The sequence below is a fragment of the Neorhizobium sp. PAMB6630 genome (assembly GCF_058242775.1).
The window spans coordinates 1,749,743-1,807,413 of the sequence record NZ_CM177836.1 but is presented as its reverse complement, the minus strand read 5'-3'; the positions used below and the strand labels follow the sequence as shown (position 1 = coordinate 1,807,413).

Annotated in this window: 51 protein-coding genes (2 of these 51 running past the window's edge); 25 read left to right on the top strand and 26 right to left on the bottom strand. The window is 62.2% G+C overall.

Annotation, left to right across the window (positions count from 1 at the left end):
- The 4 genes from AC4CWF_RS08510 to AC4CWF_RS08495 all read left to right on the top strand — a co-directional run.
- Positions 1–711: the 3' portion of a 2,3-butanediol dehydrogenase gene (locus AC4CWF_RS08510; protein WP_491284884.1), read on the top strand. 363 nt of this gene lie to the left of the window's left edge; the window shows 711 of its 1,074 coding nt (coding positions 364–1,074); its start codon lies beyond the left edge, outside the window; it ends in the stop codon at positions 709–711.
- Entirely contained in the window at positions 708–1,427 is a 720-nt protein-coding gene (locus AC4CWF_RS08505) for an SDR family NAD(P)-dependent oxidoreductase (RefSeq protein WP_491284882.1), read from the top strand. Before AC4CWF_RS08510 ends, AC4CWF_RS08505 begins: the two co-directional genes overlap by 4 nt.
- A gap of 77 nt (positions 1,428–1,504) precedes the next feature.
- Positions 1,505–2,512 carry a helix-turn-helix domain-containing protein gene (locus AC4CWF_RS08500; RefSeq protein ID WP_491284880.1) on the top strand — a complete coding sequence of 336 codons (1,008 nt, stop codon included), beginning with the start codon at positions 1,505–1,507 and terminating at the stop codon, positions 2,510–2,512.
- Between the two features lie 368 nt (positions 2,513–2,880).
- On the top strand, positions 2,881–4,083 hold the full coding sequence (locus tag AC4CWF_RS08495) for a RhtX/FptX family siderophore transporter (RefSeq protein ID WP_491285304.1): 1,203 nt from the start codon (positions 2,881–2,883) through the stop codon (positions 4,081–4,083).
- On the opposite strand, the gene AC4CWF_RS08490 is transcribed toward AC4CWF_RS08495, so the two are convergent.
- Positions 4,055–5,002: a helix-turn-helix transcriptional regulator gene (locus AC4CWF_RS08490; protein ID WP_491284878.1), complete on the bottom strand. Its 948-nt coding sequence runs from the start codon at positions 5,000–5,002 to the stop codon at positions 4,055–4,057. The genes AC4CWF_RS08495 and AC4CWF_RS08490 overlap by 29 nt on opposite strands.
- A 214-nt stretch (positions 5,003–5,216) precedes the next feature.
- Here AC4CWF_RS08490 and rhtA point away from each other — a divergent pair, with 214 nt between their 5' ends.
- Positions 5,217–7,472: a TonB-dependent siderophore receptor RhtA gene (gene rhtA, locus AC4CWF_RS08485; RefSeq protein WP_491284876.1), complete on the top strand. Its 2,256-nt coding sequence runs from the start codon at positions 5,217–5,219 to the stop codon at positions 7,470–7,472.
- 373 nt (positions 7,473–7,845) lie between these two features.
- Here rhtA and AC4CWF_RS08480 read toward each other — a convergent pair whose 3' ends face one another.
- The gene (locus AC4CWF_RS08480; protein WP_491284874.1) at positions 7,846–8,751 is read right to left on the bottom strand and encodes a LysR family transcriptional regulator; all 906 of its coding nucleotides are present in this window, start codon (positions 8,749–8,751) and stop codon (positions 7,846–7,848) included.
- Positions 8,752–8,887: 136 nt separating this feature from the next.
- On the opposite strand from AC4CWF_RS08480, the gene AC4CWF_RS08475 reads away from it, so the two are divergent.
- From AC4CWF_RS08475 to AC4CWF_RS08430, 10 genes are all read left to right on the top strand, one after another.
- A complete protein-coding gene (locus tag AC4CWF_RS08475; protein WP_491284872.1) occupies positions 8,888–9,610 on the top strand; it encodes a LamB/YcsF family protein in 723 nt (240 codons plus the stop codon).
- Positions 9,611–9,682: 72 nt separating this feature from the next.
- A complete protein-coding gene (locus AC4CWF_RS08470) occupies positions 9,683–9,916 on the top strand; it encodes an acetyl-CoA carboxylase (protein ID WP_491284870.1) in 234 nt (77 codons plus the stop codon).
- A complete protein-coding gene (locus tag AC4CWF_RS08465) occupies positions 9,916–11,280 on the top strand; it encodes an acetyl-CoA carboxylase biotin carboxylase subunit (protein WP_491284868.1) in 1,365 nt (454 codons plus the stop codon). Before AC4CWF_RS08470 ends, AC4CWF_RS08465 begins: the two co-directional genes overlap by 1 nt.
- Before the next feature lie 12 nt (positions 11,281–11,292).
- Complete coding sequence (locus tag AC4CWF_RS08460) at positions 11,293–12,168, top strand: 5-oxoprolinase subunit B family protein (protein ID WP_491284866.1); 876 nt, start codon at positions 11,293–11,295, stop codon at positions 12,166–12,168.
- Positions 12,158–13,129, top strand: coding sequence for a 5-oxoprolinase subunit C family protein (locus tag AC4CWF_RS08455; protein ID WP_491284864.1), 972 nt, complete (start codon positions 12,158–12,160; stop codon positions 13,127–13,129). The genes AC4CWF_RS08460 and AC4CWF_RS08455 overlap by 11 nt, the downstream gene beginning before the upstream one ends.
- 257 nt (positions 13,130–13,386) lie before the next feature.
- Complete coding sequence (locus AC4CWF_RS08450; RefSeq protein WP_491284861.1) at positions 13,387–14,151, top strand: ABC transporter ATP-binding protein; 765 nt, start codon at positions 13,387–13,389, stop codon at positions 14,149–14,151.
- The gene (locus AC4CWF_RS08445) at positions 14,148–14,882 is read left to right on the top strand and encodes an ABC transporter ATP-binding protein (RefSeq protein WP_491284859.1); all 735 of its coding nucleotides are present in this window, start codon (positions 14,148–14,150) and stop codon (positions 14,880–14,882) included. Before AC4CWF_RS08450 ends, AC4CWF_RS08445 begins: the two co-directional genes overlap by 4 nt.
- A 1-nt stretch (position 14,883) precedes the next feature.
- Positions 14,884–15,789 carry a branched-chain amino acid ABC transporter permease gene (locus AC4CWF_RS08440; RefSeq protein ID WP_491284857.1) on the top strand — a complete coding sequence of 302 codons (906 nt, stop codon included), beginning with the start codon at positions 14,884–14,886 and terminating at the stop codon, positions 15,787–15,789.
- Positions 15,790–15,792: 3 nt separating this feature from the next.
- Positions 15,793–16,875, top strand: a complete 1,083-nt coding sequence (locus AC4CWF_RS08435; protein WP_491284855.1) for a branched-chain amino acid ABC transporter permease — start codon at positions 15,793–15,795, stop codon at positions 16,873–16,875.
- Positions 16,876–16,915: 40 nt separating this feature from the next.
- Positions 16,916–18,127 (top strand): ABC transporter substrate-binding protein, encoded by a 1,212-nt coding sequence (locus AC4CWF_RS08430; RefSeq protein ID WP_491284853.1) that lies wholly within the window; start codon positions 16,916–16,918, stop codon positions 18,125–18,127.
- Between the two features lie 246 nt (positions 18,128–18,373).
- Here AC4CWF_RS08430 and AC4CWF_RS08425 read toward each other — a convergent pair whose 3' ends face one another.
- The 8 genes from AC4CWF_RS08425 to AC4CWF_RS08390 all read right to left on the bottom strand — a co-directional run bounded on the left by AC4CWF_RS08425 (position 18,374) and on the right by AC4CWF_RS08390 (position 30,282).
- Positions 18,374–19,756, bottom strand: a complete 1,383-nt coding sequence (locus AC4CWF_RS08425; RefSeq protein ID WP_491285300.1) for an aspartate aminotransferase family protein — start codon at positions 19,754–19,756, stop codon at positions 18,374–18,376.
- Positions 19,757–20,116: 360 nt separating this feature from the next.
- Complete coding sequence (pxpA, locus tag AC4CWF_RS08420) at positions 20,117–20,875, bottom strand: 5-oxoprolinase subunit PxpA (protein WP_491284852.1); 759 nt, start codon at positions 20,873–20,875, stop codon at positions 20,117–20,119.
- A 341-nt stretch (positions 20,876–21,216) separates the two neighbouring features.
- Positions 21,217–23,184, bottom strand: coding sequence for a hydantoinase B/oxoprolinase family protein (locus AC4CWF_RS08415; RefSeq protein WP_491284850.1), 1,968 nt, complete (start codon positions 23,182–23,184; stop codon positions 21,217–21,219).
- A gap of 5 nt (positions 23,185–23,189) precedes the next feature.
- On the bottom strand, positions 23,190–25,217 hold the full coding sequence (locus AC4CWF_RS08410; RefSeq protein ID WP_491284848.1) for a hydantoinase/oxoprolinase family protein: 2,028 nt from the start codon (positions 25,215–25,217) through the stop codon (positions 23,190–23,192).
- 169 nt (positions 25,218–25,386) lie between these two features.
- Positions 25,387–26,367 (bottom strand): AraC-like ligand-binding domain-containing protein, encoded by a 981-nt coding sequence (locus AC4CWF_RS08405; protein WP_491284846.1) that lies wholly within the window; start codon positions 26,365–26,367, stop codon positions 25,387–25,389.
- 203 nt (positions 26,368–26,570) lie between these two features.
- Complete coding sequence (locus AC4CWF_RS08400; protein WP_491284845.1) at positions 26,571–28,931, bottom strand: xanthine dehydrogenase family protein molybdopterin-binding subunit; 2,361 nt, start codon at positions 28,929–28,931, stop codon at positions 26,571–26,573.
- Positions 28,928–29,413 (bottom strand): (2Fe-2S)-binding protein, encoded by a 486-nt coding sequence (locus tag AC4CWF_RS08395; RefSeq protein WP_491284843.1) that lies wholly within the window; start codon positions 29,411–29,413, stop codon positions 28,928–28,930. The genes AC4CWF_RS08400 and AC4CWF_RS08395 overlap by 4 nt, the downstream gene beginning before the upstream one ends.
- Complete coding sequence (locus tag AC4CWF_RS08390) at positions 29,410–30,282, bottom strand: FAD binding domain-containing protein (protein ID WP_491284841.1); 873 nt, start codon at positions 30,280–30,282, stop codon at positions 29,410–29,412. Before AC4CWF_RS08390 ends, AC4CWF_RS08395 begins: the two co-directional genes overlap by 4 nt.
- A 214-nt stretch (positions 30,283–30,496) precedes the next feature.
- On the opposite strand from AC4CWF_RS08390, the gene AC4CWF_RS08385 reads away from it, so the two are divergent.
- A complete protein-coding gene (locus AC4CWF_RS08385) occupies positions 30,497–31,438 on the top strand; it encodes an AraC-like ligand-binding domain-containing protein (protein ID WP_491284839.1) in 942 nt (313 codons plus the stop codon).
- On the opposite strand, the gene AC4CWF_RS08380 is transcribed toward AC4CWF_RS08385, so the two are convergent.
- From AC4CWF_RS08380 to AC4CWF_RS08360, 5 genes are all read right to left on the bottom strand, one after another.
- Positions 31,435–31,617, bottom strand: a complete 183-nt coding sequence (locus tag AC4CWF_RS08380; protein ID WP_491284837.1) for a hypothetical protein — start codon at positions 31,615–31,617, stop codon at positions 31,435–31,437. The genes AC4CWF_RS08385 and AC4CWF_RS08380 overlap by 4 nt on opposite strands.
- Before the next feature lie 69 nt (positions 31,618–31,686).
- Positions 31,687–32,994 (bottom strand): amidase, encoded by a 1,308-nt coding sequence (locus AC4CWF_RS08375; protein ID WP_491284835.1) that lies wholly within the window; start codon positions 32,992–32,994, stop codon positions 31,687–31,689.
- A complete protein-coding gene (locus tag AC4CWF_RS08370) occupies positions 32,991–34,562 on the bottom strand; it encodes an amidase (protein ID WP_491284834.1) in 1,572 nt (523 codons plus the stop codon). The genes AC4CWF_RS08375 and AC4CWF_RS08370 overlap by 4 nt, the downstream gene beginning before the upstream one ends.
- A gap of 1 nt (position 34,563) precedes the next feature.
- Positions 34,564–35,646 carry a pyrimidine utilization protein A gene (gene rutA, locus AC4CWF_RS08365; RefSeq protein WP_491284832.1) on the bottom strand — a complete coding sequence of 361 codons (1,083 nt, stop codon included), beginning with the start codon at positions 35,644–35,646 and terminating at the stop codon, positions 34,564–34,566.
- A 257-nt stretch (positions 35,647–35,903) separates the two neighbouring features.
- Entirely contained in the window at positions 35,904–36,713 is an 810-nt protein-coding gene (locus AC4CWF_RS08360) for a GntR family transcriptional regulator (RefSeq protein WP_491284829.1), read from the bottom strand.
- A gap of 128 nt (positions 36,714–36,841) precedes the next feature.
- Here AC4CWF_RS08360 and AC4CWF_RS08355 point away from each other — a divergent pair, with 128 nt between their 5' ends.
- The 8 genes from AC4CWF_RS08355 to AC4CWF_RS08320 all read left to right on the top strand — a co-directional run bounded on the left by AC4CWF_RS08355 (position 36,842) and on the right by AC4CWF_RS08320 (position 44,872).
- Complete coding sequence (locus AC4CWF_RS08355) at positions 36,842–38,062, top strand: MFS transporter (protein WP_491284827.1); 1,221 nt, start codon at positions 36,842–36,844, stop codon at positions 38,060–38,062.
- Positions 38,063–38,340: 278 nt separating this feature from the next.
- Positions 38,341–39,441 carry a sugar ABC transporter substrate-binding protein gene (locus AC4CWF_RS08350; RefSeq protein WP_491284825.1) on the top strand — a complete coding sequence of 367 codons (1,101 nt, stop codon included), beginning with the start codon at positions 38,341–38,343 and terminating at the stop codon, positions 39,439–39,441.
- 24 nt (positions 39,442–39,465) lie between these two features.
- Positions 39,466–41,013: a sugar ABC transporter ATP-binding protein gene (locus tag AC4CWF_RS08345; protein ID WP_491284823.1), complete on the top strand. Its 1,548-nt coding sequence runs from the start codon at positions 39,466–39,468 to the stop codon at positions 41,011–41,013.
- On the top strand, positions 41,010–42,020 hold the full coding sequence (locus AC4CWF_RS08340) for an ABC transporter permease (protein ID WP_491284821.1): 1,011 nt from the start codon (positions 41,010–41,012) through the stop codon (positions 42,018–42,020). The genes AC4CWF_RS08345 and AC4CWF_RS08340 overlap by 4 nt, the downstream gene beginning before the upstream one ends.
- Positions 42,020–42,223, top strand: a complete 204-nt coding sequence (locus AC4CWF_RS08335) for a hypothetical protein (protein WP_491284820.1) — start codon at positions 42,020–42,022, stop codon at positions 42,221–42,223. Before AC4CWF_RS08340 ends, AC4CWF_RS08335 begins: the two co-directional genes overlap by 1 nt.
- A complete protein-coding gene (locus tag AC4CWF_RS08330) occupies positions 42,220–43,638 on the top strand; it encodes an amidase (RefSeq protein ID WP_491284818.1) in 1,419 nt (472 codons plus the stop codon). The genes AC4CWF_RS08335 and AC4CWF_RS08330 overlap by 4 nt, the downstream gene beginning before the upstream one ends.
- Positions 43,639–43,684: 46 nt before the next feature.
- Entirely contained in the window at positions 43,685–44,209 is a 525-nt protein-coding gene (locus AC4CWF_RS08325; RefSeq protein WP_491284814.1) for a flavin reductase, read from the top strand.
- A 249-nt stretch (positions 44,210–44,458) separates the two neighbouring features.
- A complete protein-coding gene (locus AC4CWF_RS08320; protein ID WP_491284812.1) occupies positions 44,459–44,872 on the top strand; it encodes a GNAT family N-acetyltransferase in 414 nt (137 codons plus the stop codon).
- A gap of 12 nt (positions 44,873–44,884) precedes the next feature.
- Here the strand turns inward: AC4CWF_RS08320 and AC4CWF_RS08315 are convergent, their stop codons facing one another.
- The 9 genes from AC4CWF_RS08315 to murA all read right to left on the bottom strand — a co-directional run bounded on the left by AC4CWF_RS08315 (position 44,885) and on the right by murA (position 55,397).
- Positions 44,885–46,000, bottom strand: coding sequence for an anhydro-N-acetylmuramic acid kinase (locus AC4CWF_RS08315; RefSeq protein ID WP_491284810.1), 1,116 nt, complete (start codon positions 45,998–46,000; stop codon positions 44,885–44,887).
- 12 nt (positions 46,001–46,012) lie between these two features.
- Positions 46,013–47,041: a serine hydrolase domain-containing protein gene (locus AC4CWF_RS08310; protein WP_491284808.1), complete on the bottom strand. Its 1,029-nt coding sequence runs from the start codon at positions 47,039–47,041 to the stop codon at positions 46,013–46,015.
- On the bottom strand, positions 47,022–48,803 hold the full coding sequence (locus tag AC4CWF_RS08305) for an ABC transporter ATP-binding protein (protein WP_491284807.1): 1,782 nt from the start codon (positions 48,801–48,803) through the stop codon (positions 47,022–47,024). Before AC4CWF_RS08305 ends, AC4CWF_RS08310 begins: the two co-directional genes overlap by 20 nt.
- Complete coding sequence (locus tag AC4CWF_RS08300) at positions 48,800–49,642, bottom strand: ABC transporter permease (protein WP_491284805.1); 843 nt, start codon at positions 49,640–49,642, stop codon at positions 48,800–48,802. The genes AC4CWF_RS08305 and AC4CWF_RS08300 overlap by 4 nt, the downstream gene beginning before the upstream one ends.
- Positions 49,639–50,601, bottom strand: coding sequence for an ABC transporter permease (locus AC4CWF_RS08295; RefSeq protein WP_491284802.1), 963 nt, complete (start codon positions 50,599–50,601; stop codon positions 49,639–49,641). Before AC4CWF_RS08295 ends, AC4CWF_RS08300 begins: the two co-directional genes overlap by 4 nt.
- 22 nt (positions 50,602–50,623) lie before the next feature.
- Positions 50,624–52,141 (bottom strand): ABC transporter substrate-binding protein, encoded by a 1,518-nt coding sequence (locus tag AC4CWF_RS08290; RefSeq protein ID WP_491284800.1) that lies wholly within the window; start codon positions 52,139–52,141, stop codon positions 50,624–50,626.
- Between the two features lie 74 nt (positions 52,142–52,215).
- Positions 52,216–53,145: an N-acetylmuramic acid 6-phosphate etherase gene (gene murQ, locus AC4CWF_RS08285; RefSeq protein WP_491284798.1), complete on the bottom strand. Its 930-nt coding sequence runs from the start codon at positions 53,143–53,145 to the stop codon at positions 52,216–52,218.
- A 120-nt stretch (positions 53,146–53,265) separates the two neighbouring features.
- On the bottom strand, positions 53,266–54,144 hold the full coding sequence (locus AC4CWF_RS08280) for a glucosamine kinase nucleotide-binding domain-containing protein (protein WP_491284796.1): 879 nt from the start codon (positions 54,142–54,144) through the stop codon (positions 53,266–53,268).
- Positions 54,141–55,397, bottom strand: a complete 1,257-nt coding sequence (gene murA / locus AC4CWF_RS08275) for a UDP-N-acetylglucosamine 1-carboxyvinyltransferase (protein WP_491284793.1) — start codon at positions 55,395–55,397, stop codon at positions 54,141–54,143. Before murA ends, AC4CWF_RS08280 begins: the two co-directional genes overlap by 4 nt.
- Before the next feature lie 140 nt (positions 55,398–55,537).
- Here murA and AC4CWF_RS08270 point away from each other — a divergent pair, with 140 nt between their 5' ends.
- Positions 55,538–56,389 carry a MurR/RpiR family transcriptional regulator gene (locus AC4CWF_RS08270; RefSeq protein WP_491284791.1) on the top strand — a complete coding sequence of 284 codons (852 nt, stop codon included), beginning with the start codon at positions 55,538–55,540 and terminating at the stop codon, positions 56,387–56,389.
- Between the two features lie 13 nt (positions 56,390–56,402).
- Here the strand turns inward: AC4CWF_RS08270 and AC4CWF_RS08265 are convergent, their stop codons facing one another.
- Positions 56,403–57,251, bottom strand: coding sequence for a carbohydrate ABC transporter permease (locus AC4CWF_RS08265; RefSeq protein ID WP_491284790.1), 849 nt, complete (start codon positions 57,249–57,251; stop codon positions 56,403–56,405).
- Positions 57,248–57,671: the 3' portion of a carbohydrate ABC transporter permease gene (locus AC4CWF_RS08260; RefSeq protein ID WP_491284788.1), read on the bottom strand. Its footprint extends 497 nt past the window's final position; the window shows 424 of its 921 coding nt (coding positions 498–921); the start codon falls outside the window, past its right edge; the stop codon is at positions 57,248–57,250. The genes AC4CWF_RS08265 and AC4CWF_RS08260 overlap by 4 nt, the downstream gene beginning before the upstream one ends.

Genomic DNA, 57,671 nt, shown 5'->3' with positions numbered 1-57,671 from the left:
GTCGACATGGGATTTGCCGGCCTGATGGGTTCCGGAGGAATGTCCGAGGAGGCCATCGTCCCGGCCTACATGCTGCATCCCCTGACGGATCTCGTCACGGATCGTCAGGCGGCGGTGCTGGAGCCGGCGGCCGTTGCCCTTCATGCTTTACGGCGCGGCCGTGTACGTGCCGGCGACACAGTTGCGGTGGCCGGTGCCGGCCCAATCGGGCTCCTGATCACACAACTTGCCCGCATCGCCGGGGCAAGACGGGTCGTCGTCAGCGACGTTTCCGAAGCCCGTTTGGCGATGGCACTCGATCTCGGCGCAACCGAGATCGTCAATGCCAAAGATCAGCAACTTGCCACGGTTGCCGATGGCGTAGATGTCGCGTTCGAGGCGGTCGGCCTGCAATCCACATTCGATGCGGCACTTGCGTCGGTGCGCAAGGGTGGTCGCGTTGTCCTTGTCGGCCTCAGCCATGGGCCCATTTCTCTCAACGGCTTCGACATCGTCAATCGCGAGCTGGAGCTTATGGCTTCCGTCGGCTATCGCGACGTATACCCCGACCTCATCGGGATGATCACGAGCGGCCTCTTCGATCCGTCGCGGATCGTCACGCGGGAAATCCCGTTGACTGACGCCGTGACAGACGGTCTCGAGCGCCTGCGCGCGCCAACCGGCGACGTGAAAATCCTTATCAATCCCCACGCAAAAGGAGAGCGGCCATGAGCTTTGTGCCGGGTCTGTTCAAAGACAAGACCGTTGTCGTCATTGGCGGAACATCGGGTATCGGGGCAGCGGCGGCATCGGCCTTTGCGGAACTGGGTGCCGAGGTGCATGCGGCCGGTCTGAACGCCGGCAGCAAGGACGTGCCTGCCGGACCGCGTGTTTCTGTGACGGAACTGGATGTGCGTGACGCTGCAGCGATTGCCTGGCTCATCGAGCCGCTGCCACGCATTGACGTGCTCATCAATTGCGCCGGCGTCAGTCGCGACCGCAACGAGTGGCACCCCGAAACGTTTGCAGATGTGATGTCCATCAACTTCTTCCCCGTCATGGAAGCGTCTCGCCTGGCACGACCGAAGATGGCGAGCGGTTCGGCAATCATCAACATCGCCTCGATGTATGCGACCTTCGGGGCTGCCGATCGGCCGGCCTACTCCTCCTCAAAGGGTGCTATCGTCCAGCTGACCAAATCCTTGGCACAGGAATATGCACCCGACGTGCGCGTCAACGCAGTTGCGCCGGGCTGGATTGTCACGCCGCTGAGCAAAGGCCTCTTCGCCGACGAGGCAGCCTCTGGCCCGATCATGGCGCGTATTCCTTTTGCGCGCTGGGGCAAGGCTGAGGAAATTGCCGATGCGATCGTCTACCTCGCCAGCCCCGCCGCGAGCTATATCACCGGTACAGTTTTGCCGGTTGACGGCGGATACCTCACCGTTTGACCCCTTTTGGTTTTTGAGTATGATCATCATGAGAACTGATGCGGCTTGGGAGGGCCGTATATAAAGGGGAGGATGCAATGATCAATGGAACGCACGTAGCGCCGCGGACGACCGGCTCCCATCCGGCTATATCGTTTGACACAAGAAATGTCCCAATCACCGATCGTATCAGTTTTTGGGAAGAGCGTTGCGCGGAGCGCGTCGTCGGCCTCTGTTGTACCAGCATGTCCGAAAGCGGCTTGGAAGCACGCTTCGAGTATTGCGATTTCGGCTCGATCAAGATGATCGACATCACCGGCAATCAACACGTCATCGAACGCTCTCCTTCCCTGTTAAGGCGCTTCGAGAAGGACAGCGTTTTCCTGACATTCCTGCGCAGAGGCTCGGCATTCGTTAACCGGGCAGAATGCTGCAGCTTGCTCGGCGAGGGTGATGTGGTCATCTACGACACCAATAAACCCTATATGCATGGTTTCCCGGCCCAGATGCGTCATGTGATCTACGAAATTCCGGGCGAGGATTTTCGCAGGAGATTTCCGCGCTGGGAACTGAACGAAGCCGTCCGTTTCGACGCCTTGCTCAACCCCACGCGGATCGTTTCGCGGGCACTCCGGGAGGTCGTGGAAACCGATCTGAGCCTTGTTGAGACACCCGCCCAGCGGCAATTCCTCGAGGAGCGCCTGTGGACTGTTCTTGAGACCGCCCATGCCTTTTCGAATGGCAAGTTGCGCTCATCTTATCACACCGCCGTGCGCGCCCGCGTCAGTCACTATATCGAATCACATCTGCGGGACCCCGAACTCTGTCCCACGGGCATAGCGCATGAAATGGGAATGAGCCTGCGCCAGCTCAATCGCTTGTTCGAAGGCGACGCAAGCACACTTGCCTCGATCATCCTCACGCGGCGGCTGCAGAAATGTCGCGCAGACCTCGCCCGTCCGGGTCCTTTCCCCAAAAGTGTCTCCGACATCGCGTTCAACTGGGGATTCCGCAATCTGTCCCACTTCTCAAGACGGTTCAGGGAGGAGTTCGGTGTAACGCCCTCAAGATGCGCCGAGATGGCGCAGGCGTGCGACGCGCGGTGATTTAAACCGCATCAGATCGGTATGCAGGAGGACGGCCCTTGCCAATCTGTCGGAGTGCTGATGGCCGCTCCCGGCCTGACGCGCCTCGCGGATCGGATCGAAGAGGCAGTCGTAGTCCGCAATCACCCTGTCTGTTCATTGCAATCGGCCAGCGGATAGGGCAATCGTCCGGCTCCGGCCGTTCGCCCAAGTCCGCACCGTGTTCGTTTTTGTCCAAGCGTGAAATTCTTCTGGCGGCTAAAGAAGAGCGAAGCACTCCGCTTTTTTCTTGAAGGCCAAGACCGCCGGAAGCCGCCATGTCACTCTCCGTTTCTTCGCCATCGACCCCGTCCGCAGCGCGCCTGGCCGATGTTCACCCGCGCCGTGCCATGCTCCAGCTTTATGCCGTGCTGGCCGGCCTTTATCTCGCGCAGGGGATCCCGACCTATCTGCTGCTCGTGGCGCTTCCGCCGCTGATGCGTGAAGCCGGCGCCTCGCGCACGGCGATCGGGCTGTTTTCGCTGCTGATGCTGCCGCTGGTGTTAAAATTCGCGGTCGCGCCCTATGTCGATCGCCACAAGCTTATGCCGCGGTTCGGCCATCGCCGGGGCTGGATCGTGCCGACGCAGGCTCTGGTGTCGCTTTCCATCGCCGCCATGGCCTTTTTCGATCCGTCGCAGGCACTGCCGCTCTTCGGCCTCGGCTTTTTGATCGCACTTCTGTCGTCGCTGCAGGATATCGCAACCGACGGCTATGCCGTGCGCCACCTGAAGGGCGGCTCGCGGGCCATCGGCAATGCCGTGCAGGCGGGAGCCGTCGCGCTCGGGGTCATCATCGGCGGCACGCTGGTTCTGGTTCTCGTCAAGCAGATCGGCTGGACACCGACCATCCTCACCGTCGCCGTGCTCTCGCTCCTGCCGCTCCTCGCCACCCTGTTCATGGCGGAACAGCAGGAAGGCGTTGAAACAGCCGATCGGCTGCGCCCCAGTCTCGGCGCCTTCTTCCGGCGGCCCCAGGCCTTACTGATCCTCGGCTTTGCGCTCAGCTATCGGGCGAGTGAAGGCCTGGTGCGTGGCATGGAAGGCGCCTATCTCGTCGACATCAAGGTTCCCACGGACTGGATCGGTTATCTCTCCGGCACGGCGGCCGCTACGGCGGGAATGGCCGGCGCGCTGCTCGCGGCGCTCGTCATCCGCCGGCTCGGCCTGGGATCAACGCTGCTTCTGCTTGGCGGGCTGCGCAGCCTGTGTTTCCTTGCCTTTTCGCTCAATGCCTTCGGTCTTGCCCCCGGCATTGCCGTGGCGCTCGCAGCCTCCGGTTTCCAGACGCTGATCCGCTACATGGAACTGGTGGCGATCTATTCCTTTTTCATGAAATCCGCCTCCGACGACCAGCCCGGCACCGATTTCACGCTTCTCGCCTGCGCCGAACTGGTGGTCTATATCATCGGCACCTCGATTGCCGGCATCATCGCCGATCGCGTCGGTTACGCTTCACTCTTCTCGCTGGCAACGGTCATCTCCGTTCTCGGCATCGCGCTGTCGCTTTCGATGCTGCGCCGACTCAGGCAGCCGGCCGAACCTGCCGCTTGAGGTCCGACGGCCGGATCTGGTAGCGGCTGCGGAACGACCGGTTGAAATAGGACAAGTCGTTGAAGCCGCATTGATAGGCGACTTCGGCAATCGACATGCGCTCGCCAGAGGCCATCATTACCGCCTTTGCCCGCTCCAGCCGCCTTTCCAGCACGTGGCGGGAAAAAGTGGTGCCTTCGCGCGAAAACAGTTTCTGGATGGCCCGGGGTGTAATGCCCTCGGCCTCCGCCACGTCATTGATTGAAAAGCCACCGTCGCCCAGGCGCACGTCGATCAGCGCCCGGATGCGCGCCAGCCGGTTGTCCGGTGCCGCCTCCTTGGCCGCGCCACCCAGGGCCTGCGAGAGCAGTGGCAGAAAATCGTAGAAATGGCTCACCATCATGGCCACGTCTTCGGCCGTCTGCTGCTCGCGTTGCAGGAGATAACCGGCATAGCTGGTCAGCATGTGCAAAGGCAGGCAGGCGGCCGGCACGGTCTTCAGCATCAGCACGTCGAGGCAGGCCCGGTGCTGGTCAACGGCCTGTTCCGGCAGATACGCGCAATCGAGGCGCCCGCCTTCGGAGATGATGATGCGCAATCCGTTCTGCGCCGGAAGGAAAACCACATCTCCGCTGGCAGCCTCGATCCGGGATCGCCCATGCTCCACGATCATCGACTGGCCGACCGAGCGCAGGAGCACCACGCCCCGGTCGCCACTGCCCTCGCAGGTAAGGCGGACAAGCGTCCTCGGGAAATAGAGGGTCGCGAGCAACAGAGAAGGGTCGTGCCAGTAAAGCCCCGTCGATCCGCTGATGTCGCCACCCTCGAGGCTGACGCTCAGTCCCCCCATCATGTCGACCAGGATACTGCCGCAGAGCGCGCGGGCCTCCGTGTCGGAAAGCGCTGCAGAGCCGAATTTCAAGGGGCGGATCAAGCTCATGTGGACGATCAACTTTCCTTGGGGAACTTCGCGCTGGTCCAAGCCACGTTCGCCTCCATCCAAGCGTGGGCCACGGGCATGCTCTAAACATGACCGAAGCAGTAATGTTTTATCGCGACTCGCTCAAGTCTTGGGCGGCGCGAAAATGTGAGTGATGAGGGGATCTATGACATTCTTTGGGGAACAGAAGCGTGGACTGAGCGGGACCTGCGCCTTGGCACACTCGACCACGTCGCTGACGGCGCTTGCGGTCCTGGCATTTCTGGGGGCAGCTGATGCCAGCCTTGCGCAGAATGCAGCCGGAAACGAGGCCGAGACGGCTGCCGAAACATCCGGCGAAACCGTTCTTGGCCGCATCGTCGTCACCGGCAGCCGCGCACCGGAAAAGATCTCCGAGATCGCCCGCACCATCAAGGTGGTCGATGAGGCCGAGATCAAGGCTGCCGCCCTTCAGGGCAAGAGCCTGCAGCAGATCCTTGCTGAGACCGTGCCGAGCTTTGATGCCGCAAGTGAAGGGTCCCGCACCAATTACGGCCAAAACCTGCGCGGCCGCACGGCACTCGTCCTGATCGACGGCGTCTCGCTGAATTCCGCCCGTGGCCTCAGCCGCCAGTTCGATTCCATCGACCCGTTCAACATTGCCCGCGTCGAAGTGCTCTCCGGCGCCACCGCCCTTTACGGCGGCAATGCCACCGGCGGCATCATCAACATCATCACCAAAAAGGGCCGGGATGCGGGCGACGGCCTGCATGCCGAAACCCAGGTCGGCATTGCCAGCGGTTTCCAGGGCAGCAAGGATTTCGACCGCAATGCGGCAGGCGCCGTCACCTATAACAGCGCCGACTGGGACGCCCGCCTGTCGGTGTCCGGCAACCGCACCGGCGCCTATTACGATGGCTCTGGCGACATGGTCACGCCTGACATTACCCAGTCCTCGACCGCTTTTAATAAGCGCATCGACGTGATGGGTTCGGTCGGCGTTCAGATTGACGAGGATCGCCGCCTCGACGCGACCATGCAATATTTCGACAGCGCCCAGGACAGCGATTACGGCCTCTATTACGGACCTTACCTCTCCGGCCTTTCCAATCCGAGCCTGTTCGAAGCCCGTTCCGGCTATCAGTCGGATGTCGAGCCTGAGACCCGCCGCAAGATGCTGGCCCTCAGCTATACCGATGCCGATTTCCTCGGCCAGCAATTGCTGCTGCAGGGGGCGGTGCGATCAGAGGATATCGTCTTTAATCCCTTCCCCTCCACGGGCAGCGCTGCCGGCACCTATTTCGGCGCCAGCGAGCAGACGACGGATTATTACAGTTTCAAGGCCGCCATGGTGTCGGAGCTGACCGACACGGTGAAGCTTACCTACGGCGTGGATGCCGACCGTGACAGTTTCTCCGCCAGCCAGTCGATCTTCAACCTGACCACGGCGGTGATATCAGGCGGCATGGATTTCGACACGATCGGCGTCACCGGCCTCTACCCGGATATCGATGTCAGCACCGTTGCCGGTTTTGCCGAAGCCGCCTGGGAGGCCACTGACCGGCTGACCGTGAACGGCGGCCTGCGTTACCAGTTTACCAAGACGGAAGTGGGCAATTTCGCCGGCGCCGCCCAGCAGGTGGCAATCCTCAATGGTGCTGCCACCTCGGCCGATGCCATCCCTGGCGGCGACGTCGATTACGACGCGCTGCTTTTTAATGCCGGCGCGACCTTTGACGTCACCCCCGACCAGCAGGTCTATGCGAACTTCTCGCAAGGCTTCGAACTGCCGGACCCTGCCAAATATTACGGTGTCGGCACCTACACCCTGTCCAATGGACACTATGTCCTGACCGACAGCGTCAACGTCTCAACCTCGGCACTCGAGGCAATCAAGACCGACAGTTTCGAAGTTGGCTTTCGCCATGACGACGGCACATTCAATGTCGCGGCCGCCGCCTATTATTCGACCTCCGACCGCTCGATCAGCCTCAATCGCACGACACTGACCATCGAGATGAAGGACGAGAAGCGCCGGGTCTACGGCATCGAGGCAGAGGCTGGCTATAAGTTCGACAACGGTTTCGATGTCGGTGTCCTCGGCCATTGGGTGAAGTCGGAAAAGAAGGGTGCCGATGGCTGGTACCAGGAATCGGTCGGCACGGCGAGCACGTCCAAGGCCGGCGGCCACATCGGCTGGGGGAATGAGCGTTTTTCCGTTCGTTTGACCGGCGAGCATGTCTTCAGCCTTGAAGATGATGCCGGCTACGAGATCGAGGGCTACAACCTCTTCAATCTCGGCGGTCGCTACACGTTTGCCGAACAGGCAACCACGATCAATTTCGGCATCCAGAACCTGTTCGATACCGATTACACCACCGTCTGGGGCTCGCGCGCAAAGGCGCTTTACGGCGCTCTCGTCGACGAGTCGGTCTTCGACTACCACGGTCGTGGCCGCACCTTCGCGATCTCCGTCACCAAGGTATTTTGAAAGCTGGAAAGGGCGCCGGAATGACCCGGCGCCCGGACGACTGACCTCACCTGTGGTATCTCCATTGAACGTTTTGGCAGACAGCAAGCGGCGCCAGATTACACCCGGGCGGCCGCACGCCCGCCATCGTCTTCCAGATACAAAAAGCAAGATAGGCATCTATGCAGGCCTGCCAAGAGCTGCGGCAAGTGCCGTCATCGGCAATGGAAAGTTTGCGTTCATGGGCAGATATTGAGGGTCGGCGCGCCTCTCGTCCAACACCGTTTCGGTGCATTACTATACCTTGAAGGTATGATTTGGTGCGTCCGTTGTTCCCTTCATGGACGAGAACTTTAGCTTTCGATGCGCGGGAGACGTCCCTCGCTATCTGCGATCATCCACCGCCGCCCATCGTCACGGACATAAAGGCTCGGAAGGTGGTGGCGGTCGGCGATAGTGGATGGCTGCGAGCCCAGGCAAGTCCGACATTCATGCTCGGTACGGGCTCCACCAGCCGGCGCAGCTCGATACGTTGGCCTTCAAGCGACCACGGCCTGTAGACCATGTCGGACAGGATCGTCACGCCGACGCCAGCCGCAACCAGAGAGCGGACAGCCTCGATCGAACTTGTGGTCAGGACCGCTCGCGGAGACAGCCCGACGGCATCCCAATAACGCGAGGCAGTGGCGCTCGCTTCATCCACGGTCAGCATGATGTAATCTTCTTCGGCCACATCCTTGAGGCTGATCTCGCTCTGCGACAGCAGCTTGTGGTCTGCCGAAAGCCACAGCCGGCGGCTGGACCGCAGCAAAAGCTCCTGCTCGATGACATCGGAACTGGCGAGATTGGAGACCAGCATCACGGCAATATCGACATCGCCGCGCTTGATCTGCTCTTCGAGCGCAGGCCGGGATAGCTCTTTTATTTCCACATCGATGTTCGGATAGATCTTTCGGAAGCGGGCATAATATTTGGACATGAAGTAGCCGATCACCGTGTAGGTGATGCCGACCGTGACCTTTCCGGAAAGCCCTGCTTCTTCTCGCAAAGGGCTGCGCATGGCAGAAGCGACCGCTCCCGTGATGACCCGTGCGTGGTCCAGGAAGCGGGCCCCCTCCATTGTCAGCCTGACCCCGGAATGGGTCCGCTCCAGCAGCTTCACGCTCAGCTCCATTTCCAGCGATTTGATCGCTGCCGTGACAGCCGATTGAGAAATGTTGAGATTAAACGCAGCGTGGCTCACCTGCCCGCTTTCTGCAGTCGCAATGAAATAATCAAGCTGTTTCAACGTGATACTCATCGAAATCACCCCCTTGTTCTGGTTATCTGTTTTTTCGATATTACAATCAAAAAACTACTATTTCACAAGAGGAGAAAGCTGAGACAAAAATTGTGCAACGCCGCAAAGACGGCAGCATACAAGGGGTTCCAAATCGATGACTGTCACGTTGAACTGTGACATGGGGGAGAGCTTTGGCCTTTACAGGCTGGGCGACGACGCCGGACTGATGCCACTCATTGATGTGGCAAACGTAGCCTGCGGCTTCCATGCTTCCGATCCTGATCACATGCGCAACACGGTGCTCAGCGCCAAGGCGCATGGCGTCAAGGTTGGCGCCCATCCGTCCCTGCCTGATCTCCAGGGTTTCGGCCGCCGCGAGATGAAGATGAGCCGTGAGGAAGTGGTCAACTCGGTCCTTTACCAGGTTGGTGCGCTGGTTGGCTTCCTGAAGGCGGAAGGGTTGGAACTCAACCATATCAAGCCGCATGGCAGCCTCTATGGCATGGCGGCACGGCAGGAAGAGGTCGCCCATGCGATCTGCGACGTCGCCGAGATCTATGGCGTGCCTCTGTTCGGCATGACCGCAACGCTTCACGAAACGATCTACAGCGAGCGCGGCATCGAATTCGTGCCCGAGTTCTATGCGGACCTCGACTATGCGCCGGGCGGTTTTTTGATCGTCACCCGCGAACATCCCGCCATGGACCCGGATCTGATGGCGCAACGCTGCCTGCGTGCCCTTACCGATGGACAGGGCACTGCCAATGACGGCAGCCTGTTCCCGGTCGGCTGCAAGACAATCTGCGTGCATTCCGACACTCCGAATGCCATCGATATTGCGAGAACCGTGCGCCGCGCAATCGCGCCCTGGCAATAACATCGACAGCCGCCGAAAAGGCGGTCTTTAATGCCCGTCTCTTTTCCTTCATCGCCTGACCCGGAGATCGACATGGCCCAGATTCTCTCTCCCCTTCCCGGTACCTTCTACCGCAGTTCCTCGCCCGATACGCCGCCGTTCAAGGCGGATGGCGACGATGTCACAGCCGGCGATGTCATCGGGCTGATCGAGGTAATGAAGTCCTTCCACGAGGTGAAGGCCGAAATTTCGGGCAAAAACATCCGCTTCACCGCCGAGAACGAAGACCCGGTCATGGCCGGCGCACCGCTTGCGGATATCGACTGATGCTGAAGAAGCTGCTGATAGCCAATCGTGGTGAGATTGCCGTGCGCGTCATCCGCGCCGCGCAGGATCTCGGCATTGCCACGGTCGCCGTGTATTCGGCGGCGGATGCGGATGCGCTGCATGTGCAACTCGCCGACGAAGCCGTCAATATCGGCCCGCCCGCCGCCAAAAAATCCTATCTCAACATCGAGGCGATCATTGCTGCAGCGCTGGAAAAAGGCTGCGACAGCATCCATCCGGGCTATGGGTTCCTCGCTGAAAATGCCGGTTTCTCCGATGCCGTCACGGCAGCCGGCCTCACCTTCGTCGGGCCATCGGGCGATGCGATCCGGCTGATGGGTGACAAGGTGTCTGCCCGCACGGCAGCCGCTGCCGCCGGCGTGCCTGTTGTTCCCGGCTCCACGGGCCGAGTCGATGGCATCGAGGCTGCGCGCCATGTGCTGGAGGCAACGGGATTTCCTGTGATGATCAAGGCTGCCGCCGGCGGTGGCGGGCGCGGCATCCGCATCGCCAATTCTCTGGCCGAATTCGAGCAGGCCTTTCCGCAGGCGCAAGCCGAGGCGCTGGCTGCCTTTGGAGACGGCGGGCTCTACATGGAAAAGGTGATTGGCAAGGCGCGCCACATCGAGGTGCAGGTTCTGGCCGATGGCAAGGATGCAATCCACTGCTACGAGCGGGAATGCTCGCTGCAGCGCCGCCGCCAGAAGGTGTGGGAAGAGGCGCCGTCGCGGGCACTTTCCACAAGCCTGCGCGAAGAGCTGTGCGCTTCGGCCGTGGCGCTTGCCAAGGCGGTCGGTTATTCCGGCGCCGGCACCGTCGAATATCTCTACGACGACGAAGCCGACCGCTTCTATTTCATCGAGATGAACACCCGCATTCAGGTGGAGCATCCGGTGACGGAAGCGATCACCGGCATTGATCTTGTCGCCGAAATGCTGCGCATCGCCGGTGGGGAACCGCTGCGGATCGCGCAGGAAGACGTGGCCGTCAAGGGTCATGCCATCGAGGTCCGGTTGAATGCGGAGGATCCGGCAAAGGATTTTGCGCCCTTCCCCGGCACGATCGGCGACCTGCGCATTCCCGGCGGCCCCGGCGTCCGCTTCGATTCCATGCTCTACAACGGTTACCAGGTGCCGCCCTTCTACGACAGCCTGCTCGCCAAGCTGATCGTCCACGCTGAGACCCGCGAAGCGGCAATCATACGGCTGACGCGGGCGCTGCGTGAACTGGAGATCGGCGGCGTAAAAACCACCAAGCCGCTGTTTTTAGCCCTTGCCGCCGATCCGTCGGTCCGGGCCGGAGACGTGCATACCCGCTGGCTGGAAGGCTGGCTTCAAGACAACGCCACGGCGCTTGCCGGCTGACAAGGAGGTTCGATGTCGATACGTTTCAATTTCGGCGGTGACGAGCATATCTTCGGCGAAGTGTCGGAGGACATGTCGCTCGCCTCATTTTTTACCGGCCTGTCGATGATCAATGCGGTCCGGGCCGCCGGCATCCGCGGCGTGACCGAGACTTGCCCGGCCAATGCCAGCTTCCAGATCCGTTTCGATCCTGATCTCATCGCACCGCAGGACCTCCTGAAGGAATTGCAGTCGATGGAGGACGCGGCGTCGAAATCCGATGCGACGCTGAAAACCCGCATCATCGAACTGCCGGTCTTTTTCCAGGATCCGTGGACGCATGAAACGGAAATGCGGTTTCGCGAGCGCCATCAGGACCCGAGTGCCACAGACCTTGAATATTCGGCGCGCATCAACGGTTATGCATCGATCGAGGACTTCATCGCCGCCTATTCCGGACAGCCCTGGTTCGTGTCCATGGTCGGTTTCGTTGCCGGCCTGCCCTGGCTCTATCAGATGGTGGAACGCAAGAAGCAGATCGAGGCGCCGAAATATCTGCGCCCCCGCACGGATACACCAAAGCTGACGGTCGGCCACGGCGGCTGCTTTGCAGCGATCTATTCGGTGCGCGGCGCCGGCGGTTACCAGATGTATGGCGTAACTCCTGCACCGATCTACGATCCGACACGCACCGTGCGTTACCTCACAGACGAGATGGCCCTGTTCAAGCCGGGCGACATCGTCAAGTTCAAGGCGATCAACCGCGACGAATATGACGCGACGCTGGAAGAGATCAATGCCAACCGCTGGCAGCCGACGGTGCGTGACTGCGCGTTCAGCCTCACCGATTTCAACCGCGACATGCTGGGCACCAACGCCAACCTGATGGAGCTTCTCAATGGCCATTAAGGTGATCACTCCCGGTCTTGCAACATCCGTGCAGGACCTCGGCCGTCCCGGTTATTACCATGTCGGCATTCCCGAAGGCGGCGGCATGGACCGGTTCGCCACCCGCATCGCCAACCTGCTTGTCGGCAACGAACCGGGTGCAGCGATCCTTGAGGCGACCTTCATGGGGCCTGAGCTGGAATTTACGGCACCCGCCGTGGTCGCCGTCACCGGTGGCGAACTGCCACCCAAGGTCAACGGCGAAGAACGGCCCACCTGGGAAAGCTTTGCGGTGAAGGCCGGCGACCGTCTGTCCTTCGGTTACCTGAAATCGGGCGCCCGCGCCTATATCGCCATTTCCGGCGGCATAGACGTGCCGGTCGTGCTGGGGTCGCGCTCGACCTATATGCTCGGCGCGCTAGGCGGCTTTGAGGGACGCGTGCTGAAGGCCGGCGACGAGATCCCGGTTGGAACCGGCACCGGCACGCCCGGTCGGTCGCTTCCGACGGATCTTCGCGGCGGCGTGTCCGGTGCCATCGAGCTTCGAATGCTGCCCGGCATCTACTGGCATCGCATCACCGAAGCTGCCGGCAAGCGGTTCTTCGAAGACACCTGGAAAGTGGCCCCCGAGGCTGACCGCATCGGCTACCGGTTCAAGGGTGGCACGCCGCTTGAATTCGTCGCCCGCGAACAGCCCTTCGGGGCAGGCTCTGACCCGTCCAACATCGTTGATGCCTGCTACCCCTATGGCTCCGTCCAGGTGCCGAGCGGCACCGAACCGATCGTTCTGCACCGCGACGCCGTATCGGGCGGCGGCTACATGATGCTCGGCGTGGTCATTTCCGCCGACATGGACCGGATCGCCCAGTTGCAGCCGCATACGCCGGCCCGCTTCGTGCCGGTGACGCTGGAAGAGGCGCTGGCCGCCCGCGCCGAACGGCGCGCGGCTTTGGCCAAGGCGGAAGACACCCTGACCGCCTGAGGCGGTCGGATCTCCGGAAGAGGAACCGGAGAAGGCATCGGGAGGAGAGGTCGGAGCATGCCGGCCCTCCGACGCGCCGGGCATCAAGATCCGGCGCGCGCAACGACAAGACGACGCCGGCAAACGGCGTGATTTTACCTCCGAGTGGTCCGCAGAGATCGCCGGAGAAAAAGGGGAACATCGCGACATGTATTATGGCCGGCACACGGTCCGATGTCGCATGCCCTTTTCCGTCTGCAACAAAGGAACAGGGGTTCATGGTTCAACTTGACGGTCATCTCAGCGCGGAAAACGTGTCCGTGGCCTTTGCGGGGCTGAAAGCCCTGTCATCCGTCACGCTCGACATCAAGCCTGGCCATATCAGCGGATTGATTGGTCCCAATGGCGCCGGCAAGACAACGCTCGTCAACGTCCTGACCGGATTCCAGATGCCGACGGAGGGCGCGGTCAAGCTGAACGGCGCGCCGCTCGGCAAGCTGAAGCCGCATCTGGTCCGGCGTCGCGGCATTGCCCGCACCTTCCAGGGCGGCCGGCTGTTTCGTGATCTTGCCGTCATCGACAATCTCGAAGTCACCGGCGTCGGGCTCGGCATGAGCCGGCGCGCGGCAGTTGCCGAGGCGGAAGCCATGCTGGACTGGATCGGCATTTCCGCGCTCGGTTCGCGCACCGCCGGCACCCTTCCCTATACCGACGAACGCCGTGTCGCCATCGGCCGGGCGCTGATGGGGCGGCCTGCCTTCATCCTTCTCGATGAACCGGCCGCCGGCATGAGCGCGCAGGAGGCAACGGACCTCTCGGCGCTCGTCAAGCGTATCGCGCGCGATCTCGGCTGCGGCGTGCTGATCATCGAGCACAATGTCGGGCTGGTGCTCGGCCTTTGCGACCACATCGTCGTGCTCGATTCCGGGGCCGTCATCGAGGAGGGAACACCCGCCGAGATCCGACAGAGCGAAAAGGTGCGTCACGCCTATATGGGCACCGCCGCAGATGGGGCCGTGCCGGCTGCGGAGGTGTTGTTATGAGCCTGCTCGTTCTTGCCAATATCGAGGTTCGCTACGGCCGCCTCACCGCTGTGCGCGGCGTCTCCTTGTCCATCAAGGATGGCGACACGGTTTTCATCACCGGACCGAACGGGGCTGGAAAATCATCTCTGCTGCGCGCCATTGCCGGTGTCACGCCAGCCTCCAGCGGCACGATCGATTTCGACGGCTACAACATCACCGGCAAGGCGCCGGAAGATATCGCCCGCCTCGGCTTCTCGCTGGTGCCGGAAGGCCGCGACGTCTTTGGCTCGCTGACAATCGAGGAAAACCTCATGGTCGGCACCGGCATGAAGGCCAGGGATCGCGGCTGGAAGGCAAAGACCGCCGAGGATCTGGAGGCCGTCTACCAGACCTTCCCCATCCTGAAGGAGCGTCGGAACGGCCAGGCCGGGCTTTTGTCCGGCGGCCAGCAGCAGATGCTCGTCATCGGCCGGGCCCTGATGACCAACCCGCGGCTGATCGCCATCGACGAACCGTCGCTCGGCCTTGCCCCCAATATCACCGACCAGGTCTACGAGCGGCTGATTGCACTGCAGTCGCTGAGGGCGCTGACGCTTCTGATCGTCGAGCAAAGTTCCACCCGCGCCACCCTGGTCGGCGGTCGGATGCTGCTGATGCGCGGCGGCCAGATTGTGCTCGACGGCAACGCCCGCGAACTCGGCAACAGTGCGGCCGTCCAGGCCGCCTATTTCGGTTACGAGGATCATTGAGATGCTGCAGATCGTCTTCGACTCCCTGTCGCTCGGCTCGCTCTATGCCCTCGGCGCGCTCGGCATTGCGCTGATTTTCGGCGTGATGCGGCTGGTCAACTTCGCCCATGGCGATGTCATCGCCTTTTCCATCTTCGCACTTTTGTGGCCATCGACCGATGCGCTGGCGATCGTTTTTGCCGGCCAACTGCCCTGGTACCTGCTGATCCCCTTCGTGCTGCTCATCGGCGCCGGGCTTTCGGTGCTGTGCGAGATTGTCGTCTTTCGGCGCTTCCGGCGCGCCAGCCCGGCGACAATGATGATTGCCTCCTTCGCGCTCGGCTTCGTCATCCGCTATTTCCTGCTGATGCTGTTCACCAGCCGACCGAAGTCGATCTCGCTTCTGCCGATGCTGTCGCAGCCGGTGGAAATTTTTGGCGCCCGTCTGCCGCTCCTGCAGCTGATCACCATCATCGCGACCGTCATCATCCTCGTCGGCCTCACGCTGTTCCTGAGGCGGACACGCTTCGGGCTCGAAATGCGGGCGGCGGCCGAGAACTTCTCGATGGCCCGCATGCTCGGCGTGCGCGCAAACCGGGTCATCATGGGCGCCTTCGCACTATCAGGTGCTCTGGCCGGCGCCATCGCCATGATCTTCGGCAGCCAGACCGGCACAGTCGATATCCAGATGGGTGCCTCGATCATGCTGATGGCCTTCATCGCCACCGTCATCGGCGGTCTCGGCAGCCTTGCCGGCGCAGTGCTCGCCGGCTTCCTGCTCGGCGCGGCCTCCGTGATCATGCAGGTCGTGTTGCCTGTGGATGCCCGCCCCTTCCGCGACGCCTTTGTCTACGGCGTCGTCATCCTCGTCCTCCTGTTCCGCCCACAGGGCCTGATCGCCGCCCGCGGCACCAAGGAAAGGGTCTGACCCATGACCGATGCCAGCCTCTCCACCCTTCCCGCAGCGCTTGCCAATCCGCGAAAGCCTGCCCCGTTCGCCCTTGCCCGCAAGACGATCATCACGCCGATCCTGCTGTCGCTCCTGGTCCTTGCCATTGCCGCGCTGACGGTGACGCTCGGTTCCCGCCCCTTCAACCAGGCGATGATCGACATCATGGTGCGGGTCGTCCTCGTCGTCGGGCTCTATATTTTCATCGGCAATTCCGGGGTGCTCAGCTTCGGCCATATCGGCTTTACCTGCCTTGGCGCCTATGCAGCGGCATGGCTGACGATCAATCCGCTGATGAAGAAGGCCTCTTTGCCCGGCTTGCCGAGTTTTCTGCTCGAGGCGCGCCTGCCCTACTGGCAATCGGCGCTCATCGCAGCGCTTTTTGCAGGGCTTGCGGCGCTGATCTTCGGCAAGGTCCTGATGCGGCTCTCGGGTATTGCCGCCTCGATCGCCACCTTTGCGGTTCTGGCGATGATCAACACGATCTATTCGAACTGGGAAAGCGTCACCGGCGCCACCTCGTCTGTCGTCGGCATTCCGATCGTGCGCACCCTCTGGCCTTATGCAGGCGCTGCAGTCGTTGCGATCTTCATTGCCTGGGGTCATGCGATCTCACGCTCAGGCCTTGCGCTACGCGCGGCCCGAGACGAACCGACAGCCGCCGCCGCATCCGGCGTCGACATCCCCCGGGAACGCCTCGTCGCATTCACGATTTCCGGCGCCATCATGGGTCTCGGCGGGGCGGCGATGGCGCATTCCATCGGCGTCGTTACGCCGGACACCTTCTATCTCGGCCTCACCTTCATCACGCTTTCCATGCTCGTCGTTGGCGGCATGGGCAGCCTGTCGGGGGCGGTGATCGGGGTGCTGCTGCTGTCCGCCCTCATCCAGGCCCTGCGCTGGCTGGAGGCGGGCGTTCCGCTCGGGTCGACCACCTTTGCCCTTCCCAAGGGGCTCCAGGAGATCGCTCTCGGCGTCATCATGATCGTGATCCTCGCGCTGCGTCCAGCCGGCCTGATCGGCAATCGCGAAATCACACTCTTCCGCGTCAACCGCAACAAATAGTCGACGGAGAGGAAACCGTCGGTCAAAAAAGGAGACGTCAATGGCATACGAGACAAGCATACTGGGCAAGACACGAATACTGGCGATGGCCATGGCTGCCGTTATGGCAGCCTTCCCCGCACTTGCCGACGATGGCAAGATCGTCGTCGGCTTCGCAACCGCCGCCTCCGGTTTCATGGAAGCCTATGACAAGCCGGCGCAGGATGCGGCGATGATCCGCATCAACGAGATCAATGCGGCAGGCGGGCTTCTGGGCAAGAAGATCGAGGTCGTCAGCGCCGACACCAAGTCCGACCGCGCCGAAGGCGCCAAGGCCGGTCTTTCGGTCATCGACCAGGGTGCCGACCTCGTCGTCGTTTCCTGCGACTACGATTTCGGCGCACCGGCAGCGCTTGCCGCCGAAGATGCAGGCCTTGTCTCCTTCTTTCTCTGCGCGGAATCGGTAAAGGCCGGTATCCAGGGCGTCGGACCGCACTCCTTCTCGGCCTCGGTACTTGCCGCCGTGCAGGGTGCGACGATGGCGGAATGGGCATACAAAGAAAAGAAGGCAAAAACCTTCTACCGCCTGCTCGACACCTGGACCGAATATAACAAGGGCATCTGCGACGGTTTTGACTGGATGATGCCGAAGATCGCGGCAGAGGGCGCAAAGCTCTTGGGACAGGATACGTTCAAGAACGACGATGCCTCCATTGCCGCGCAGATCACCCGCATCAAGTCGCTGCCGCAGGAGCCGGACGCGATCATGCTGTGCACGATGATGCCGGGCGCCGTTTCGGCCATCAAGCAGATCCGCGCCGCCGGCATCAACTCGATGATCCTCAACGGCTCCGGCGTCGACGGCAGCTACTGGCTGTCGGCCGTTCCGGATCTTTCCAACTTCTACACACCGGTGCAGGGCTCGATCTACGGCGATGACCCGAACCCCGACGTGCAGAAATTCAACGCCGCCTACAAGACGGCAACCGGCACCGATCCGTCGAGCCAGTATGTCTACCCGGGTTATTCGATGATCGATGTCTGGTCGAAGGCCGTCGAGCGTGCCAAGACCACGGAAGCCGATGGCGTCGTTGCCGAACTGGAAAAGATGAAGGACGAACCGACCCTGTTCGGACCGCGCACCTTCACGGCCGAACTGCACCACCAGAACAAGGCCCGTTACCTGATCGTTGGTGTCGACAAGGGCAAGCCGGGCGTCGTCGGCTCCTGGACGATTTCCGAAGCGGTGCCGATGAGCGCACTGGTCAAGTAATGTGAGACAGGACCCCATCGGCCATTCTTGGCCGATGGCTTCAACGAAAGAACCCGGCAAAGCATGACAGCTTTGCCGGGTTCTTTGTTGTGCCGCGCATCACGTCACCTGATCTTTACGACCGCGCCTTGCGGTCGGCGCCCTTCAGCGCAATCAGGTGACCGACGTCCCGGCCATTCCAGGCGGTGAAGAACCGGCCGAGCACCGCCAGGCGGCGGTGCTCCATCGTGTCTTCAACACCCGATATCAGACGAGGCCTTCGGCGGCGATCGCGGCTGGAAGCCGGTCGAGGGTGCGGCCAAGGCGCGTCATGATCTCCGAAATATCCGAGGACGTCACGATCAGTGGCGGGCACAAGGCCAGCTGGTCGCCGATCGAGCGGAAGATCAGGCCCTCCTCATGGCCGATGGCATTGGCGATGGCGCCGGCGCGGCCAAGCTTGTCGAACGGCTTGCGGGTCTCCTTGTTGGCGACCAGTTCAAGCGCGCCGATCAGGCCTGCACCGCGGGCTTCACCGACCAGCGGATGGTCCGCGAAGGACTTCAGGCCAGACTGAAACTCTGCCTCCAGCCGCGCCGCGTTGCCCATCAGATCCTGCTCCTCGATGATGGCGAGGTTTTCCAGCCCGACGGCGGTCGCGACCGGATGGCCGGAGGCCGTGAACCCATGGCCAAAAACGCCGTTCTTTTCGGAATTATCGGCGATGGCGCTGTAGATCTTGTCCGAAACCATCACGGCGGCGAGCGGCATGTAGGAGGAGGTCAACTGCTTCGACAGCGTCATGATATCGGGCGTGAAGCCGTATTTCTGGCAACCGAACGGCGTGCCAAGACGCCCGAAACCGCAGATGACCTCGTCGGAGACGATGAGGATATCGTTGGCGCGGCAGATCTTTTCCACGCCCTCCCAGTAACCGGCCGGCGGAGTCATCACGCCGCCCGCCGCCATCAGCGGCTCGCCGATGAAGGCGGCGATCGTGTCAGCGCCTTCCTTTTCGATCACCGCCTCGAGTTCGGCCAGAAGCCGCGCGGTAAACGCCGTCTCGTCCTCGCCTTCGGTGCCGAAGCGATAGAAATGCGGGCAGGTCAGATGATGCACGGGGATGGCCGGCAGGTCGAAGTCGCGATGGTTGATCGGCAGGCCGGTAAGGCTGCCGGACGCAATCGTGATGCCGTGATAACCCTTGATGCGCGACAGGAACTTTTTCTTCTGCGGCCGGCCCAGCGCATTGTTCATGTACCAGACCATCTTGACGATCGTGTCGTTGGCCTCGGAGCCGGACGAGGTGTAAAAGACGCGGCTGAGATTGTCGGGCGTGATCTCGACCAGCTTTTCGGCCAGCCGGATCGAGGGCTCGTGCGCCTTGGACGAGAAGGTGTGGTAATAGGGCAGCTTCAGCATCTGCTTGTAGGCGGCTTCCGCCAGCCGCTTTTCGGAAAAACCGACGGCGACCGACCAGAGGCCGGCCAGTCCCTCGATATATTCCTTGCCGCGGTCGTCATAGACCCGGATGCCGTCCCCGTGGTCGATGACCAGCGGCCCGGTGCGTTCATGCTGGCGCAGGTTGGTGTTGGGGTGCAGCGTAGTCGCGATGTCGATGGCCGCGAGGGAATTGGAAATCTGTGTCATGGCGGATCTCTGGATCTTGGTGGTGATGGTGAAGGGCTTCATGTCGAGATAGTCCTCGATCCCGTGCGAGGAGCCCTCGCGCCCGAGACCGCATTCCCTGATGCTGATCATGCCGGTGTCCAGCGGGTCGGCAACCCGAAACATCCGGTCCGCATCGCTTGTTTTGAAACAGGCCGCAAGCCCGTCGTTTATCACTTTGGCTCGCTCGACCGCCTGCGTCTCGGTGCCTTGCCCTGTTTTCCGTGAAGACCGGGGCAAGCGGCCCTTGGCGGCACGGATGGCACCAGTCCAGCACGTCAGAAGCACGGCGCGTTCGAAAGCAGGGTTTGGGAAACGTGGTCCCTCTCGTCCTCTGCCGTTCTACACTTTGCCTTCGATGACCCGGCGCATGACGACGGCGACATCACGCGAATTGGGGGGATCGGAATGGATGCAGACGGTGCCGAACCGGATCGGCCGGACGCTGCCATCCGTGGTGACGATCTCGCCGTCGAACAAGGCGCGGCGCATGCGCTGCTCAATGGCGACAAGATCGACTGCAGTGTGTACGCGCGGGATGATCAGAGAACCATCCGGAGCATAGGATAAATCGGGGAAATATTCGCCAATAAAGGGGACGCCCAATTCAGCCGCCGCCACTTCGTGAAACGTGCCGGCCATGCCGAACAGCGGCACGTTGAACGGTTTAACCGATGCGGCAATGGCGCGGGCCGTGTCGAGGTCTCTCGCTGCCATGCCGTAGATGATGCCGTGCGGCTTGACATGCGACAGCGTGCCGCCCTGCGCCGCAAGGATCCCGGAGAGCGCGCCGATCTGGTAGAGGAAGGCCGCCGTCAGTTCTTCCGGCTGCAGTTTCATCTCCCGTCGTCCGAAACCTTCCTTATCCGGCAGCGACGGATGCGCACCGACCTCGACGCCATGCGCCAGTGCAAGTCGCACCGTCTTCAGCATCGTCCACGGATCGGAGGCGTGAAAACCGCAGGCAATATTGGCCAGATGGATGTTGGGCATGATCCCGGCATCGTCGCCGAAATGCCAGTTGCCGAAACTCTCGCCCATGTCGCAATTCAGGGTCACCACGGCGCCCTGTTGCAGCACGTCAGCTGTGTCGGTTGTCATAAGATCGCTTCCTCTCGTCTTCCTGTGTCACCGGCCAGCCTTGCAAGGGCGCGGGGGGAGCTGGAGGCTGCATGTCCTCGGCGCCGAAAGCCTCTCACAGATCGGCAGACATCCGCGCGACGCATGCCGCTGACTGCTGTCACGACCAATGACCGCAGCGCCCCTTCCACCATCGTCCTTCACCCCTTCAAGTGCCGTCTTTGCGGCCTTGCAACATTCTGTCCGAAGGCGCGAAACGTGTGAAATAGTTGTTTTTGGAAAGCGTTATCGAAAAAACAGATGCGGCTTGCCCGAGCAACGGGCAAACGGCACCGGCTGCAGCACGGTGCCGTTCCGTCGGGTCAGGCCCAGTGCGCGACGGTTCGCTTTTCAAAGCTGTCGCGGAACTGCGCGGTGGTTTTTTCCAAAACCTCGCCGGTCTCCCATTCGAGGATCACCGCATGACGGCGCACCGCATCCAGGGCATCGATCTGGCCCGCCTTGTACTGGCGAGACACCTCGGCCGGGTCCATACGGGCCCATTCCGTCCGCTTCGCCCGGATCTCGCTTCGAACCACCTCGGTTTCGGCCGCGTCGATCTCGTAGGCACACAGATCGCGGTCAATTTCCCGGATGACGACGCCGTAGTCGAGACTGGCGCGCCGGATCGAGACATAGTCGTCGATCACGTCTTCCAGCACATTCTGCGGATCACGCTCGAGCGGATCGCCGAAGCCGCCGCCGCCGGCGGTCGGCCGTGCGAATTCGTCGCCGGTATAGACCGGATAGTCGGAAAAGACGGAGCCGAGCCAGGTTGCTTCCTCGGCACCGGCCCGCCGAATGGTGAGGCCATGCGGCATGGACGGAAGCCCGCCCTCGATGCCCCAGACGACGGCACGCTCGCGGTCGCAGATATAGGACATGACGGCGCCTTCTGCTTCCAGAAGCAGCGAGGTCTTCTGCACGCCGACGCCGCCGCGCCATTTTCCAGGCCCCGCCGAATCCTGCTTGATCTGGAATTCGGTGGTACGTGTCGGGTTGACCCGTTCATTGCCTTCATTGGGTTGCGACATCAGCCCGGTGCCGAAGCAGGCCGTGGTCACGTCGGCGCCATCCTTGCCATTGCGGCCGCCCCAGCCGCCCGGCAACCATTCGTAGAACATGAAGATCGGCTTTTCGGGTTTGCGCGCATCCCGGCCGCCGGCAAGCAGGTATTCGAGATTAAAGGCGCAGGCGATTGCCCGTTCCGGCATGATCTTCGACCACATCTCGAAGATCGCGTTCATGATCTTTTCGAACGGCATCAGGAAGCCGGTGACGGCAACGGGCCATTCGGCGCTGACGACGCTGTTCTTCGGCGCCGTCACCCTTATCATCCGGTAGAAGCCGCTGTTCAGCGGCAGGTCGGGGAAGAAGGTCTTCATGCCGGCGACGACGGCCGAGAAGGTGGCACCGGGCGCCGAGTTATACATCGACGAAATGGTGTGATGGCTGCCGGTGAAATCATAGTGGATGCTGTCGCCTGAGATCGTCATCTTGATACGGATCGGGATCATCCCCTCGCCGCCGCCGAGATCGCGGTCGATGTAATCCACCGTTTCCCAGGTGCCATCTGGAAGTTCCAGCAGCCGCTTGCGCACGGCCCGCTCCACATAGTCCTGCACCTCGGCCATGCCCTGCGTGACCTGTGTACGGCCATACTTGCCAACCAGCCGCAGCAGCTCGCGCTCTGCCACGTGGGTCGCCTGCGCCTGCGAATGGATGTCGCCGATGATCGCGGCCGGATCGCGGGTATTGGCGGCGATCATGTTGGCCACGTCGAAGCAGAACCGGCCTTCGCGGAAAAGACGGATCGGCGTGATGCGCAGGCCCTCGCGGAACATGTCGCGCGCGGTCACGTCAAAGGAGCCGGGCACGGAACCGCCGAGATCCGACCAATGGCCGTTCGACTGGGAAAAGCCGATCAGCTTGTCCTCATCAAAGATCGGCCGCACCAGCCGGACATCGCTGAAATGGGTGCCACCGGCGTAAGGGTCGTTGATGGCATAGACGTCGCCCGGCGCCATCTCGCCTTCGAAGACGCGGATGACGTCCTTGCAGGTATTATGCAGCGTGCCGACATGCACGGCGATGTCGTAATTGCCCTGCGCGACCGAATTGCCGTCGGCATCATGCAGCGCGTTGGAAAAGTCGCGATTGTAGATGACGAAGGAATAGCAGGTTCGCAGCATTTGTTCGGCCATCTGGTCGACCGCGGTGATGAAGGAATTTTTCAGCACTTCGAACGTCACCGGATCGAGGCTGCGTTCCGTATCTGCCTGGATATTCATGAAAATCAGCCTTTCGTTGCGATGACGATGTTCCGGAAGGCGTCGACCGAAGCGCTCATGTGCGGCGGAACGACTGTGGTGGAATCGAACTGTTCGACAATGGCGGGGCCGGTGAACCTCGCGCCGGCCTCCAGCGTTTCCCGCTGGTAGACGGCGGCATCATGACCCGTGCCGTCGAACCAGACCTTTCGCCGGCCAATCGGGTCCGGCGCATAGTCCCTCACCGCATGTTTCGGCAGGTCGGCCTTTGGCACAACGCCGATCGCCTTGATCGCCAGCCGGAAGATCGATACCGGCGCCTCGTCGCGGCGATAGTTGAACTCGCGCTCATGCTCCCCGTGGAAGGCCTCGATCAGCGCACCGATGCTGGAGATGTGGGCCGGGGCATTAATGGAGAGCGAGCGCCACTGGCCCTGGTACATCATCTCGACCGTGCGCTGCAGGGCCATGTCGACCGCAGCGACACCCTCATGCTCCAACCGTTCGGCGGCCTGCACTTCCATCCGCCGAAAGGCCTCTTCCATCTCCTGCGGCGCAACCGTCGAGGCATCCGTCATGAAGCTTTCGGAAAAATCGTGCTGCACATCGACGAGCAGGCAGCCGAGCGCCGAGGTGACGCCGGGGTTTGGCGGCACGATGACCGTCGGGATGGACAGTTCCCTGGCAACGGCTGCTCCGTGCAGGGCGCCGGCGCCGCCGAAGGCGACCAGAGCGAAATCGCGCGGATCATAACCGCGGCTGATCGACAAAAGGCGCACGGCATTTGCCATGTTGGCATTGGCGACAGCGATGATGGCCTCCGCCGCCTGATGCAATTGCATGTTGAACAGTCCGGCCACCGTCTCGGCGACAGCGTCGGCGGCGCGCTGCGGATCAAGCGTGATCTTGCCGCCGGCAAGGCTGGTGCCGAGACGGCCGAGGACAACGTTTGCGTCGGTATTGGTCGCGGTGCGATTGCCGTTGCCATAACAGGCCGGTCCCGGCGTGGCGCCTGCCGATTGCGGGCCGTTGCGTAGCGAGCCGCCTTCGTCCTGCCAGGCGAGCGAACCGCCGCCGGCGCCGATCGTCAACACCTCGATCGAGGGGAAGCGGATCGGATAACCATATTCGATATACCAGTCCTTGGTGATGCGGGACTGACCGTTCCACGCGAGCGACACATCGGTCGAGGTGCCGCCCATGTCGAAACCGATGGAATTGGGGAAACCGCAGAGATTGCCGATGTAGCGGCTTGCGATGGCGCCGGCGGCAATGCCCGATCCGGCAAGGCGGGCGGAATAATCCCGCACACTGGCCGGCGTCATCACGCCGCCGCCGGAATGCAGCAGAAGCAGGTCCCTGGTGTAACCACCGGCCGCCAGCTTTTCTCCGAGCCGCGACACGTAATCAACCACGACAGGCGCGCAGATGGCGTTTGCCATGGTGGTTGAAAACCGCTCGTGCTCAAAGATTTCCGGCATGACGTCCGAGGAAATGGAGACCGGAATGTCGGGCATGGCCTCTGCCAGGATCTCGCGCATCCGCCGCTCGTTGGCGCCGTTGACATAAGAATTCATGAAGCACACGGCGATCGATTTTACCCCGCGCCGGCGCAGCACGTCGGCCACGCGGCGCGCATCGTCCTCGTCGAGCGCCTGCAGGATCACGCCTTCCGCATCAATGCGTTCGCGCACCGTCAGCCGGTCGCGGCGCGGGATGTACGGTTTGGCGACATCCTTGTAGGTATCCCAGAGATCTTCCTTGTTGGCGCGGCGGATTTCCACCACATCGCGAAACCCTTCCGTGCAGACCATGGCCGAGCGCGGCAGGCGGCGCGTGATCAGCGCGTTGGTCGCAACCGTGGTGCCATGCGAAAACATCGTCACCTCGGAAAGGTCGATGCCGCCCTGCTCTACGCCGTTGAGGATCGCCCGCATCGGGTCGTCGGGTGTCGATGCGGTTTTTTCGATGCGGATCGCACCGGTCTCCTCGTTCATGATGCAGATGTCGGTGAAGGTTCCCCCCACATCCACGGCCACTCTGGTCTTCGTCATATCCTTATCCCTTGCAGGCTGGTTTTGCCGGCCACAGCCGGGCGGCGCCCGCCCTTTCGGGCAGCGTTTCTGGTTGTCGTTTTTTGAATTGGCCTCGGATGCCCTGCCGTTCCGGCCCGATCATCTCAGGCCGGTTTCGGATCCATGGCGGTTTCGCCGGGAGGTGCGGTCAGTGCCGTCGGCGGCTTCCTGGAACGTGGCCGGCCCGCCGCATCGCTTCGCGACGGGTGTCACTCGGAGAACAGCCGAACCGCGTGCGGTAATGCCGGCAGAACTGCGACTGGTCGGCAAACCCCCAGCGATAAGCGATTTCGGCGATGGTCGCGGTGTTGGTGACCGCCATCAGATCCTCGGCACAATGATCGAGGCGACTGTCGCGGATGAACCCGTTGATCGATTTCTGGCTGTCCTGGAAAAGCCCCTGAAGATACCGCAGCGAGATGCCGCCTGCCTCCGCCACCGCCTGCGGCCCGAGGCTGACATTCTTCAGGTTATCGCGGATATATTGCTCGGCCCGGTGCAGATGGCCCGCCCGGATCGACGATACGCTGCTGTCGAGCACACGGTCGTCACTGACGATGGAGAGGCAGAGCATTTCGAGAATGTGCCGGCCGGTCATTTCCCGGGCGGCCTCCGACAGTTCGCCGATACGGCCGATCGTCGAGCGGACTGTATCGAGAAAAAGAGCCGCAACCCCTTGCGTCGCATCAAAACTGAGCGCGCTCAGGCGTTCTGTCGAGCCGATCCGCGAGCGGACGCTGGCGGACGGCACCTTCAGCACCCAGAGTGCGTTCGGCCGTCCATGCCAGAATTCGTAGGGCGCATCGCCCCGCTCCACAAGAAACCCGCCCGGATTGCAGCGAACGCTGCGGGAGCCTTGCGAAAAATTCACCTCGCTGACCTCCGGAATGGTGATCAGCAGGCTGGCATCCCGCTCGTTGAGGAAATGCCGGCGGTGACGCCGATAGGCGACGGCATCGCATTGCATCTTCGAGACACCGGCAAGGCCAAGCGACCAGGTTTCCAGCACACCGGTGAATTCGCGGCGGTTGCGATATTCCGTATCGAGCGGAAAATAGGTTTCGGTGACTGCGGCCTGCCAGGCATCTCCGCCGGACGGGCCGCCGATATTATCGACGACGTATCTCATTCCTCGATCCCCTGTCGCCGGGCTTGCCGGTCTCTTCTTGTTGAGATGAGAATACAGCAAATCCGGTGCCGGTATTGGCAAAAAACGCATAAAACCTAGCCGTCAGGCGGGGCAGTTTGTGCGCGCAGGTCCAATGCAGTTCGTCAGGACGCGACGAAAAGGTGATGTTGGCGTGGCCCGTCCCCAGGATAAAGCCATCGCCTTTACGTGAGGAGATTGTCGGCCCAGCGCGGATGGATATGAGGATGGGACAGCATCGGCTCCATGCCGGAAACCAGTGCCAAGGTCTTTGGCGCCGTCAGCGGCAGTTGCTGCACCCGTTTGCCCGTCGCATTGGCAATGGCGCAGGCCATGGTCGCACCGCCATTCATGATCGCGACTTCGGCAATACCCTTGGTGCCCAAAGGTCCGCAGGACGGGGCGCCTTCGTAAAGGTCGATCTCGACATCCACCGCATGCTGCGCCAGCGGCAGGTGGTAGGTCTCGAAACCGTTCTGTTCAATCCCGCCATCGGCGCCGATGGTGATCTCTTCGTGGATGCCGTAGCCGATGCCCTGCATGACGGCCCCCTGGATCTGGCCGCGCACGGCACGCGGGTTGATGGCCCGCCCGACATCCTGCACGACCCGGTAGGCCAGCACGTCTGTCTCGCCGGTCTCGGGATCAACGGCGACTTCCGCCTCGTGGACGATGAAAACGGGCATGTCCATGGCATCAAAGAAATGTCCGGCCGTGCATCCCGGCATTCCCTTGGCAATGCCTGGAGCGGTAAACGCGCCGGAACCGGAAATCGGGCCCTTGGTCTGCATGGCGCGGCCGACCACGGCTTCGATGGAGGTGCCAGAACCCGGCCGCCCCTTGATCTCGACCCGTCCCTCCCGAAGCGTCAGCTGGTCGGGGCTGGTCTGCAGCAGTTCCGATGCCGTCTCGAACAGCTTTTCACGCACAACGGCACAGGCAGCGGTAGCCGCTGCCCCCATGGAAACGACGGTGCGGCCGCCACCGGTGCCCATATCGTAACCGGCAGCGTCGGTATCGGCGGCCTTCACAATGACCTTGGACGGATCGATGCCGAGATTGGCGGCAACGATCTGCGGAACGCCTTGCGTGATCGAGCCGGAGCCGATCTCGACGCTTGCGGTGATCAGAGTGACCGATCCATCCGCATTGAGATTGATCGTCGCGGACGACGGGCCAACAAAGATATTCCAGGTGCCGACGGTCGTTGCCATGCCGTAAAGCCGCTTGCCGGCCAGATGTTTCTTCGGTCCAGCCTTGGCGCGCAAAGCCTCCATCCGCTCCAGCATGGGGCCTAAAACGTCGCCCTCGAAGACTTGGCCGGTGGAGCCGAGATCCTTGTCGCGCAGCACGTTGCGCTTTCGAAAGACCATCGGATCCATGCCGGTCGCCTTGCAGATTTCCTCTGTGTGGCGCTCCAGCGCAAAGGCGTTATACGCGCCGTTGCAGGAGCGGAAGGCGCCGTTCGGCGGCGTGTTGGTATAAACGACGCGGGTCAGGAACCGCGCCGAGCCCAGCCGGTAGCTGGCGCCGAGCGTATGCGCGGTCATGGTCGAGAGGAATACCTGCTCGCCGCTATAGGCACCGGCATCCATCAGCACCACCGCCTCTCGTCCGGCAATGTCGCCTTCGGGGGTGATTGCAGAACGGATCCAGATATCGGCGTTCTCCCGGCAGAGACAGGTGGTCGTTTCCTCCTCCCGGGTATTGACCAGCGAGACGGAACGTCCGGTCTTCTTTGCAAGGATCGCGGCCATCGGCTCGATGGAGGTGTCGAACTTCAGACCGAATGCACCGCCGACCGGCGGCACGGTGACCCGCACCTGCGACGGATGGACGCCCAGCACGCGCGCCGTGATTTCCCGCACCGACCAGGGCACCTGGGTCGAGGTGACGATGTGGAACCGCTCGTCCTCGTAGGAGGCGACCGCACCGCGCGGCTCAAACGGGAAATGGCTTTGCCGCCCGACACGGAATGCGCTTTCAATGATGGTCACGTCCGGCCGCAGGAAGGCGGCGTCAACGTCACCGCGGACCACCGTGGCTTCCCAGGCGACATTGCCGCCACGCGGCACACCGTCGATCAGCGCCTCGTAAGCCTTCACCTGCGGATGGATGAGCGGCGCGCCTGGCGCAAGCGCCTCCTCCATGGTCACGGCAAGCGGCGTTTCCTCCAGTTCCACCACCACGAGATCTGCGGCAGCCCGTGCGATCGCCAGTGTATCGGCGGCAATCGCGCAGATCGGCTCGCCCTTGTAGCGGATGCGGTCGCTGGCAAACAGCGGCTGGTCGCTGAGGCCGACACCGTGCAGGCCGGGTGCATCGGCAGCCGTTGCGATGGCCCGCACGCCGCGCAGTTTTGCGGCTGAAGACACATCGATGCGCAGGATTTTTGCCGAGCCGACAGTGGAGCGTACTGTCACCGCACGCAGGACATCGCTCGCTGCCATGTCGACCATATAACGGGTGCGGCCCGTCACCTTGTCGCGGCCGTCGCGCCGTGGCATGTCCATGACGGCAGTTTGGGGATCAACCTTCATGTTCATCGGCTGGCAACCTCTTCCGGGATGATACTGGGCGCGGTTATCGAAAGAACCGCATCGATGATCCGCTCATAACCGGTGCAGCGACAGATATTGCCGGCAAGCGCCTGCTTGACGTCTTCACGTGTCGGGACAGCAGTGTGTTCGAGAAAATCGGTCAGCGTCACCACCATGCCCGGAAAGCACATGCCGCACTGCACGACGTCGTACTCCAGAAACGCGCGCTGGATCCCGTTTGGCTCGCCGGCCGGCGAAAGCCCCTCGATCGTGACCACCCGCGCGCCCTCCAGCATGCCGATCGGCCTCTGGCAGGAAGGAACCGCCTCCCCATTGATCATCACCGTGCAGGCGCCGCAGAAGCCGGCGCGACAGACACTTTTGGTGCCAGTCATGCGCAAACTGTCGCGCAGCACATCGAGAAGCGGGGTACGCGGATCCCCGGAAAATTCCCGGTCCTCGTGGTTGAGACTGAACTTGACCGTCATGTCCGCGTCTCCATGGCGATGTGTTCGAAGGCGCGCCGCACCAGGGCGGGAAGCACCTGCAGCCGATACCAGCCGGGCGCGTCGAGGCCCGAAACCGGGGTGAACTCATCGGCGAGTTCGCGGGCGATCTCCGCCATATCAGGCGGATCGGGGCGGCGGCCGAGCGCCTGCGCCTCGAACCTCAGCCACCGCCGCGCATCGGCCTCGACGGCGCCGACCGCCAGGCGCAGTTCGGACAGGCAGCCGCTTTCGTCCAGTGTGAGGGCGAGGCTTACGATACAGACCGGATAGTCGCGGTCCGGCGTGCGGGCATGCGCCGTCAGCCAGCGGCCGCGTCGAAAGTCGACATGGGTGACGATATATGGTGCCGGTTCGCGGCGGCGCGCCATGAACGCGTCCATGTCGAACGCGCTGCGGCCATCGGCGTCCAGCACGCCGACACGGGCATCAAGGCACATCAGGGTCGGGATGAGGTCGGCATTTGCAAACCCGGTGGAACAGAGATTGCCGCCGAGCGTCGCCAGCCGCCGGATGCCGGGATTGGCGGAGTGGCCGGTCGCGATCTTCAGCGCGGCGAGATCACCGGCATCGGCGGCAATGGCGCGCGCGATCCGGTCATGGGTCGCCATGGCGCCGATCCGGCAATGGCCATCGCCAAACTCAACGCCTTGCAGTTCCGGGATCCGATGGAGGGCGATGAGATGGGGGGCCAGAACTTCGCCACGCGTATGGCCCCGCATGATCCAGGTGGCACCGGCGACGAGGCGGCCTGAACCGTTGCTTGCCACGAGAAGAGCCAGCGCCTCCTCCGCAGTCTGCGGGGACATGAGCCCCGTATTCTGAACGGTAAAGCCGGCATTGTCTGTCATGCGGAACGTCCCTGCCACTGTCGGAACGGGAGTATTCCACCGCAGGGCCACCGGTTCATGGTGTTTTGCGCCCAAGTTTTCGGAGGTATGCGGCCTGCCGCTTGAGAGGACGATTTGTTTGGACAGGTCGGCCACCCTCCGCTAATCTTTACCCGGCTACAGTGGCTCGACCAAGACATCTGCGGTTCGGGCGTTGCCAGGAAGGCTGTTGTGCATGGCATCGTCTGCGATACAGCATTTGTCTGCGACCGGCCTGCAGCAATGGGCGCGGGCGATTTCGTCCACCTATTTCGCGCTGGATACGCTGAGTTCCGAACCGTCCAGTTTCAGAGGGCGCCTCGACATCTGCCCGCTCGGTGTCATCGACCTCACGCAGATCCGCAGCAGCAGCGTTCTTTATCGCCGCACGCCCAATCATGTGCGCGATGAGCAGGAAAGCGCGCTGCTGATCACGGTTCCATCCCAGTCGGAAATCGAGTTCCGGCAGTTTTCGCGCCAGGCAAAATGCGGGCCTGGCAGCTTCGTCATCGAGCGCAGCGATGCTCCTTACGAGTTCACCCAGAAACAGGGCGACGTGATGACGGTCGTCAGGGTGCCTTATGCGCATCTGGCCGCACGCATCGGCAACCTGCATCGGTTCGTGGCGCTGACGGTCGATGCACGCCAGGGTGTCGCCTCCTATTTCCTCTCCAGCCTACGTCATGCGGCGCACCATCTGCCGTTGCTCGACGACACCGCGCGTGATGCGGTCGGTTCGCATCTTCTGGAATTGCTCAGCATCGCGATGACCGAGGACGAGCGTTTCCTGGAGAGCAAAAGCAGCACAACACAGGTCGCGCATCTCCACCGGGCCGAGGACTATATCCGCCGCAATCTGAGGGATCCCGACCTTTCGCCACAAAAGGTCGCAGAGGCCTGCGGCCTGTCGCTGCGATACCTGCAGCGGATATTCTGCGATGCGCAGCAGACGGTCAGCGGCTACATCCGCGACTGCCGGCTCGCCCGCTGTAATGAGGACCTGAAGAAAGCGGGACCGAGAGAAACGATCGCGGTCATCGCCTATCGCTGGGGTTTTGCCGACCAGGCGCAGTTTGGCCGTCACTACCGGGATCATTACGGCTGCACGCCCCGGCAAACCCGCAACCTGAGGCCTTAGAGACCATCCATCGATAGCGGGCGTGCCGGTAGCTTCCTCATCCGGGCCATGCGCTTGATCCTGTCGCGCCCGGTCGCAATTCCCGCATCCGGAATGCCAAACGTCGATGCGACGGTCCCGTCACCGTTGAGGTAAAGCGCCTTGAAGCCCATCGGGTCAGCGATCAGCGCCGAGATCACGTCCTCTATTCCAGGAGTGAGCCGAGGCTTTGTTTCACTGCCGGACAGGGCATTTTCTCTGTGATGTTTTCACATCGGATTGAGAATGGGCTCAAGACGCTTGGCCGCATCAAGCAGGTGTTTGTCGGCAAAACGCGTGGCAATCAGCGTGACGCCAATCGGCAATGTGGGATGGCCGAGCGGCACCGGCATATTGAGGCAGGGAACGCCGAGAAGGGTCCAGGACGCGTTAAAGACCGGGTCGCCCGGGCGGCGTCCGGCTGGTGCGAAACCCGGTGCGCTTGGCGCGATCAGAATGTCGAAATCCTGCATGTACGCGTCAAATGCGATGCGTCCCAGCGCCATCGCATCATAGGCCTGCGCAAGCTCTCGCAGGCTGGAGCCATCGCGATTTTCGACCCGGTGGTGGAAATCATCATGGAGGGTTTTTCCATCGCGCCGGGCCAGATTGCGAAAGGACGCCTGCCCTTCCCGATGCAGGATCACGCGGTGGTGGCTGTCGAGCGCTTCGAACCCGGCAGGCAGATCAATGGCCTGCACCGAATGGCCCTCCCTCTCAAGCCGCTCCTTCGACAGGTCGAGAGCCGCAAGGCTTTCCGGCGCCAGGCGGTCGCGATAAGGCCCAGCCGTGATCGCGATCCTCAGCTGACCCGGCAAATCCGACGATACCAGCGTTTCATCGAGGCCGAGCACCGAGGCCAGCAAAGCCACATCGTCTACCGAGCGGCCGTACCAGCCGACAGTGTCGAAACTCTGCGCATAGATCTTTGCCCCTTCGCGGCTCACCCGTCCGAAGCTCGGCTTGAAACCGATAATGCCGCAAAAGGACGCCGGGCGGATCGTCGAGCCGCCCGTCTGTGTTGCCAGTGCCAGCGGCACATGCATGTCTGCAACGGCGGCCGCCGAGCCGGCAGACGAACCGCCCGGTGTATGCGCGAGGTCATGCGGATTACCGGTTCTGGCATCACGGCCGGCGGCGGCGAACTCTGTGGTATCCGTCTTGCCGAGAATGATGGCGCCTTCGCTGCGCAGAAGATCGACCACAGCGGCATCGGCAGCGGGCCGAAACCCCTCATAAAGCGGCGAGTTGTGCGCCGTCGGAAGATCGAATGTATCGAAGACATCCTTCACGCCGATCGGCAGGCCGTGAAGTTTTCCGCGCTCGGCCAGAGGCACGGCGTCGGCTTGGTCTGCCTGTTCAAGCGCCGTGTCGCTGAGCGCAAGCCAGGCGCGGACGTCAGGATCCCGCTTGCCGATCCGTGCAAGGCAGGCCGCAACGAGGTCCCGCGCGGTCAATCGTCCCTCGGCCATCCGGCCCAAGGCTTCCGTCGCTGTCAGCGCGGCTGGATCCAGGTTGATCGGCGACAGAACGGTCATGCCGCATCCTCCCCGGGCATCATCCGATGAAAGTCCGTCACCTCCTGAAATGCGCGCCCCAGAAGCAGGCAGAGCGCATCTCCGCCGGGATGGCCGACAATCTGGATGCCTGTTGGCAAGCCAAAGCGGCCAACACCTGATGGCAGCATCAGGGCTGGAAGCCCCGTCACATCAAAGATCATGGTGTTGCGAGAGATGATGGATTGAAAAGCATGGGGCTGTCCGTCGACATCCACGGTCAGATTGTCGAGATCACCAGCTTCGCCACCCAGTCCCGGCGTGACGATGGCATCGACCTCACCCATGGCCGACAGAAACGTTTCGAGTGCCACGACCCGGCGCTGCAGGGCCTCGCCATAGTCTCTGGCCGAAAAGCCAAGCCCGTTTTTCAGGCGATGCAGGAGGCCGGGATCGAAAAGTTCGGCGCGATCAAGGCGTGCCGCGTGAAGGCTTGCCAGTTCGCTCTGCAAAATGACCCAGCCGGCCTCATGCAACGGTTCAATATTGATGGGCGCAAGCGGCACCAGACGACAGCCGAGAGCCTCCAATTGCCGCAAGGCGGATTGCCAGTTGTCGAGCACATGCTGATCCACCGTTTCGGTGAACCAGTTGACCGGCACGCCGAGCCTGAGGCCCTCAACGGAGCCCTCAACGGATCCCTTATCCAACAGCGCCGCCAATTGCCTAACAAGCCGCCCTGCCCCGTCCCGGATCATGAAGGGCAGAACGCGGGCAATGTCTTCCGCCGAGCGTGCCATGGGGCCGACATGATCGAGTGTCCACGAAAGCGGCGCAACGCCCTGCCGTGAGACCAGTTCGCGGGTGGGCTTCAACCCAGTGGTGCCGCACCAGCAGGAGGGCACGCGGATGGAACCGCCGGTATCCGTGCCGAGTGCAAGCGGAATCAGCCGCGCAGCAAGCGCTGCACCGGACCCTGTTGAAGACCCGCCCGTCCAGCGACTGCGGTCATGCGGATTGGTGACCGGGCCGAAACGCGGATTGTGCGGCGACCCGGCGGCAAATTCCGTGGTCGCGGTCATGGCAAAGGGAATGGCACCGGCGGCACGCAAGGCGGAGACCGCCGACGCATCGATAGACGCCACACGGTCACCCGTGAAGTGGGAACCGGAGGTGACGACGGCTCCAGCGACATCGATGATATCCTTGACGCCGAAGGGAATGCCTTCGAGCGGCCGCGCACGACCCTCCGCTAGACGCCGATCGCTGTCTCGCGCAGCCTCTTCAGCGCCGGGCACGAAGCGGAGAACGGCTTCTCCTCCCGTCCGCGTGGTTGCAATGCGGGCCTTGAGTTCTCCCAAAAGCTGAGAAGGACGCAAACTGCCGCTGGCATAGGCCGAGAGCAGTTCCGTCACCCCGGCGGCAAAGGCAGGCCCCTCCAGCGGAGCAGACGCCCGCGGCAGAGCCACGGAACCCGTGTCCGCATCCGATGTCGCCGCATCCCAATGGATGCGATCGACACGCGTCGGGTCGGCCAGCGTCATCGGATCGAACGAGACCCCCGCTTGTTGGCGAGGATCATCGAACGGCGCCGGGAAAGCGGCCTTCACGTCATTCCGCCGCGATCTGGGTGGATGTGCGGCTTGCCATCAGCGGCTGGATGCGCTCACCGAACTGGTCGAGCCCCAACAGGAAGTCGTCGAAGGTCAGCATGATGCCTTTGGTGCCCTCGACGTCGGCAGCCTCATCCAGCATGCGCGCGACCTTCGCATAGGAGCCGACCAGCGTGCCCATGTTGAAGTTGACCGCACCTTCCGGGAGGTTGATGTGTTTGGCGGTCGAATTGGCGTCCGCCGATGCATCCTTGCTGCCCTGGTCGGCCATCCATGCGAGCGCATCGACATCGGCACCCTCGCGATACGTCTGCCACTTCGCCTCGGCCAGCTCATCCGTCTCGTCGGCAATCACCATGAAGAGAACATAAGCACCCACGTCGCGGCCGGTCTTTGCCGCCGCATCGAGGAGCGTCCGGTTGTTCGGGGCATAGGCGGTCGGCGTGTTGATGCCAGAGCCCATGACGAAATTGTAATCGGCATATTCGGCCGCAAATGCCATGCCGCGCGGGCTTTGACCGGCCGCGACGATCTCGATCTTGTTCGCAGGCATCGGCTTCATCATGCAGTCCTTCATGGTGAAGTGCTTGCCCTCGAAGCTGCAGCTGCCGTTCGCCCACAGCTCCTTCATGATGTGGACGTATTCGGTCGAATAATCGTAGCGATAACCGAAATAATCATTGCCCGGCCAGATGCCCATCTGGTCGTATTCCGCCATCTGCCAGCCGGACACGATGTTCACGCCGAAGCGGCCGGGCGCCACGCTGTCGATGGTGGTTGCCATGCGCGCGACGATCGCCGGCGGCAGGGTGAGGACGGCGGTGGAGGCGAAGAGCTTGATACGCTCGGTGACAGCGGCCAAGCTCGCCATCAGGGTAAAGCTCTCCAGATTGTAATCCCAGAATTCAGCCTTGCCGCCAAAACCACGCAGCTTGATCATCGAGAGTGCGAAATCGAGGCCGTATTTTTCCGCTTTCTGGACGATCTGCTTGTTCAGCTCAAAGCTCGGCATGTATTGCGGCGATGCCGTCGAGATCAGCCAGCCGTTGTTTCCGATAGGAATGAAGACACCGATATCCATGTGGTTCCCCTTTTTGTATGACCTACACGCAAGCAGTATGTACGAACTAATGCAAAATTTTCTGAGGCTGTCCAGACAAAAATGCCCTAAGTTTAGCCTTGCATATTTTTCGATCATCCGCCGAAAACACGCGCAGGGAAAATTGCCGATCAACCGTTCAAACGGTTGCGCGCTGAGCAATCGGGGCACACGAAGGCACCACCGGCACCCGGAGGCACCGGCAGTTCGGGTCGGTCGGCAAAGCAGAAACGAGAGGCTCAGCTCTCGGCGCGAAGCGTCGTGGTAAAGGTGAAACGTTCGGCGGGAAGCACCTGGAAAGCGTATTCGAGAAGCCGTCGCCCCGAACCGAAGTAGCGCCGCGTGACAACAAGGGCGAGATCGCCGGCCTTCACATCCAGCCTGGCTGCAACCTCGGCGTCAAGAATCATCGGGCGAATATCCTGCTGGATCTCCTGGATCTTTTCGCCCGTATACTGCTCGATGTAATGGAAAATGGCACTGCGCGCGACCGTGATATCCTTCACGGCAGGCGCCAGTTTGGCGTCCACATAGACCTCGTTCCAGGAGAATGGCCGACTGCGATTGCCGGAATAACGAATACCGGCCATGTGGAGGAACTTGCGCCCCGGACGGCAGCCCAGTTCGACGGCAAGCTTGCCCTGCGCGGAAATCTCTTCCTTGGTGTCGATAACGAATTCCGTCTCGGCCGCAATCTCGAAAAGCTCCGAGCGCGAATGGGCAATGAAGCGGTTCTTTTCCGGATCAAATCCCGCCTCGACCCGCGTGCCAACTCCCTTGCGGGCGGAAAGGCGCCCCTTGTTGCGCAGCGTGGCAATGGCCTGCCGGACCGTCTGCCGGCTGACGCCCAGCGCAGCGGCGATCTCGTTTTCCGTCGGAAGAAGCGAGCCGACCGAAAACTCTCCGTCGCTGATCCGGCTCTCCAGATGATGGGCGACCTGCAGGTAAAGCGGCGCCGTGTCCACCTCCGGCTTCCAGTCCATGCGCTTCTGATCCAAGCTCGACACCCCGATCGGCACAACGCCGAGTTCCTCTTGTCCGTGTTTCAACCGTCTTTCCAGTCAAAAGGCAAACGAAATCCGGGGGATTATGCCGTACAACCGCGGCGACTTGCAGACTTCGCGCAAATCAATTAGTACGTACTTATTCTAGACTCTCTTCCCGGGACAGCGACACCATGTCGGACTTCATTGCCGGAGAAGCCTCGCCTGCGCGACGCGCCTCCTCGCTCACCCAGACACTCCTTGCAGCCACGTTGATCCAGATCGTCGCGACAGCCAGCGTTCTGGCGCTGACCGCCATCGCACCGACGGTTGCGGCCGACCTCGACATCGGCGCCTACTGGATCGGTTATCAGATCAGCCTGATCTATTTCTCCGGCATGTTTTCCTCGGCCGTTGCCGGCACACTCGTGCAGCGCTTCGGCCCGGTGCGGATCGAGCAGGTCGCACTGGCCTGCTGCGCCCTCGGCTTCCTGGGGATCGCCAGCGCCAAGATCCCGCTGATCATTGCCGCTTCGTTTTTTATCGGCATCGGTTACGGTCTGAACAATCCGGCCTCTTCGGAAATGCTCAGCCGCGTCACCCCCTTCAACAGGCGAAACATCGTCTTTTCGCTGAAACAATCCGGCGTGCCGCTGGGCGGCATCCTGGCAAGTTTTGCCTTTCCGTTCCTCACCCGTTTCTTCGATTGGCACATCGCACTTCTGATTGGAGCCGTCGCACCACTCCTCACCATGGGGCTTCTGGCTGCGACGCATGCCGCAGAGCCGGTCAATCCGGCACCAAGGCGGTCACTTATGAAGGGTCTTGCCGAGGAACAGTCGATCATCTGGAAAAACCCGCGATTGCGGGCGCTTTCCGGCTTGGGTTTCGCCTATTCGGCCATGCAGCTTTCCGTCTCCGCCTTTGCCGTCGTGACGCTGGCGCATGACGCCGGTTGGTCGCTTCTGTCGGCCGGTTCCGTCGCAGCAGCCATGCAGCTTGCCGGCGCCGTCGGCCGCATCTTCTGGGGCGTCGTTGCCGATCGGATCGGCGGCGGGTTCAAGACGCTGGCTTTGCTCGGCCTGCTCGGCGGCACCGGTTATGCGCTGCTGTTCTGGCTGACGGATCTGCCGACAGTGGCGCAGGTCATCCTGTTCGTCGCCATGGGCGCGGTGACCATCGGCTGGAACGGGGTCCTGCTGGCGGAGGTCGCCCATAATGCACCGGAGGGGCGGGTCGGCTCGATCACCGGCGGCGTTCTGGTCTATACCTTCATCGGCGTCATCGTGGGCCCTTCGACCTTCGGCAGCGTTTATGCGCTCACCGGCCATTACGGCGCCAGCTTCATGGCATTCTCGCTCTTCGGTTTTGCAGGGCTCATTGTCGCCTGGCGCGCCCACAAGGCCAGCCGCTAATCACTGCCTTCCATTTGTACTGACATAGTACGCAGCATCCCTGATGCTGCGTTGCGAAGCATGGGCAAATCTCGACCCAGCGCCCGGCACGCGCCTATGGCGTAAGCGCCCTGCTGGCAGGCCTTTTGGCATTCGCTCAATAAATGTGCAGTGCAAAAAATTAGGCAAAATCGAGTTGACCTGATCTCGATTATGTACGTACATTACCTGTCGGCGGTTAAGGGAACCGCAATCATCGACACCGGGAAACCCGGGTCGCAGACAGGGGAACGTCGATCATGCGCCGCATTCTTGCCAGTTCGCTTTTGGCCGCCGCCACACTCGCGGTCGCCTCCATGCCAGCCGCCGCAGATCCGATGGCCGATGCCAGGGCCATTATCGCGGCGCACCGCGCCATGCCGGTCTTTGCCCCTCCCGGCGAGCCCTTCGATGCCAAGGCCTGCATGGCGAACAAAAAGGTTCTGTCGATCCCGATTTCGATGACAATCCCGTTCAATGTGGAACTTCAAAAGGCCATGGCGTCGGCGGCCGCCGAAGTGGGCTTCACCTACACCACCTGGGACAACCAGCTGAAGATCGACCAGTGGGTTCAGGGCATCTCGCAGGCCATCAGCCAGAAATACGACGTGGTGGACCTTGCGGGCGGCCTCAATCCCGAAGTGCTGGGACCGCAGTTGTCCGAGGCCCGTGCGGCCGGCCTGAAGATCAGCACCACGCACTTCTACGACGTCACACAACCTGCCATCAAAAGCGTCGACTACTCCGGCAAGGTCGATTTTACCGGCGCCGGCAAGCTTTTGGCAGCCTGGGCTTATGAGCAGACCAAAGGCAAACCGAACGTGCTGATCATCGGCTCCTCCGACGTTCTTCCGTCCATCCCCTTCGTGAAGTCGATCCAGGATCAGCTGAAAGCGCTTTGCCCTGATTGCAAGCAGAAGCACCTCGATGTCCCAGTCTCCGAATGGGCGACCAAGATCCAGTCGGGCACGCAGTCGGCCCTGCTCGCCGACCCGTCGATCAACTACATCCTGCCGATCTATGATTCCATGTCGCAGTTCGTCGTTCCAGCCCTGCGCATCACGGGTTCCGAAGGGGCCGTGAAGGTTGCAAGCTTCAACGGCACACCGTTCGTGCTCGACATGATCCGCCAGGGGCAGGTCGAGATGGATATCGGCGAAAGCCTCGGCTGGGCGGGGTATGCGGCAATCGACAACATCATGCGCATGCTCTGCGGCAAGCCGGAAGTGGCCAAGCTCAACGTGCCCCTTCTCGTCTTCGACAAGGACAATATCAAGACCGCCGGTGTCCCTGCCAATTTCAACGACGGGTACGGCGACGCCCATCTCGACGGTTTCCGCAAGCTCTGGATGCTGAAGTAGCCCAACGAGACCGGGAGCCGCGCGATGACCGAAAATGCCGTGCTCAGGATGAACAATATTCGCATGCGGTTCGGGAGCTATTATGCGCTGAAGGGCGTATCGCTCTCTATCCGCCGCGGCGAAGTGTTCGGCCTGCTGGGCCAGAACGGTTCCGGCAAATCGACGATGATCAAAGTTCTCGCCGGTTTCCATCAGCCCGAAGAGGGCAGCGAAGTGGTCCTCTGGGGCCAGGCACTGCCCCTTCCTCTCGATCCGATGGATATCAAGAAACGCGGCGTCGCCTTCGTTCACCAGCATCTCGGCCTTGTCCCTTCGCTGTCCGTCCTTGAGAACATGCGCGTGACGGCACTTGGGCAGAAAAGACCCTGGGGCGTGAACTGGAAGCGGGAAGCGCAGGCGATTTCGAGCCTCTTTGCCGAGTTCGGCCTCGACATCGACCCTTATGCGACTATTGCCAGCCTGCCCCCGGTCGAGCGTGCCTTCGTTGCCATCATCAGAGCCTTCGAGGACCTGCGTGCCTCCGATGCCGGCCATGGCGGCGAAGGCATCCTGGTGCTCGACGAGCCAACGCCCTTCCTTCCGGCGCAAGACGTTCAGCGGCTCTTCACGCTGATCCGCTCCATCGTCAAAACCGGCGCCTCCGTGGTGATCGTCACCCACGATATCGATGAGGTGCGCGATATCACCGACCGTGTCGCCGTGCTGCGTGACGGCGAACTCATCGACATCCTCGACACAAAAACAGCCGAGCGCCAGTCCATTCTCGATACGATCGTCGGCACGCGCATCGATCATTTTCAAAAGGATCGCATGGCGACGGAGGGCATTCCCGCTGCCGTGCGTGTCCGCGATCTCAGCGACGGCACGTCGCCCGGTTTCGACTTCGAGATCCGTGAGGGGGAGACGCTTGGGGTAACCGGCCTGATCGGCTCGGGTTTCGCATCGCTGCCATATCTGCTTTATGGCGCGTTCAGAGGATCCGGCACGATCTCGATCGACGGCCAGACCGTGGCCCTCTCCGCCATCACCCCCCGTCTGGCGCAAAAACTTGGCATCGCCTTTCTGCCGGGTGACCGGCTGGGATCTGCCGGCATTGGCAGCCTGTCGGTGACGGACAATATCACCCTCCCGGTTCTGGATGGGCTGCTCAAACCTTATGGGCTCGATCGTCGCCGGATGGTGAGGGAGGCAGGCCGCCTCGGCCAGGCTTACGACGTGCGCCCCCAGGACCCGCAATTGCCGCTCAGCTCGCTCTCGGGTGGCAACCAGCAGAAGGTTCTTCTGGCCAAGTGGCTTCAGGTCAAGCCAAAGCTGCTGATGCTCGACGAGCCGACGCAGGGCGTGGATTTCGGCGCCCGCCAGCAAATCTTCCAGGCGCTCGACCGGGCGGCAGCACAGGGCACGGCCATCCTCTGCGCCTCCACCGACAACGAACAGCTCGAGCAGATCTGCGACCGGATCATCGTTTTCTCCCGTGGGCGCCCGGTCATCATGCTCAAGGGGGCAGAGATCTCCCGCAAATCCATCACCGAAGCCTGTTTCCACAGCCATGAAGCGGAGGTTGCAGAATGACAACGCTCGACCTGACAACGACAAAACCCCTCCCAAAGGCCAAAAGCCGCTTTACGCTGAAGACAGAGGCCGAACGCTTCGCGCTCGTTGCTGCCTGGCTGCTGCTGATCGCCATCTTCGGATTTCTGATGCCGGATTCCTTCCTGAGCTGGCGCAGTTTCTCCACCCTGTTCGGCTCTCAGGCCATCCTCGTCGTCCTCACGCTTGCGATCATCATTCCGCTGACCTCCGGTGACTTCGACCTGTCGGGCGCCTCCACGCTCACCATGAGCTGCATGCTGATCGCGGTCTTGAACGTGAAACTCGGCTGGCCGATCGTCCCGGTGATTGTCGTGGCGCTTGCAAGCGGCATCGTCATCGGCGCGGCCAATGCGGTCTTTGTGCTTTATTTCCGCATCCATTCGCTGATCGTGACACTCGGCATCGGCACCTTCGTCAACGGGCTGATCCTCTGGGTCAGCAATAGCCAGACGATCTCAGGCGTCTCCATGGATCTCGTCGAGTGGGTGATCATCAACCGCTTCCTCGGCATCCCGCTTGCCTTCTTTTATGCCATGATCCTGGCGGCGATCCTCTGGTATGCGCTCGAATACACGATCCCCGGACGCAAGCTGCTTTTTGTCGGGCGCGGTCGCGAGGTTTCACGGCTGAGTGGCATTGATGTCGACCGGGTGCGCGCCACCTCCTTCATCCTCTCCGGCCTGATCTCGGCCTTCGCCGGCGTGCTTTATGCCGGCATGACCGGGTCCGCCGATCCGCTGTCGGGCTTGAACCTTCTGCTGCCGGCCTTCGCGGCTGCCTTCCTGGGCGCCACGACTATTTCTCCGGGGCGGTTCAACGCCTTCGGCGCCGTGATCAGCGTCTATTTTCTCGTCACCGGCATTACCGGGCTGACAATGCTGGGCGCCGATGCCTATGTGCAGAACCTGTTTTATGGCGGCGCGCTCGTTATCGCTGTCTCGCTCAGCCAGCTGGTCCGCAACCGGCAACCACAGGATTTCAGCTGATGGATATCGAAGACGTCATGAAGGCGCTCTCGCAAGCGTATTGGGGCCGCCCGGCGATTGATCCGGAACTCGTCGCCATGGTCGGCGAAATGCGCCGGGATTCTGCTGCAATCGCCGCATCTCCCGAAGGTCAGCAGGGCGCTCTGTTTAACCTTGAACCGGCAGCCTTCGACCGGATCCTGCAGACGGAGGCAGACCGATGAGCCTTGATAACCCCGGTTCACTTGCGCAAGCGGCAGCCGCCGTCAAGGCGCGGCGCATCAGTGCCGTGGAGCTGACGAAGGCGGCGCTCGATCGCGCCAGATCAAGCCATGAGCGGCTGAACGCCTTCATCGACATTGAAGAGGAAACAGCCTTGCAGGCGGCCCATCGCGCGGATGAGGCGCTGGCACGCGGCGAGGCAGCGAGTGTCCTTCACGGCGTTCCGCTCGCCCACAAGGACATGTACGACCGCAAGGGATTCGTCACCGGCTGCGGCTCGAAGATACGCGCAACCCATAGGGCTGCGGAAACCTCGACCGTGATGCAGCGGCTTGAAGTGGCCGGTGCGGTGTCAATCGGGCGGCTCAACATGAGCGAATTTGCCATGGGGCCCACCGGCCACAACTTTCATCACGGCCGGGCGCTCAATCCGATTGATCCGGCGCGGATTACCGGCGGCTCCTCCTCCGGCAGCGGATCGGCCGTCGGCGGTGGTGTGGTGCTGGCCGCACTCGGCTCCGACACCGGCGGCTCCATTCGCCTGCCGGCCGCCTGTTGCGGCGTCGTGGGCATCAAGCCGACCCAGGGCCGTGTCAGCCGCCATGGTGTCATGCCCCTCTCCTTTTCGCAGGATTGTGTCGGCCCCCTCGCCCGCAGCGTCGATGATGCCTATCTCCTCCTCCAGCTCATCGCCGGACCGGACGGGCGCGATACCACATGCGTGACCGCTCCGCCTCCTGCCGCCCTGACGGATGACGTTTCGACACTGCGGGTCGGAATTCTCGGCGGGCTTTTTGAGACCGGGCTCGACGCGGTCGTTTGTGCGGCACTGGAGACAACCGCGCACGTCTTGTCGAAAGAGGTGGCGACGCTTGCGAGGATCAAGGGCACCGAAATGCCGTCCATCGCCGAACTCGCCAATGTCATTGCCATGGCCGAGGCCGGCACGGTCCATTTCGACTGGATGCGGGAGCGACCGGAAGATTACGGCCCGCAGATCCGCATGCGGCTGTCGCAGTCGCTGGCGATCCCGGCACCGATCTATCTGCGGGCGCTGCAGATCCGGGCGACCATGCTCCAGGCCTTTCTCGATGAAACCTTTGCCAAGGTCGATGTTCTGATTGCACCCGCAATGCCCTTCCTCCCGCCGCTGTCAAGCGAGGTCGACATCGGTGCGAGCCCCAAGATGAACGCCGTGGTGAGCGCCCTGACATCCTTTACCCGGCCGTTCAGTTTTTTCGGCCTGCCCGTCGTGACACTGCCGGTTGCCGCCTCTCCCGAGGGCCTGCCGATTGCCATGCAAATCATCGCAAGACCCTGGCGGGAGGATCAGGCGGCAAGCGTCGCACGCCGGCTGGAGCAGATCCTCGCACTGCCGGCCTTTGCATCATCGCTGCCGCCGCGAACGGCGGCATGAGCGAACTGACAGCAAGATTATCCGCAAGCCTGAAAGGATGACCACGATGAACAGCGTTGCAAATTTTGCACAACCGGTGGACGCCGTTCCCCCGATCGCCCGCGAGGCCTTCCGCAACGCCATGGCGAAAATGGGCGCGGCGGTCAACATCATCACGACCGATGGCCCGGCCGGCCGCGCCGGTTTTGCCGCAACGGCGGTCTGTAGCGTCACCGACAGTCCCGCCACCCTGTTGATCTGCCTGAACCGCACGGCATCGGTCTTCGATGCGGTGATCGGTAACGGCGTGATCTGCGTCAACGTCCTTGCCTCTGCCCACGAGGATCTCTCCAATCTCTTCGGCGGCAAGACATCGGTCGACGCGCGTTTTGCAGCCGCCGAATGGCGTCAGGGCAAAAGCGGTACGCCCGTGCTCTGTGATGCCCTGGTCTCGTTCGAGTGCCGCATCAGCGCGGAAGCGGATGTCGGCACGCATCGTGTTCTCTATTGCACGGTGGAAGAGATCCATGATGGCAGCGATGCCGAGGCACTGATCTACTTTCAGAGAGCCTATCGTCGCGTCGGCGGTTGAGCCCGTGTCGTGGTGTCAGCCGGCAGCGCCCACCGCCAATCCAGAACGAACGGGCGCTGGTCGATAACTGGCAAATCACCATCTTGGGGTGGCGACCGTGACCTTGCCGGAAAGCCCGTATCCTCTGACCGTTGGGCTTGCGCAACGGAGCCACGACCGGCAGCCTGTTGCATCACGCAGATGGGCACGCTCCAGGTGGATTAAGCCCGAATTCGTCGTATGATCCTCCATCACACGACGGGGACCAAAATGCATTTTCTCGTAACCGATACGGACGCCGGTACCGACATCGCGGCCATCGGCAGCAATCTTTCCGCCTTCAATGAACAGGATGTCGGCGCTTCCGAGCGGCGGATACTCGGCGTTCTCGTGAAATCCGATGCGGGTGTGCTGATGGCGGGGCTCAGCGGCTATACCGCCTGGGGATGGCTTTATATTCAATGGTTGTGGGTTCACGACGATCTTCGGGGCCAGAAAATGGCAGCGCGGATGCTCGACGCGGCCGAAGACGAGGCCCGCAAGCGGGGTTGCCGTGCGGCCTGGATCGACACGTTCAATCCGGTCGCGGAAAAAGCCTATACCCGCCAGGGCTATACGGTCTTCGGCGAACTGCCCGATTTTCCGCTCGGGCGCAGCCGGAAGTTTTTGCAAAAACAGCTTTGAGGCGAGGCTGGCCTATCCAGCCAGCATGCCGCCGGTCATCGGTTCCTGTGCGCCGGTGGTGCTGGGAAAACTGATCGGCAGGCCGCGCAGCACCCGGACAGCGAGGAAGGCAAAACACTCCGCCTCCACCGCATCGCCCCGCCAGCCGAGCGTTTCGGCCGGCAGAACTTCTACCCGGGCGCGTTCTGCCAGCATCTCCATCAGCACCGGATTGTGCCGGCCGCCACCGCTCACGAACACTTTTGCCGGACGCTGCGGCAGGAGATCGAGCCCCTTGCCGACGGCGCTTGCGGTAAAGGCCGTCAGGGTCGCTGCACCGTCCTCGGCATTGAGGCCCTCGGCCATGGCTGCGCCAAAATCGAAACGGTCGAGCGATTTCGGATAGGCGGTGTGGAGATACGGATGCTCCAGCAGGCGCTTCAGGCGGGGCTCGTCCACCTGCCCTTGCCGCGCCAGCGCCCCGTCGCGGTCCATCTCGCCCAGACCGTGGGCTTTGACGAAATCATTGATCGGCGCATTGGCCGGCCCCGTGTCGAAGGCAACCAGCTGACCCTTGCCATCGCTCCAGGTGATGTTGGCGACACCACCGAGATTGAGGATGGCCGCCTCGCCTTCCTCTGCAGCACTTTTGAGAAGGGCAGCATGATAGACGGCGGCGAGCGGTGCGCCCTGCCCGCCGGCTGCCACATCGGCGCTTCGAAAATCATAGGCGACCTTGACGCCGAGCAGGCTTGCCATCAGGGCGCCGTCGCCCAGCTGGCGGGTCGCGCCGATGCGGCCGGGCTTTGGTGCCCGGTGCAGCACGGTCTGGCCGTGGAAACCGACGACGCCGATATCCGCCATCGCAAGCCCGGCCTCCTCCACCAGAGCGCGTACCGCATCCGACTGCGCCCGCGTCAACGCCTCTTCCGCTTCGGAAAAGATGGCAGGCTCCGGCCCGTCGAAATTCCAGCGCCGAGCCTGCTGCAGCGTTTCCTCCAGAAGATCGCGCACCGGCTGGCCATAGGGCGCCAGCGTATAGAGGCCAAAACGCTCTACCGTCTCGCCATCGGTCTTCAGAAGGGCAACGTCGATATTGCCGTCCAGCACGGTTCCCGTCATCAAGCCCACGGCCCAGATTGGCTGCATCGTTTTTCTCCCTCAGAACGTGTTGACGGCGTCGCCGACGGCCGCGCGCAAGGTAAAAATGCCGCTGTCGACATGGCGCGTCGGATGAACGCGATTGGTCAAAAGCGTCCAGGCGCGGCCACGGTCGAAATCGATCCAGAGACCGGTGCCCGTAAAGCCGGTATGCCCGATGACGGAGCCGTTGCAAAGGTGTCCACCCGACCAGCCCTCGTAAGGCCGCTCCCAGCCGTGGGTGCGTTTCTCCGACAGCGGTTGGCGCATGAGACGCACAACCGGATCCCCCGCCGCATCGCCGTCCAGCAGGCCGGCTGCAAAATCCAGCACGGCATCCACCGTGCCGAACAGCCCGGCGTGACCCGACCCTTGCAGCGCCGCACAATTTTCGTCATGCACTTCGCCGCAGAGCACGCGCCCGCGCCAGGTGCAGTGCTCGGTCGCAGCCGTCATCTCCGGCGGCGCGGAAAAGGCAAAACCCGGCCCGGCGTCCATGGCGCGGATGCTTTTGCCCTCGATCCGCTCCAGCGCAATGCCAAGCAGGATATAGTTGATGTCGGAATAGACCGCAGGCCCTTTTCGCCACTCCCGCTGCAGCACGAAGGCGCGCAAGCGGTCGGGGTCGTCGCCATAGGTATAGATCGGCTCGACGGCGGGAAACGGCGTCTGGTGGCCAAGGCACTGGCGAAAGGTGACGACGCGCTCCCAGCAGTCGGGCGCATACTGGCGAAAATCCGGAATAACGGAGGTAATCGGCGCATCGAGATCAATGCGCCCATCTGTCGCCAGTGCCAGAATGCGCGGCACGGTGAAGGCGACTTTTGAGAGCGAGGCGAGATCGAACCACGTGTCCAAGGTCATCGGCCGCTCGCCGCCAACCTTCTGCGCAAGACCGACAGCGCGCGTGATCCGGCCGTGGCTGAGGTCGTGCATGCCAAGCACGCAGCCCGGAATGAACCCGCCGGCAATAGACTGATCGACTAGAGCGAAGGCGCTTTCGAAAGGCTGCTCAAGCGCGCGGGATCGATCAACGGTGGGCTGCGGCATGGCTCTTTTCCTCGCGATCATCGGCTTCGATACGCACCTGATGGTCTTTTCCGCAGGTCCGCCAGAGCGTTTGCGTCGGTTCATAACCCGGGGGCCGAAGAAGTGTCGGGATATCGGCGGTGTCGAGTTTAAAAATCTCGCGCCGGCGCTCCATGGTGGGAACGGCGGCAATGAGACGGCGGGTATAGGCATGCTGCGGCGATGAAAGCACCGCCTCTGCTGCCCCGATTTCCACGATCCGCCCGGCATAAAGCACCGCAACCCGGTGCGCGATCCGCTCCACCACCGCCATGTCGTGGGACACGAAGAGGTAGGCAAGCTTCATCTCGTTCTGGAGATCGATGAGGAGATCGAGCACCTTGGCCTGCACGGACACGTCAAGCGCAGACACTGCCTCATCCAGCACCAGAACGGCGGGATTGACCATCAGCGCGCGGGCAATGCAGAGGCGCTGCCGCTGGCCGCCGGAAAATTCGTGCGCATAACGCCTGATGCTGTCGACCGGCAGGCCGACGCGATCGAGAAGCCGTGCCATGCGTGCGCGCACCGCATCGTCCACCCGCTCGCCAGAAGCCCGCACCGGCTCGGCCAGCAGGCTTTCCACGTCAAGACGCGGGTTGAGCGAAGCATAAGGGTTCTGGAACACCATCTGCACGGGCTTGCGCCGGTTGCCGGTCCGCTCGTCCACGACGGCAAACGTGCCGCGATGCGGCTTGACGAGACCGAGAAGCGCGCGTGCCGTGGTGGATTTTCCCGATCCGCTTTCACCTACGATGGCAAGCGTTTCGCCCGGCATCACATCAAAATCGACGTTTTCGACCGCATGGATGGCGCCGATGGACCGGCGCAGCAGGCCGGCGGTTGTGGGAAAACGCACCGTCATGCCCTCCACCTTAAGGGTTGCTGGCGTTGCGGTCTTGTCTGTGCGGTCGTGGTCACGCCTGACATGGCGGCCGCCGGAAAAATGCGGCACGGCCTTCAGGAGATGCCGTGTATACGGATGGTCCGGCTGGTCGAGAATGCGGTCGAGCGGCCCCTGTTCCACAACCTCGCCGGACTGCATCACCATCACCCGGTCGGCAATGCCGGCGACCAGCCCCATATCATGGGTGATGAAGATCAGGCCCGTGCCGGTCTCGCGGCGAAGTTCTGCCAGCAGCGCCATGATCTGTGCCTGGACGCTGACATCGAGGGCCGTGGTCGGCTCGTCGGCGATCAGCAGGCGCGGATTGGTGGCAAGCGCCATGGCAATCATCACACGCTGCAACATGCCGCCGGAAAGCTGGTGGGGATAATATTTCAGACGTCGTGCCGCATCGGGAATGCGCACCCTGTCGAGCGCTTCAAGTGTTGCAGCACGCGCCGCCGATCCAGAAAGACCGCGCTGCAGCTTGAAGGCTTCGGCAATCTGCTCGCCAATCGTCAGCACCGGGTTGAGCGACGTCATCGGCTCCTGAAAAATCATGCCGATCTCGCCGCCGCGGATCTTTTCCATGCGCCGGTCGCTGGCCCTGGCGAGATCGATCACTTCGCCGCCGGCGGTCAGAAAGTCCATCCGCCCGTCCAGAATGCGCCCGCCGCCATAATCGACCAGCCGGTTGATCGACAGCGCCGTCACCGATTTTCCCGAGCCGCTTTCGCCGACGATGGCGAGTGTCTCGCCGGCATCCAGTTCGAAATCGACACCATGAACGACCGCGCGCATCTGGTCGCCGCGACCAAAGCCTACCTTCAGGCCCGAGACGGAAAGAAGCTTGGTCATGCAACCACCCTTCGCATGCGCGGATCGAGAATGTCGCGCAGGGCATCGCCCAGGAGATTGAAGCCGAGAATGCCGAGCATCACGGCGATGGCTGGGAAGACCAGCAGCCACGGCGCCATTTCCATGAGGCTGACGCTATCAGCCAGCATCAGGCCGAGCGAGGAATTGGGCGGCTGCGTGCCGAGCCCGAGGAAGCTGAGGCCCGATTCCGTCAGCAGCGACCAGGCGAGCGCCAGCGTGACCTGAACGGTCAGCGGCGCGACGAGGTTCAACAGCAGGTGGCGGGTGAGGATATAGGTGGAGGAACTGCCGAAACTGCGCGCCGCATCAACGAAATCGCGCGTCTTGATTGAGAGCGCCGGCCCGCGCACGACACGGGTGAAGATCGGCGTGTAAACGAAGGCGATGGCCAAAATGCTGGTGAATGTGCCGGGTCCAACGACGGCGATGAACAGAAGCGCCAGAAGAATGGCCGGAAAGGCCAGAAGCACATCCATGCAGCGCATGACCAGGCCATCCCAGAGATGGCCGAACCAGGCAGCGGTGAGCCCCAGCAGGGTGCCGATCGCAGCGGCAAGCCCGACCGAGGAAAAGGCGACCATAAAGGATTGCCCGATGCCGATCATCAGCCGGCTCAGCACGTCACGGCCGAACATGTCGGTGCCCATCCAGTGGGCAAAAGTCGGGCCTTGCAGGCGCTCGATGCGGAACTGCTTTAGCGGATCATAAGGGGTCAGACCCGCCTGCGCGAGAAGCGCCACGATGATGTAAACCAGCACGATGGCTGCGCCGATGCGGCCGCTCGGATGGCGCAGCAGCCCATGGAGAAAGGCCTTCATGAGCGTCCTCCCAGCCGGATGCGCGGATCAAGCAGCACATAGGTGAGATCGACCAGCAGGTTCACCACCATGAAATTCAGCGCCACGAACAGCACGCTTCCCTGCACCAGCGCATAATCGCGCTGGAGAATGGCATCGAGCACGAGACGGCCAAGGCCGGGCAGCGCAAAGATCTGCTCCACCAGCACCGCCCCGCCGAGGAGATACCCGAACTCGACGCCGCTCAACGTCACGACCGGGATCAGCGCATTGGGAAGCGCATGGCGCCAGATCACGCGGCCCTTCGGCGCGCCTTTGCTGCGGGCGGTGCGCACATAATCATCGCCCAGCACATCGAGCACGGCGGAGCGGGAGATGCGGGTGACCGAGGCGGTGAAGGAAAGGCCAAGCGTCATCGCCGGCAGGATCAGCTGAGACAGGTTGCCGAGCGGATCTTGCGAAAACGGCACAAACTCGCCCATGGAAGGCAGAATGCCAAAGCCGGCCGACAGGACATAGATGATCAGCAGGCCGATAACGAAGCTTGGGGTCGACTGGCCGATCATGGCAAAGATGCGCACGGCAAGATCCGAGCGTTTTTCATTGCGGGTGGCCGCAAAGACGCCGAGCGGCAGCCCGACGCCAAGGGCAATGATCATGGCGAGAACCGCAAGCTCCAGCGTCAGCGGAAACCGTTCGAGGATCACCGTCAGGACCGGCTTGCCATAGGTGACGGAGACACCGAGATTGCCGGAAAAGACGCCGCCGATCCAGCGCCCGTACTGGCTGAACCAGCCCTGGTCGAGACCGAAATAGACCGCCAGAGACTGGCGCTGCTCGGGTGTCAGAAGCCCCGCTTCCGTGCCGAGCATGGCCGTGATGGAATCGCCCGGAACGAGGCGGATCGCCACGAAGACCAGAACCGAGACGCCGAACATCACCAGCGGAAAGGTGACGAGGCGCCGTATCAGGTAATTCATGGCTTTCCGCCCCGGGCTTGCATTACTTCAGTGTGATCTTGGAAATGCCGAAGAGGGAACCATCAGGAGTTGCCACATATCCCTCGACGTTCTTCTGCTGGGCCGTGTAGCTGTAGCCGGTGTAAAGCCAGATCCACGGCGACACTTCCGCCAGATGCTTGTCGAAGGCGCTGAAGATTTCGCGGCGCTTGGCCGGATCGGTTTCAACGCGGCCCTTCTGCATCAGGCTGTCGAGATCGTCGTCGATATAATTGGCCACCTTCTGCAGGTTGCCGGCCTTGGTCCAGTAGCGGTTATACATGGAATAGGGATCGGCGCGGCCACCGTTCAGCGCCACCGCCATGTCGAAATCCCCCTTCAACCAGGTATCGACATAAACGTTTAGTTCCATCAGCTTGATATCGAGCTTGATGCCGATCTCCTGCAGCTGCGACTGGATGACCTGCGCTTCGGAGGCCGCTGTCGGCGGTTCGCCGGTTGCGGCAATCACGGTTGCCGAGAATCCGCCGGCATAACCGGCATCCGCCATCAGCTTCTTGGCCTTTTCAACATCGCGGCTGTAGCAGAACAGCGAGGCAGGATCGGAACGGTAGCCGGGCATGGTGAGCGGGCCGGTCACTTCGCCTTCGCCGAGAAGGGCAGTATCCAGAATATCCTTGCGGTCGATGGCGCAGGAAATCGCCTGGCGCACCTTCAGCTCGGTCATCGGCTTGCGCGATGCATTAAGCTGCAGCACGTGATAGGCGAGAACCGGCTTGCGGTTCAGCGTCAGGCCTGAAACCTTCGGCACGAGCGTTGCGACCAGCGGATCGTTCAGCAGGGCAAAATCCACCTGCTTTGCCCGAAGCGCTGCCAGAATGGCGTTTTCATCCGGGAGCACGCGGATATCGATGCCATCGACGCCCGGTTTGCCGCCGGCCCATTCAGCGTTTGCAACAAGGGTCTCGCGGGAATTCGGCTCCCATTTTTCCAGCTTGAACGGGCCCGACCCCACCGCCTGCGTGCCGATCTTGCCAGCCGCGATTTCTGATGCCGGCACGATGGCGGCATTGATGCTGCCCATCGCCGTCAAGAGCGGCACATCAGGCTGCGACAGCTTGAAAACGATCGTATGCTCGTCCGGCGTCTCCATGCTTTCGATGGAGAGATAGTTGGCGCGCGCTGCCGCCCCTGTTGCCTGATCGAGGATACGGGTGAAGGAGGCCTTCACGTCAGCTGCCGTTACCGGGGCACCATTGTGGAATTTGGCCTTCGGGTTGAGCTTGAAGGTCAGCGTCTTCGCATCCTCGGCAAACGTCCAGCTGGTGGCGATGGCCGGCGCGGTCTTCAGATCGGCATCGAGGCGCACAAGCGGCTCATAGATCAGTTCCAGAAGACGGATCGACGAAAACGCCGTCTGCTTGTGCGGATCAAGGCCGGTCGCATCCTGCGCCCAGGCCATTTTCAGCGTGGCGGCGAAGGAAGGGGCCGCCGTTGAAAGCAGAAGGCCTGCGACGACAGCCGCCGAGCCCAGAAATTTAGATGCAAGACCGTATACCATACCCATTATCCCTCTGTTTTCCGGTTCCCGAGCTTCTTGAGGCCGGTGACCGCATGGTTGCATTTTCTACAGGTTCAAACGTTTTGTCGCGCACCGTCCAGCGCCTGACGCAAAAAGCCTTCGCTTGCCGCAAGGGCCGTCCGTCCCGCCTCGGCGTCAACGCCGGTCAGAAGCATCAGGATGGCGAGTTTCACATTGTTGCCGGACAGCTCCAGATAGGTTTCGGCCACATCCGATGGGCAGCCGGTTGCCTCCGCGATGATGCTGATGGCGCGCACGTGAAGCTTGCGGTTGCTGATCGTCAGATCCACCATCAGGTTTTCATAGGTCTTGCCCATGCGGATCATGGCGGCCGTGGTCAGCATGTTCAGCACAAGCTTCTGCGCCGTACCGGATTTGAGCCGTGTCGAGCCGGTCACGACCTCCGGCCCGACAACCGGCGAAATTGGGATGTCGACCATGCCGGCAATGGTGGATTTCGGATTGCAGGTCAGCGAAACCGTAACGCAACCAAGCGACCTTGCATAATCAAGCGCCCCGATGACGTAAGGTGTGCGTCCGCTGACGGCGATGCCGACAACCACATCCTTTTCGTTGAGATTTATATCCTGCAGGTTGCGCTGGCCCTCATCGGGATCATCCTCGGCGCCTTCCACGGCGTGCATGATGGCTTTCGGGCCACCGGCAATAAGGCCCACCACCATGCCTTCCGGCACGGAAAAGGTTGGCGGGCATTCGGAGGCGTCGAGAATACCGAGCCGGGCACTGGTGCCGGCGCCGACATAGATCAGCCTGCCACCCTCGCGAAAGGCCCGCACCGTCTCATCGACCGCGCAGGAGATTTCGGGAATGACCTTGGCCACGGCGCCCGCCACCTTGGCATCCTCCGCATTCATCACCTCAAGGATTTCCCGGGTCGACAGAAGATCGATCGTCATGGAATTCGGATTGCGGGATTCCGAAACCAACGTCTTGAGTTCCGCCAGAAGATGCTCGTGTGACATGGGAAACCACTCGTTGTTTTCGAATTTTTACGATCATATATTCCTGATGTCAATTTATCTAGGAATATTTTATTCCGCCTGACGCACACCGAAATCCTCCAGAATCTCGCCTCTGACGGTTCAGCTGCGTTGGGCAAGAATGATGGCGCCGGACACCGCATCGCCATCCGGTGGTTTCAGGCGGCGGCGGACATCCGGGGATAACCAGGGCTCGAGCGGGCCAGCCAGACCGCCGAGCAGCGTCACCAGCGGCGCACCATAATCCACCATGCGGCGGACAAGCGCATCGATATGCTCGGCTCCCGACTGCACGATCTGGCGTGCCGCCGGATCGCCCTGGTCGGCATGACGCAGGACAAGAGGCGCAAAGGTCGCGTAATCGGTGGCGGTTGCCCGGTCCATCCAGCCGATGGCCTTGGCGGGCTCGCCGTCGAACCGCGCCATGACCTCGGATAAAAGCGGCGTCCGGTCCCGCCTTCCATCATGGGCGCGCAACGCCAGCTGAATGGCTTTCAGGCCGAGATCGGCACCGCTGCCTTCATCCGAGATGGGAAAGCCGTAACCTCCGGCGCGCTTTTCCTCGCCCCCGATGAACGCAAGTCCGATGGAACCGGTCCCGGCAATGACGATGGCGCCGTCCCGACCGGAATGGGCACCGAGGCAGGCAGCGGCGCCGTCAGAGATGAAGCGGACGGAGGCAAAGGGATGCGCCATGGTGCGCAGTTCCTCCAGCGAGCCGGCGCGGCTCAAGCCCGCAAGACCGACGCCCGCATAGACGTGGGGCGCATCGGCGGGGTCGAGCCCCGCCTCTTCGGCCGCCCCCTGCCAAGCGCGCAGGACGGAGGCCCAGGCATTCGCGATACCCATGCGCGTGGTGGCAGGACCCGACAGGCCCTGCCCCAGGATATTGCCGCTCGCATCGACGATCCGGGCGCGGCAACCCGTCCCCCCGCCATCGACGCCGACGAAAAGCGGCCCGGTTTCTGGCTGTTTCGTCATTGCGAGATCCGTTCGATCTGCGCGCCGCACTGGGCGAGCTTGCGGTCAAGCTGCTCATAGCCACGGTCGAGATGATAGACGCGGTTGATGACCGTTTCACCCTCGGCAACCAGAGCTGCCAGCACGAGGCTGACCGAAGCACGAAGATCGGTCGCCATCACAGGCGCGCCCTTCAGCGGCTTGCCGCCGCGCACCACGGCAACCGGACCGTTCAGCGCGATGTCGGCCCCAAGCCGGATCAGTTCCGGCACATGCATGAAGCGGTTTTCGAAAATCGTCTCGCGAAACAGGCTGGCGCCGTCCGCCTTGGCGGCCATGGCCATGAACTGCGCCTGCAGATCCGTCGGAAAGCCGGGATAGGGTTCGGTGGTGATATCGACCGGCCGCAGCCGGTCCGTTCCATTGACAACGACGCCGCGATCACCCGGCCAGACGGTAACCCCCATGGCTTCCAGCGCCTGAAACACGGACGCAAGATGCTCCATGCGGGCATTCACCAGTTCGATGCGCCCGCCGGTGATGGCGGCTGCCACCGCATAGGTTCCCGCCTCCACGCGGTCCGGGATTCCGTGGTGGGAGGCGGCGCGCCAGGTCGTGCCTCCCTGCACGAGCAGCCTATGGGTTCCAGCCCCTTCGATCTGAGCCCCCATGGCCGTCAGGCAGGCGACGAGATCCACCACTTCCGGTTCGCGGGCGGCGTTCAGAATTTCCGTCTCGCCGCGGGCAGCGGTTGCGGCCATCAGCGCCGTTTCGGTTGCGCCGACGGAGGGGCCGGAGAGCACAATGCGCGTGCCGGATAAACCGGCCTTTGCATCCGCAACGATATAGCCCCCCTCGATCGATACCGTGGCCCCGAGTGCTGCCAGCACCTTCAGGTGCATGTCGACCGGACGCGCGCCGATCGCGCAGCCCCCCGGTAGCGAGACGCGCGCGGCACCGAAGCGTGCGAGAAGCGGCGCGAGGACGAGGATCGAGGCGCGCATCTTGCGCACGGTGTCGTAATCCACCTCGCGCGCCACGATATCCGCCGCATCGATCCGCGTGCCGCGCATGTCGCGGGTAACCTCAGCGCCGTAGAGCGCAATGATGTTGAGCATGTTCTCGACATCCGACACCTTGGGCAGGTTGGTCAGTTCGAGCGGACAAGGGCTGAGAAGCGAGGCCGCGATCTGCGGCAGGGCTGCATTCTTGGCACCCGCGATGGGCACGGCGCCATCCAGCCTGTTGCCACCGGTGATGCGAAGTTGATCCATGATATGCGTCCGTTCAACGCCGCACAGCGGCCGGATAAGGATGGTGACCTCAGGCAGGACACCGGTTATAATATTCCAGATAATTTTCTGATTGAGAATAGCATATTCCGGCAAGCGCCAAAGAGTCGAGGAAAGCCAGCATGTCCGTCTTGAAAGTGATCCGCGCCAAACTGGACTCGATGACGGACGGCGAGCGCGAAATCGGCCAGTTCATCATCGACGATCCCGAGCGCATGGTCCGGCTTTCCTCCGCAGAGCTTGCCGCCGCCACCGGGCGCAGCCAGTCGAGCGTGGTCAAATTTTCGCAGAAGATCGGTTATGACGGCTACCAGCAGCTGAAGCTTGCCGTCACCCGCGCCAAGGCGCAGGAGTGGCGGGTGCCATCGGGCATGATCCACGGCACGATCGACCAGGGCGACAGCTTTGTCACGATGCAGCAGAAGCTGGTGGCAAGCAAGGTTTCGGCCATGCAGCAGACCATGCAGGTGAACAACGAGGAAACGGTGCAGAAGGCGGTAGACGCCTTGGTTGCGGCGCGGCGCATCCATCTGGCCGGCATCGGTGCCTCCTCGCTTGTGGCGCGCGATTTTTCCTACAAGCTCTTGAAGCTTGGCCTGATGGCGCTGATCGACAGCGACACGCATATCCAGATCGCCAATGCCGCCTCCATGACCGGGGAGGATGTGCTGTTTGCCATTTCCCAATCCGGCGCCACGCTTGAAACGGTGCGGCTGGCGGAAGTGGCGCGCAAATGCGGCGCAACGGTCATCACTCTGACCGGCCTTCACCAGAACCGCCTCAGCGAGCTTGCCGATGTGGCGCTCGCCACCGTTGCCGACGAAGAACGGGTGCGATCTTCGGCGATCACTTCGCGAGACGCGCAGTTTGCCGTGATGGACCTGATCTTCCTGCTTCTCATCCGCACGCTTCCCGGCGCAAATGACGCCATTCATGCCAGCGAAGCGGCTGTCGTGCGGCTCAAATCCTCCTGACGCCGGGCCGCGCTCACTTGATGGCACCGGCCGTCATGCCGTTCACGAACTGCCGCGACAGCGCGATATAGAGGATGATGACCGGCAGCGCCGAGAGCGTCAGGCCGGAAAACAGCACGCCCCAGTCCGTGCCGAACTCGCCCATGAAAGTCGTCAGCCCCTGCGGCAGCGTTTTGAGATCGTTCGACTGGATGAAGATCAGCGGAAAGAAGAAATCGTTCCAGATCGGCACGACGTTCTGGATGGCGGCAATGACCATGGCCGGGCGCACCAGCGGCAGCATGATCGCCCACATGATGCGCGCTTCGCTGGCCCCGTCCATGCGCGCTGCATCCTCCAGTTCGTTCGGCAGGCTGCGGATAAAGCCGGTAAGGATGAACACGGTCGTGGGAAGCCCGGTCGCCACATAGATGAAGATCAGTGCAAAGCGGGTGTCGAGCAGCCCGAGATCGCGCATCTGGATGAAGAGCGGGATGACGGCCAGTTTGAGCGGGAGTGTCAGGCCAGCGAGGAAAAACAAGAGGATCAGGTTTGCGCCGCGAAATTCGTAGCGCGCCAGCGCATAGGCCGCCATGGTGCCGAGCACGAGGATGAGCGCGATCGACGAGCCGGTGACGATGAAGGAATTCATCAGGTAACGGATGAAATCCGTTTCCGTCCAGACCCGCACCAGATTGCCGACCTTGGTAAAATCGGGCAGCGAAAACGGCGACTGGAAAATCTGCGCATTCGTCTTGAAGGCAGACATAACCATGATGATGATCGGCGCCAGCATGACGATACTGTTGCCGATGAGGATGATCTGGATCAGCCCGTCACGGCCGAACGCCATGAACGATCCATCGCGCGTTTGCCTGCTCACAGCTGGATCTCCCTCTTGCGCAGCCTGATCGTGATGACGGAGGAAACGATGGCGATGAACAGGAAGATCAGCACGGCAAGCGCGCTGCCCGGACCAAAATTTTCAGCCGAAGCCGACATGCTGCCAAAAGCCGTGCGGTAGAAATAAAGTCCGAGTACATCGGTTGCGCCATGGGGGGAGCCGTCGATGCCGCCCATCACATAGGGCAGTTCGAACCAGTTGAAGGCCCCGACGAACAGCAGCGTGAAGACGACGGTCGCGGACGGCGCCACCAGCGGCCAGACGATCTTTGACATCTTGACCCATTCGCTTTCGGTTTCCATGCGCACCGCATCGAGGATTTCAGAGGGAATGCGCTGCATACCCGCCAGAAATACCAGTGTCGGGAAACCGACCATGTGCCAGGCATTGGCAACGATA

Bases quoted from the DNA above. Each gene is read 5' to 3' on its own strand.
- AC4CWF_RS08395 (WP_491284843.1), bottom strand. From the start codon at position 29,413: ATGACGGTCAAGTTCAGTCTCAACCACGAGGACCGGGAATTTTCCGGG.
- AC4CWF_RS08480 (WP_491284874.1), bottom strand. From the start codon at position 8,751: ATGAGTATCACGTTGAAACAGCTTGATTATTTCATTGCGACTGCAGAA.
- AC4CWF_RS08460 (WP_491284866.1), top strand. From the start codon at position 11,293: ATGTCGATACGTTTCAATTTCGGCGGTGACGAGCATATCTTCGGCGAA.
- AC4CWF_RS08415 (WP_491284850.1), bottom strand. From the start codon at position 23,184: ATGAATATCCAGGCAGATACGGAACGCAGCCTCGATCCGGTGACGTTC.
- AC4CWF_RS08325 (WP_491284814.1), top strand. From the start codon at position 43,685: ATGAACAGCGTTGCAAATTTTGCACAACCGGTGGACGCCGTTCCCCCG.
- murQ (WP_491284798.1), bottom strand. From the start codon at position 53,145: ATGTCACACGAGCATCTTCTGGCGGAACTCAAGACGTTGGTTTCGGAA.
- AC4CWF_RS08295 (WP_491284802.1), bottom strand. From the start codon at position 50,601: ATGAATTACCTGATACGGCGCCTCGTCACCTTTCCGCTGGTGATGTTC.
- AC4CWF_RS08455 (WP_491284864.1), top strand. From the start codon at position 12,158: ATGGCCATTAAGGTGATCACTCCCGGTCTTGCAACATCCGTGCAGGAC.
- AC4CWF_RS08280 (WP_491284796.1), bottom strand. From the start codon at position 54,144: ATGACGAAACAGCCAGAAACCGGGCCGCTTTTCGTCGGCGTCGATGGC.
- rutA (WP_491284832.1), bottom strand. From the start codon at position 35,646: ATGGATATCGGTGTCTTCATTCCTATCGGAAACAACGGCTGGCTGATC.
- AC4CWF_RS08400 (WP_491284845.1), bottom strand. From the start codon at position 28,931: ATGAACATGAAGGTTGATCCCCAAACTGCCGTCATGGACATGCCACGG.
- AC4CWF_RS08375 (WP_491284835.1), bottom strand. From the start codon at position 32,994: ATGACCGTTCTGTCGCCGATCAACCTGGATCCAGCCGCGCTGACAGCG.
- AC4CWF_RS08425 (WP_491285300.1), bottom strand. From the start codon at position 19,756: ATGACACAGATTTCCAATTCCCTCGCGGCCATCGACATCGCGACTACG.
- AC4CWF_RS08490 (WP_491284878.1), bottom strand. From the start codon at position 5,002: ATGAGCTTGATCCGCCCCTTGAAATTCGGCTCTGCAGCGCTTTCCGAC.
- AC4CWF_RS08385 (WP_491284839.1), top strand. From the start codon at position 30,497: ATGGCATCGTCTGCGATACAGCATTTGTCTGCGACCGGCCTGCAGCAA.
- AC4CWF_RS08475 (WP_491284872.1), top strand. From the start codon at position 8,888: ATGACTGTCACGTTGAACTGTGACATGGGGGAGAGCTTTGGCCTTTAC.
- AC4CWF_RS08345 (WP_491284823.1), top strand. From the start codon at position 39,466: ATGACCGAAAATGCCGTGCTCAGGATGAACAATATTCGCATGCGGTTC.
- AC4CWF_RS08505 (WP_491284882.1), top strand. From the start codon at position 708: ATGAGCTTTGTGCCGGGTCTGTTCAAAGACAAGACCGTTGTCGTCATT.
- AC4CWF_RS08390 (WP_491284841.1), bottom strand. From the start codon at position 30,282: ATGACAGACAATGCCGGCTTTACCGTTCAGAATACGGGGCTCATGTCC.
- AC4CWF_RS08450 (WP_491284861.1), top strand. From the start codon at position 13,387: ATGGTTCAACTTGACGGTCATCTCAGCGCGGAAAACGTGTCCGTGGCC.
- AC4CWF_RS08410 (WP_491284848.1), bottom strand. From the start codon at position 25,217: ATGACGAAGACCAGAGTGGCCGTGGATGTGGGGGGAACCTTCACCGAC.
- AC4CWF_RS08430 (WP_491284853.1), top strand. From the start codon at position 16,916: ATGGCATACGAGACAAGCATACTGGGCAAGACACGAATACTGGCGATG.
- AC4CWF_RS08305 (WP_491284807.1), bottom strand. From the start codon at position 48,803: ATGACCAAGCTTCTTTCCGTCTCGGGCCTGAAGGTAGGCTTTGGTCGC.
- AC4CWF_RS08440 (WP_491284857.1), top strand. From the start codon at position 14,884: ATGCTGCAGATCGTCTTCGACTCCCTGTCGCTCGGCTCGCTCTATGCC.
- AC4CWF_RS08500 (WP_491284880.1), top strand. From the start codon at position 1,505: ATGATCAATGGAACGCACGTAGCGCCGCGGACGACCGGCTCCCATCCG.
- AC4CWF_RS08330 (WP_491284818.1), top strand. From the start codon at position 42,220: ATGAGCCTTGATAACCCCGGTTCACTTGCGCAAGCGGCAGCCGCCGTC.
- AC4CWF_RS08270 (WP_491284791.1), top strand. From the start codon at position 55,538: ATGTCCGTCTTGAAAGTGATCCGCGCCAAACTGGACTCGATGACGGAC.
- AC4CWF_RS08465 (WP_491284868.1), top strand. From the start codon at position 9,916: ATGCTGAAGAAGCTGCTGATAGCCAATCGTGGTGAGATTGCCGTGCGC.
- AC4CWF_RS08355 (WP_491284827.1), top strand. From the start codon at position 36,842: ATGTCGGACTTCATTGCCGGAGAAGCCTCGCCTGCGCGACGCGCCTCC.
- pxpA (WP_491284852.1), bottom strand. From the start codon at position 20,875: ATGACAACCGACACAGCTGACGTGCTGCAACAGGGCGCCGTGGTGACC.
- AC4CWF_RS08350 (WP_491284825.1), top strand. From the start codon at position 38,341: ATGCGCCGCATTCTTGCCAGTTCGCTTTTGGCCGCCGCCACACTCGCG.
- AC4CWF_RS08340 (WP_491284821.1), top strand. From the start codon at position 41,010: ATGACAACGCTCGACCTGACAACGACAAAACCCCTCCCAAAGGCCAAA.
- murA (WP_491284793.1), bottom strand. From the start codon at position 55,397: ATGGATCAACTTCGCATCACCGGTGGCAACAGGCTGGATGGCGCCGTG.
- AC4CWF_RS08300 (WP_491284805.1), bottom strand. From the start codon at position 49,642: ATGAAGGCCTTTCTCCATGGGCTGCTGCGCCATCCGAGCGGCCGCATC.
- AC4CWF_RS08315 (WP_491284810.1), bottom strand. From the start codon at position 46,000: ATGCAGCCAATCTGGGCCGTGGGCTTGATGACGGGAACCGTGCTGGAC.
- AC4CWF_RS08405 (WP_491284846.1), bottom strand. From the start codon at position 26,367: ATGAGATACGTCGTCGATAATATCGGCGGCCCGTCCGGCGGAGATGCC.
- AC4CWF_RS08290 (WP_491284800.1), bottom strand. From the start codon at position 52,141: ATGGTATACGGTCTTGCATCTAAATTTCTGGGCTCGGCGGCTGTCGTC.
- AC4CWF_RS08310 (WP_491284808.1), bottom strand. From the start codon at position 47,041: ATGCCGCAGCCCACCGTTGATCGATCCCGCGCGCTTGAGCAGCCTTTC.
- AC4CWF_RS08470 (WP_491284870.1), top strand. From the start codon at position 9,683: ATGGCCCAGATTCTCTCTCCCCTTCCCGGTACCTTCTACCGCAGTTCC.
- AC4CWF_RS08320 (WP_491284812.1), top strand. From the start codon at position 44,459: ATGCATTTTCTCGTAACCGATACGGACGCCGGTACCGACATCGCGGCC.
- AC4CWF_RS08495 (WP_491285304.1), top strand. From the start codon at position 2,881: ATGCTCCAGCTTTATGCCGTGCTGGCCGGCCTTTATCTCGCGCAGGGG.
- AC4CWF_RS08445 (WP_491284859.1), top strand. From the start codon at position 14,148: ATGAGCCTGCTCGTTCTTGCCAATATCGAGGTTCGCTACGGCCGCCTC.
- AC4CWF_RS08335 (WP_491284820.1), top strand. From the start codon at position 42,020: ATGGATATCGAAGACGTCATGAAGGCGCTCTCGCAAGCGTATTGGGGC.
- AC4CWF_RS08435 (WP_491284855.1), top strand. From the start codon at position 15,793: ATGACCGATGCCAGCCTCTCCACCCTTCCCGCAGCGCTTGCCAATCCG.